This window comes from Parvimonas micra, from assembly GCF_037482165.1.
Lineage (GTDB): Bacteria > Bacillota > Clostridia > Tissierellales > Peptoniphilaceae > Parvimonas.
In genome coordinates, this window is the sequence record NZ_CP148048.1 from 173,014 (window position 1) to 230,684 (window position 57,671).

Here is a 57,671-nt window from a genome sequence, read left to right on the forward strand (position 1 = left end):
CAAGTAATGGTAGAGCTGCAATAGTATGCTTTCCGGGAATTTTCTATAGAAAAGGAGCAGAAAGAACAATACGTAAATATTTAATAGATAATAACTTTATAGACTGTGTAATACAATTACCTGAAAATTTATTTTTTGGAACATCAATAGCAACTTGTGTCTTAGTTATGGCTAAAAACAAAACAGAAAACAAGGTGCTTTTTATTGATGCAAGTAAAGAATTTAAAAAAGAAACTAATAACAATATCTTGGAAGAAAAAAATATAAGTGCAATAGTAGAAGAATTTAGAAACAGAACAGACAAAGAATATTTTTCAAGATATGTAGATAGAACTGAAATCGAAGAAAATGACTATAACTTATCTGTTTCTACATATGTGGAAAAAGAAGATACAAGAGAAGTAATCGACATAAAAGTTCTAAACAAAGAAATTGAAGAAACAGTAAAGAAAATAGACGAATTAAGAAGCTCAATAAACGAAATTGTAAAGGAGCTTGAAGATGAGTAAAATAGATGAATTACTAAAGAATGAAAAAGTTGAATGGAAAAAACTTGGAGAAATAGCAGAAATAACAGGAGCAGGAGTAGATAAGAAAAAAGTTTTGGGAGAGTTACCTATAAAACTTTTAAATTATATGGATGTATATAAAAATCAATATATTAATTCTAATATTCCTACGATGAATGTTACGGCACCAGAGAATAAAATACAAAATTGTAATATTGAGTTTGGAGATATATTTGTTACTCCTAGTTCTGAGACCACAGACGATATTTTTAGGTCAGGGGTAGCAACTGAGGATATTTTTAATACTGTATATTCATACCATATAATGAGGGTTCGCTTAAAAAATAAATCTTTTATTACGTCTTGTTATTTAAATTATTTATTTCAAAGTGAAAATTTTAGAGAAAAATTATATAAAAGAGTATTTGGAAATACTAGAAAGACAATTGCTAAAAGTGAAATAGAACAATTGCAAATACCTATTCCATCAATAGAAACTCAAGAAAAAATTGTAAAAACACTTGACAAATTTACAAATTATGTTACTAAATTACAGTCTGAATTACAGTCTAGAACTAAACAGTATGAATATTATAGAGATATGCTTTTAAGCGAAGAATATTTGAATAAAATTTCTACTGAAATAATGAGTTCAGATAATAATAGAGAAATAACTTTTTGTAGAATTAAAGATGTTTGTAATAGACAAAAAGGGATAAATATAACAGCAGAAAAAATGAAAGAATTGAACAATGACGATTCACCAGTTAAAATATTTGCAGGAGGAAGTACAACTGCACATCTTGATGTTGATGTAGTTGGTAAAAAGAATGTTATTGAAATTCCAAGTGTAATTGTTAAATCTAGAGGAAATATTGATTTTGAATATTATGATAAACCATTTAGTCACAAAAATGAAATGTGGTCATATTCAACTATAAATGATGAAGTTCTTAGTATAAAGTTTTTATTTTATTTACTAAAAAATAATTTGAAATATTTTAAAGATAATTCAATATCAGGGAAATTGCCACAAATATCAACAGGAGTAACTGATAATTATAAAATTCCAATTATACCAATTGTAATACAAAACAAAGTAGTTGAAATTCTTGATAAATTTCAATCTTTATTAGCTGATACAAAAGGTTTGTTACCACAAGAAATTGAACAAAGACAAAAACAATATGAATATTATCGCGAAAAGCTCTTGACATTTGATGAAAATTCTGTTAAGAGAGAGAGAGAGAGAGAGAGAGCATATCTCTCTAATTCGTATCTAAACTCTCTTAAAGAAGTTGGAGAAATTGTTAGTGTTAATATATTTGGTGTAGAACATAGATGTTTAGGAGAGATTGGTTCTTTTTTTGGAGGACTTTCTGGAAAAAGTAAAAAAGATTTTATAAATGGAAATTCAAAATTTATAACTTATAAAAATGTGTTTTCTAATTTATCAATAAATTTAGAGATTAAGGAAACAGTTAATATAAATAATGGAGAACAACAAAGAACATTGCAAAGAGGTGATATTATTTTTACAGGGTCATCTGAAATATTGGATGAATGTGGTTTGAGTTCTGTTATAACTGAGTACGTAGATGAAGATTTATATTTAAATAGTTTTTGTTTCTTTCTAAGATTAAATGATTCAAATATTTTATTGCCAAGTTTTAGTAAATATTTATTTCGTTCTGAATATGTTAGGAAGCAAATTATAAAAACCGCATCAGGAGTAACTAGGTTTAATGTTTCTAAAAAACTTATGGAAAAAGTTGATATACTTATTCCATCTATCAAAGTTCAAGAGCATATTGTTTCTATTCTTGATAAATTTGATGATATTGTAAATAATATTTCTAAAGGCTTGCCTAAAGAAATTGAATTAAGACAAAAACAATATGAATATTATAGAGAAAAGTTATTAAGTTTTAATAGATAATTTAAAGTGAGGATATATGAATAATATTAGAGACAGGTTAAAGGGTTCGCTCTACGGATTTGCGATTGGAGATGCAATGGGAGCGACTACTGAATTTATGAGTGTGGCTGAGATAAAAAGTGATTATGGAAAGTTAATTGATATAGTAGGTGGAGGTTGGCTTGACTTAAAGGCTGGAGAAGTTACAGATGATACACAGATGTCAATTTGTGTTATGGAAGTTCTTATGAAAAATGATTTTAAGAATTTTAAGAAAGATGTAGCTGATAGTTTTGTGGCTTGGTATGATACAAAACCTAAAGACATTGGAAATCAATGTAGGAGAGCATTGGCTTTTTATAAGGAGTCTGGAAATTATATTGCAGAGGATAATACTGCTTTGGGCAATGGAAGTCTTATGAGAGCTCTGCCTAGCGCACTATTAAATTCAGAGAAATCCATAGAACTTAATTTTATTCAGGGAGATATTACTCATAATAATGATATTTGTAGAAATATTTTAAAGGAATATACAGAAATTATAAAAGCTCATATTTTAGAAAAGAGAATAAGTTTAAAAAGGAGAGTTCTTTTAGAACCTAAAGGATATATTGTCAATACTTTCAATAATGCTATTTATTGGAGTGAAAAGAAATCTTTTGAAGATTGTATCATTGGTGCTGTAAATCACGGCGGAGATGCAGATACAATTGCAGGGATTGCAGGAAGTATCGCTGGTGCAAAATTTGGATATGAAAGTATTCCTAAAAGATGGGTTGAAAAATTGGATAAAGAAGTAGTGAAGAAATTGGAAGAATTTTTAGAATTTATTTCTAAAACTTATGGAGGGAGTATTTAGATGTCAGAGGAAGCGAGTAAATACAGTGTGTCAACTATTGCTGAGATGACAGGAGGAATTATCTTGGCACATTATGACAAAAATAATAGAGTTGGTGGAGGCTCATATCAAAGTGAAGCTGAGCTTGAAAGAGAGTTGATAGGTAATTTAGTTTCTCAAGGATATGAAAGAGTAAAATTTACAACAAGTGAAGAACTGTATGGTAATTTAAAAGTTCAAATCGAAAGATTAAATAATGTATCATTTTCAAAATCTGAGTGGGAAAGATTTTTAACTGAGTATTTGGATTGTCCAAAGGATGGAATGGTTGAAAAGACAAGAAAAATACAAGAGGACTATATTTACGATTTTACTTTTGATGATGGGCATTTACAAAATATAAAGATTATTGACAAGAAAAATATTCACAATAACTTTTTACAGGTTGTAAATCAAGTTACTGCTGGAGAAAAAAATCAAAATCGTTATGATGTAACTATTTTAGTAAATGGCTTGCCTTTAGTTCATATAGAGCTAAAGAAAAGAGGAGTAAATTTACATGAAGCATTTAATCAAATTCACAGATATAGTAAAGAGAGTTTTAATTTAGATTATTCTCTTTATAAATTTGTGCAAATTTTTGTAATCTCCAACGGAACTTATACGAGATATTTTGCAAACACAACTGCAAAAAATAAAAATAATTATGAATTTACTTGTGAATGGGCTGATGCTAAAAATAAGGTTATTCGTGATTTAGAAGATTTTACCAGAACATTTTTTGAAAAAAGAGTTCTTCTTGAAGTGCTTACAAAATATTGTGTTTTTGATGCAAGTAACACTCTGCTTATTATGAGACCTTATCAGATAGCAGCTACCGAAAGAATTTTATGGAAAATAAAGTCAAGCTATGAAAGTAAAAAAGCAGGAACTGCTGAAGCTGGTGGTTTTATTTGGCATACTACAGGTTCTGGTAAAACTTTAACTTCTTTTAAGACTGCAAGACTTGCGACAAGTCTTGATTTTATTGATAAAGTATTTTTTGTAGTTGATAGAAAAGATTTAGACGATCAAACTATGAAAGAATATAAAAGATTTCAACCAGATAGTGTAAATGGAAGCAAGGATACTAAGGAGCTTAAAAAATCCATTGAGAAGGATGACAATAGAATTGTTGTTACTACAATTCAAAAGTTAAATGAATTTGTAAAGAAAAATCCTAATCATCCAATTTATGATAAACATTGTGTTCTTATCTTTGATGAATGTCATCGTTCACAGTTTGGAGACGCACAAAAAAATATCAGAAAATCCTTTAAAAAATATTATCAATTTGGATTTACTGGAACACCTATTTTTGCTGAAAATTCTCTAAAAGGAGATACTACTTCAGGAACATTCGGTGCTCAACTTCATTGTTATGTAATTACAGATGCGATTAGAGATGGAAAAGTTTTAAAATTTAAGGTTGACTATAATAATATTACTCCTAAATTCAAGGAAATTGAAATGGAAACTGATGAGGAAAAGCTAAAGAAATTAGAGAAAAAAATGCTATTACATCCTGACCGTATAACTGAAATTACTAAATATATTTTAAAGGTTTTTGATACTAAGACACATAGAAATGAGTTTTATGATTTAAAACATAGAAGATTAAATGGATTCAATGCGATGTTTGCTGTTCAGAGTGTAGAGGCTGCAAAATTGTATTATGAAGAATTTCAAAAACAACAAGAGGCTCTACCTGAAGAAAGGAGATTAAAAGTCGCTACAATCTATAGCTTTTCTGCCAATGAAGAACCATCTGCTATTGGTGAAATAGAGGATGAAAATTTTGAACCGTCAGCTATGGATTCTACTGCTAAAGAGTTCTTGAATAGGGCAATAAATGACTATAATAAACTTTTTAAAACAAATTTTTCAACTGAAGGAAAGGAATTTCAAAATTATTATTCTGATTTATCTAATAGAGTAAAGAATAAAGAAGTTGATTTGCTTATTGTAGTTGGAATGTTTTTAACAGGTTTTGATGCACCTACATTAAATACTTTATTTGTAGATAAAAATTTAAGATATCACGGACTTATTCAAGCATTTTCAAGAACTAATCGTATCTTAAATAAAGTAAAAACATTTGGAAACATTGTATGCTTTAGAAATTTGGAAAGGGCTACAGAAGATGCAATTAAAACTTTTGGAGATGAAAATAGTGTCAATGTAATTTTAGAAAAGAGCTACGATGAATATATCCATGGTTTTACAGATGAAGAAACAGGAAAGAAATTTAAAGGTTATAAGGATATATGTGAAGAAATAATTGCTAAATTTCCTGACCCAACTGAAATTGTACTTGAAGCTGATAAAAAAGAATTTGTACAGCTTTTTGGAGAGTTGTTAAAGGCTGAGAATATTCTTAGAAATTTTGATGAGTTTGAAAGTTTTGAAAAAATTATTTCTGAAAGACTAATGCAAGATATGAAAAGTGTATATGTTGATATCAGAGAGAGTATTTTGAACGAAAGACGAAGCAAAGAAGCTGAAGAAGCACAAGTTGACTTTTCAGATGTTGAATTTCAAATTGATTTGCTAAAGACTGACGAAATTAATTTAGATTATATTTTAGCTTTGATTCTTGAAAAGGCAAGAGAAAATGACGATATCGAAAGCTTGAAAGCTGAAGTTCGTAGAGTAATCAGATCAAGTCTTGGAACAAGAGCAAAAGAAGATTTAATTATGGAATTTATAAGTAAGACAAGATTGTCAGAGTTGAAAAATACTGATGATATTATTGAAACTTTTTATGAATTTGCAAAAAAAGAAAAAGTAGTTAAAATTAATCAACTAATTGCTGAAGAAAATCTAAATGAAAAAGCCAACAGATTTATTGAAAAATCCATATCTAAAGGATATGTTGAATATGCTGGAGATGAATTAGACGGCATAATTCCACCACTATCCAGAAGAGGCGGAGTAAGAGAAAAGAAAAAAGAAATAGTCTTAGAAAAAATCAGAAAAGTTGTCGAAGTTTTTGTTGGAATTTAGAATAGTTATAAATTAGACGGTAGAGATACCGTCTTTTTTGTTTGGGAGTAAAAGGATAATTCTTTTTTATGTATCTACGATACATTTAGTTTTGCTTGTTTACAAGCAAAACTATGAGATCTCCACAGTCGATTGTTACCAAATCAAAGATTTGGACAATCTTTGCGTCAGACCTACTTTTGTTTACAAGTAAATAAAGTTAGGGCTAGATTCGCTCCAGTCGAGATGACGTATAAGGAGAAATCTTGGTTTAGTGGCTAGACGTTAGAAGTAAATAAACTTTAAAAATATAAAAAATACCAAGTGTTTGAAAAAATTTTTTAATTATTAAAAAAATTATATGAAACTAAATATTTCACGTCATAGCAACTTGCAAAGTAATGCTCCCAACACGTCATTTCGAGCGAAATGAAGCAAAGCTGAGTGCAGTCGAGAGATCTCCTAATGTCCTAACTTTGTTTGCAAATAATAGTAAGTCATGTAAATAACTTGAAAAATAAAATATTAATGTTAATGACTAAACAAAATATAGTATTTAGAAAGATTAAGGTAATTTTTTACAAAATTATAAGATGCTCTATTTTTAAACTATTGTTTATTATTTGATTTTTTTATTTTGATTGTGGTATAATATAGTTGGTTATATATCTCGCGAGTTAGCTTTATATCTTATTTTAAAGAGTTTTTCTTTATAAATATTGGAGTTAATATTTGTTAGGTAAAAACCATATAATTCTATATGTTTATAAGTTTAAGATTAAATGGATAGGAGTTACTAATGTAATTATTAATCTTAAATACTATAAGCATAAAAGTAAAAGGGGAAGATGTTAAAATGAAAAAAATGAAAAGTAGAATCATAGCTTTTGCTATGGCATTGGTATGTTTGCTTGGTGTTGCTGGTTGTGGTAAATCAAGCGATAATTCAGATTCTGGTAAGACTTCTGAAAAGTCATCAGATAAGAAGGGTTCATCAGGCGGAGCTGAAGAAGTAGTAGAATATAGTATGGGTAGCAGTAGGAACGGCGCAAGAGTTATGGTGTTTACTAATAAGGGGAATGCATACTACATAGGTAAGGGCTCAACTGGAAGTACTAAAGGGGAAGCTGATGTTGATAAGCCAACTAAGTTTTTAGAAAATGTAAAACATCTTATTAGTAGTCATACATGGATTGATAACAATGATGATTTATATATAGATGGTGTAGATGGCATTAATGGTGGTACTCATAAAGAACCACAAAAACTAGGCGGGAATATTGTAAATTCAACTAAATATGCTCTAGGAGTTATAGCAGTAGATAAAGATGGTAATTTATATGCTTATGGTAAAGAAAAATCTAATGGATTTGATAAAAAATATAAGGAATTAACTAAAATTGACGATTTAAAAGATGTAACAAAAGTTGGATCTAGTATTTCTAATGTATTTTTTCAAGCTCTTACTAAAGATGGTACAGTTTATCAAAAAAAGTCTGATGGTAAATTTGAAAAGGTAATAGATAATGCCAAAGATATTATAGGTGGACATTATATTATTACAAAAGATGATGAAGTTTACTTTTCCGGAAATGAATTAACTAAAGTTGGAAAATCATTAAAGGTATGTGAAGGTGGCGATCCAAGAAATACAGTATTCGTTGAAAATAATACAATTGCTCGTATTTCATGGGATGGCGAACCATTAAGTGGAGATAAAATAGATAAATTACAAAAATATTATCCTACAGATATAAAAGAAGTAATCTATCATGATATTTATGAAGATAAGAAAGTATCATATAAATATTATCTTACTATGGTATATGAAAATACAAATGGAGAAATAGTTTTATTAAGAGTAGATAATTGTTATGATCCTCAAGGAGAAGGCAAAAAAACCACTGACAAGGTAAGCAAGAGTGTTGATGACATTACAAAAATTTGGAATTTCATAAAAGAAGGACAAGAAAATAGATTGTAGAGATAAGAAGGTAGAGATACCTTCTTTTTTGTGCAAGTAAAATGAGATTTCTTAAGCACATTTATTAAGAGATTTATGAAATTGAGGTATTTACAATACCTATATATTCAAGTAATATTATGAGTTTTTTATTACTAAATACACATTAAAATAGGGACTGTTACCAGCCCCTTTTAGTGTTTTAATTTAATTATCTACCACTATGGTCAAATCCCTTATCAGGTTTTGCATTCTTTTCATTATCATGAAGAACAACTCTTGAACCGTTTAATATTTCAATTTGTTTTTTCATTTCGTTTATACAAAGAATTGCTAAAGGCATACCGAAGTCTTGACGAAGAACAAGTCTTTGTACATCTACATCTTTAATATTTTCAGGCATAGGATATGCAGGAATCATCCAACCATGCATACGGAGTCTATCTTCAAGGTCATATAATGTCCATTGTACATTTGCATTTTCTTTTAGTCTCCAGCATACGATTGGGATTTGGTTTGCTTCTTCAAGCAGTTCAAATATTCCCATTTTTTTGATTTCATCTGCCATATATCTAGCCACATCTATTGTCCTTTGATGAATTTCTTTGTAACCTTTAAATCCGTTTCTCATAAGCATATAGTATTGACCTACAATTTGAGATGCACTACGAGAGAAGTTGATTGCCATAGTAGCTTCTTCTCCTCCTAAGTAACTAACCCAGAAAATTAGTTCTTCCGGAAGAGCTTTTTTGCCACGCCAAATCACCCAGCCTACTCCCGGATATACAAGACCATATTTATGACCTGAAGTACTAATTGACCATACATTTTTTAATCTGAAATCCCATTTTAATTCAGGTTCTATAAAAGGAGCAACCATACCTCCAGAAGCAGCATCAACGTGGATTCTAATAGGTAAATCAGGTTTCTTTTTATTATATTGTTCAACTAGTTTGTCAAGAGCTTTTACATCATCATATTTTCCTGTATAAGTAATACCTAAAATAGCAACTATACCTATTGTGTAATCATCAACATAATCCATTACTGTATCCATATTAAGGGATAAATGTTCCATATCTAGTGGAACAGTTCTCATTTCAATATCCCAGTAACGACAGAATTTTTCCCAACATACTTGATATCCTGAAGAAATTACAAGATTAGGTCTTTTTTTGGTGAATCTATTAACTCCTGCTTTATCTGCAAGATGTTTCCATCTGAAAAGCATAGCTAGTCCACCTAGCATACAAGCTTCTGATGAACCGACAGTAGATGTTCCTATAGGTTCTTCTTTTGGATTCATATGCCATAAGTTTCCAATAATATCGACACATCTGTTTTCAAGGTCTGCAGTCATTGGATATTCATCTTTATCAATTGCATTTTTTTCAAAATTCTCTGCCATCAATGCTGTTGCAGTTGGTTCCATATAAGTTTGACAGAAAGTTGCAAGGTTTTGTGTTGCATTTCCTTCTGTTTTTAGATATTCTCTGATAATTTCTGCTGCAACTTGAGGAGAAACAGGATTTTCATTTATTTTTTTGTTTGGCATTTCAATATCGCTAGCTTCTGTACCGAAAATTGGTGTAAGATATCTAGTTTCTTGATTCATTGATTCAAGAATATCACTGATATGATTAGTGCTTTTTCTACTTGATTTTGATATTTTTTTACTCATATTAATCTTCCTTTCTTTAAATAAAATTTGAACTATATCAATGTATTTAATAATTTATAATAACTACTTACTTTTATCATCATATTTTGTTGCCCATCTATGTTTATTTGAATAAATAATTATAGGAACTATTAAGGAGATAATAAAGCATATAATTAGCACAATTTGATATACTTGATTGTCTACAGTTGTTAATTTTGATGATGGGAAAAATGAAATAATTAAAGTTGCTATTGTAATAAGCAATCCTACTGTAGCAACAATTATTTTAAATACTTTTCCACCAGGAACTTGGAATGTACGTTTTAAATTAGATTTTTTCAATATTAAAACGAAATATCCTAAGAAGAATAATATATATCCAACCAAATAGATTACAACTGTAAGTCCTATTGCTGTTAAATAACCAACTGATGAATCAGAACCTCCTGCCAATGCTATAGAACCACATAGAACTGCATCCCAAATTGTTACTATAATTGCTTGAAGTATAACTGTTTTTACTGACACTCCATTTTTATTAGTTTTTGCAAAAGATGGAGGGAGAATCTTATCATTTGCAGCTTCTAAAAGCGCTCTGGATGGGCCAACGATCCAAGAAGATATTTCTGCTAATACACCAAGAGCTAATAGTATTGCAACTATTAAAACAAGCCAATTATATTGTGAACCAAAATGTTCTGTAAAGATTGCTTCAAATGCCTCAATAACTCCATAAGATAGATTACCATTTAATATTTTGTCTGGAAGAGTTGTAGCTATAGCAAGTCCGCCAAGAGCATCAAGTACAATTGTAAGTATAGTTAAAACAATCATAACTGAAGGATATGTTCTTGTCGGATTCTTAAGTTCGTTAACGTGAGATGCTGATGCCTCTACGCCCATATAACCGAGAATAAAAGAAGCAAAAATTACAAGAGTTCCTGTTTCCTTGAAATTTGGAATTAGAGTTTCTGTAGTAATCTTAATTTGAGAAACACCACCAGTACTAAAGTATGCAATTAAGCCAATGAAAAGTATAATAACAGGAAGAACTATTCCTCCAAGAAAACCAATCTTAGAAATTCTTTCTGTATATTTTGTTCCACCTAATTGTGTAAATGTTAGAACCCACACAATGATTGCAACTCCAAAAAACATAACCATTGGGTTATTGTAAAGTGCATCAAATTTAAATACGTATGCCAATGCTGCAAGTATAAAAAATGACATGGTAACAAATCCTACTGTTATTTGAAACCATTGAAAGAATAAAGCTGAAAATCCCCATCGTTTACCTAGAGTATTTCCAACCCATGAATAAATACCTCCAGATTCCCATCCTTCTACTGTTGCCATTTCTGCAGAGCATAATGCAACAGGCAAGAACCAAAAAAGTCCTCCGACAATTAGAAAGAATACAAGTTGAAAACCAGAACTAGCAAAAGACGGATATTCATATACCGTCATTACCATAGATGCTGTTATAGCAAAAAAACCAAAAAATCCTAGCTTATGCGCTGATTTGTTATTTGATTTTACTGATGATGTTGTCTTATTATTAGTCATAAAATTCCTCCTTTCATTCATCATAATCAAAATATCTTTTTGGTGGTAATTTATACCATTGCTCTTTTTTTAAAAATATTAAAAGTATCAAAATTTAATTCAAAAAATCGAAGTAAATTTATAAAACTTTTATGTAAATTATATATATGTAATATATTATGCAAAAAAACTACTTACATCATAGTGATACCCCTATGTATATTATTATATCGATAATTTTAAAATTTATATTTTGTTTGATTTGATTGGTGAAATAATGTAAATCATAATTGAGTATATTTATTAAAATAAGTTATTATCAATGATTTTATTTTTGTTAGCTAAATTTGGCAAAGGGTATATTTAAAATAATGTTACTAAAGTTGAAAAGAGGCGAACAGATATGAGTAGTGCCATGGAATATAAGAGTCATCAAAATTTTGATTTTTCTTTAGATGATAATATTTTGGATGAGAGAGAATCTTTTTCTCCAAAAGTTAAGGTAATTTATTTTTCACCTACAGGAACTACTAAAAAAATAATTAAGAATGTGATTAAAGGGATTGAGTCAAAGCAAGTAGAGTATGTTGATTTAACAAAGGATAATAGAATTTCAAAGAAAGAAAAAATTGACACTACTAAAGATGATTTAATTATTTTAGGGGCACCAGTTTATGGTGGATTTTTGTATAAAGAATTTAGAAATTATATAAAGAATATTGATTTTAATAATAAAGCTGTCGCTATAGTTTTACTATATGGGAATGCTGCAATTATGTTTTCAAAAAGAGAGATTGTTTCTATAGTAAAAAAGAATAATGGCAATGTTGTGGGTTATGGAGAGTTTGTTGGAGAACATTCTTTTTCAACAAAAGAACTACCTGTTGCTATAAATAGACCGAATGCAGAAGATATTAATATGGCAATTTCATTTGGAAAGGCTATAAGAGAGGAATTAAAAAATAATATAGAAAAGAATAAAAGCTTAAGCTTATTTGATAGATTTATAGGCAAAGTTGCTGATATAAAACCTGTACACACTGGGAGAAGAATATTTACTATTCCTAAAACTGATTATGAGCTTTGTGATAATTGTGGGGTTTGTATAAAAAAATGTCCTAAAGCTTGTATTGATAATCACATTATAACGGATAAAAAAGCTTGTATTGTATGCATGGCTTGTGTAAAGGCTTGTCATAAGAATGCTCGTATAAGCAAGGCAAAAAATCCATTGATAAAAATAGGATTGAAAAAAATTAATAGAAATAAAAATGAATCAAAGTTTGTTGTTTTTTAGAATTAATAGATTGTGTGTTTTAATTAAAAGAAATAAGACGGTTGAGATGCCGTCTTTTTTGTTGTAAAAAATAAATTTATATTCTATGTATCTTCGATACATTTACTTTTGCTAAAGCAAAAGTATGAGATTTCCACAGTCGATTGTACTCAAATCAGAGATTTGAACAATCTTTGCGTCAGACCTACTTTTGTTTACAAGTAAACAAAGTTAGGGCTAGATTCACTACACTCAGCTACGCTTCGCTTCGGACGAGATGACATATAAGGAGAAATCTTCATTTAATGGCAAGACGTCAAAAGTAAATAATCTTCAAAAATTCAAAAAGTATACTAAGTGTTTGAAAAAAATTTATAATTATTAAAAAAATTATATGAAACTAAATATTTCACGTCATAGCAACTTGTAAAGTAATGCCCCCAACATGTCATCTCGAGCGTAGTCGAGAGATCTCCTAAAGCTCCAATAAAGATTAATATACATTTTTGTATAAATTTTTCTAATTTGCAAGCAAAAAACTATTTGAGAGAGTGAGAAATCACTCTCTTTTAAATTTATATATAGAATAGAATTGTAACAAGTGGTATAATAGAATTAAATTAAAAAGATTATTGATAATACGGAAATTAAGGAGCAAAAAATGAATTTTGTTGATATTAATGAGGGTGGCGAAAAGGTAATATTACTTATTCATCCTATGTTATCTTCTGCTGAGGGAATGAAATTTTTAATTGCTGACAATATATTAGGGGATTATAGATATATAATTCCGGACTTATCAGCACATGGAAAGTCAAGAGAAGTATATAAGTCAGCGGAAATGGAAGCTAATAAAATAAAGAATTATTTAATTGAAAACGGAATAGATAAGATAAATTTAGCTTTTGGAGCCTCTTTAGGTGGAGTAGTATTGTTAAATTTATTAAATAGCAAGGATATAATTGTAGATAAATGTGTTTTTGAAGGAGCTAGTTTGTGGCAAAAAGCCTATTTTTTAGATTTTCTTTTTAAGAAAATTTTTTTGAGAAAACATAAGAAAGCTCTTAAAGATAAGAATTTTGCTGTAAAAAAAATGACTACTCTATATGGAGCGGAATTTGGTAAAATAATGGCAGAGTCTTTTATAAGGATGGATGATGAAAGTATTGTGAATATAATTCACGACTGTTCTTTTGTAAAAATTCCAGATTTATCTAAGGATGAGCAAGAAAAGCTGATTTTTTGTTATGGTTCTAAAGAGTTTGATTATAAAGAAGCGAAGAAGGTGATACCCAAAAAACTACCTTATGTTAAATTAAAAGTATGGGAAGGTTATGGGCATTGTGATAAAATTACAGAAGATAATTTAGAATATTGTAAATTTTTAGAAAGTCAAATATAAAAAAAAGTACTATTTTTTGGGGGAAAGTATGAATATAGAATTATCACGATTTCGTGTCAGAAAAGGCAAGTCGGAAGTAGTAGATAAGTGGATGAATTTTTTAAATGAAAATATGGAGGAAGTATTACTTACTTTAGACGGAGAGAAAATGTATGTCGAAACTATTTTTAGAGAAAAATGTGATGATGAAGAGTATCTTTATTGGTATTCAATTCAGGGAGAAAACGGAATAAGAGTGGAAGAGTCTGATTCATGGATAGATAAAAAGCATCTTGAGTATTGGGATGAATGTATAGATAAAAATTACTATGTTGAAATGTCAATGCAAGTTTCTATGATTCCTCATCATATAGCTAATTTGATGATGGATAATTCAATTGTTAGATAAATAATATAGGAGTTTAAGGAGAAAAATATGGATAAAAAGGCACTTTTAAATGAATGGTTACATGAGCAGGAAATTGCTCATATTAAGGGCTGGGATTTTTCTCACATTAGAGAAAGATATAGAGAAGAAGATGATCTTCCATGGGATTTTGAGAGTATTATAAAGTCTTATTTAAGAGAAAATGATTATTTGTTGGATATGGAAACTGGCGGTGGAGAATTTCTTTTATCTTTTATGATAAATCCCAAACATACCGCAGCAATTGAAGGCTATAAGCCAAATATTAAGATATGTGAGGAAAGACTTATTCCTTTGGGAATAGATTTTAAACCAGCCGATGGTGGGGATGAACTTCCTTTTAAGGATAATTATTTTGATATTATTACCAATAGACATGGTAAATATAATATAGATGAGCTTAAAAGAGTTCTTAAAAGTGGAGGGTTATTTCTTACACAACAGGTTGGTGCTGAAAATGACAGAGAATTGGTAGAACTTTTAATTGGTAATGTTGATATTCCATTTCCTAAAGCTTATCTGAATATTTCAAAACAAGAATTTATAGAAAATGGTTTTGAGATTATTGAAGAAGCAGAAGCTTATAGACCGATAGAGTTTTATGATGTTGGTGCTCTAGTTTGGTTTGCAAGGATTATAGATTGGGAATTTCCTTATTTTGAAGTCGAGAAGTATAAAGAAAATCTCTTTAAAGCACAGGAAATTCTTGAAAAAGAAGGAGTAATTAGAGGTAGAATTCACAGATATTATTTTGTTGCAAGAAAGAAATAGTTAAATTACAAGTTTAGGAGGAATAAAAGTATGTTAATTAGACCGATGACTATAGATGATTATGAGGAAGTGTATTCTCTTTGGATGTCCTGTAAGGGAATGGGATTAAATAATCTTGATGATTCAAAAGAAGGAATAGAAAAGTTTTTGATTCACAATCCTAATACATGTTTTGTCGCGGAGGAAAATTGTATTGTAGGTGCTATTATGGTTGGAAATGACGGAAGAAGAGGTTATATTTATCATACAGCTGTTAATCCTAAATATCAAAATCAAAAAATTGGAACTAAATTATTGAATACAGCTATAAATGAACTTATTAAATTGGGAATTAATAAAGTTGCTCTTGTAGTTTTTGATAAAAATGAAAAGGGAAATATTTTTTGGGAAAAACAAGGTTTTACTATTAGAGATGATTTAATTTATCGTAATAAATCACTTAAAGATATAACAAGGATTGACACTTAAAATTATTATAAAAAATGTGCTTTTAATATTTTGATAATATAATTAACTGCAAGTACTTTATAAACTCGCAGTTTTTATGTGTGAATTTAAGGTTAGTTTTTTGTTAGAAACCTTTACAAAATAGTGCAATTAAGATATAATTATTGTAAGTTTATGTTTATTTTTTAGGAGGGAAAAAGGAATGGTTAGATTACGTTTTGCACCAAGTCCAACAGGATATTTACATATAGGAGGACTTAGGACTGCTTTATATAATTATTTATATGCTAAGCAAAATGGAGGAAAGTTTTTGCTTAGAATTGAAGATACTGATAGAACTAGATATGTTGAAGGAGCTATCGAAAATTTGATTCATGAACTTAAGTGGGCGGGAGTTGAGGCAGATGAAGGTGTTTGTCTTGATGAAAATGATAAGATCACAGAAGTTGGTGAATGTGGTCCATATATTCAATCTGAAAGAGTTGAAAAGGGAATTTACAATAAATATGCAGAGGAACTTATTGAAAAGGGATATGCTTATTATTGTTTCTGTAGTAAGGAAAGACTTGACGATATAAAAAATCAACAAAAGGCTGACGGAAAAATTCCAAGATATGACGGACTTTGTAGAGGCGTTAGTATCGAAGATGCTAAAAAGAGAATTGCAAATGGCGAAAGTTATGTTATCAGATTAAAATTACCTGAAAATAGAGATATTGTTTTTGAAGATGTTATTAAAGGCAAAATTACAATAAATACAAATGATATGGACGACCAAGTTTTGATTAAGGCTGACGGTTTTCCAACTTATCATTTTGCAGTAGTTGTTGATGACCATTTAATGGGAATTACTCATATAGTAAGAGGAGATGAATGGATTTCATCAACTCCTAAACATATTTATCTTTATGAAGCTCTTGGCTTTGAAAAGCCTACTTTTGTTCATTTACCAACAGTTTTGAATAAGAGCGGAAAGAAATTATCCAAGAGAAATGATGATGCGTCTGTTGAAGATTTTAGATTAAAAGGATATTTACCAGAAGCACTTATAAATTATCTTGCTCTTGTAGGTTGGAGTCCTGAAAGCAATGAAGAAATTTTATCTTTAGATGAAATGGTTAAACAATTCTCTTTCGATAGAGTTTCAAAATCCGGCGGAGTTTTTGATGTAGATAAATTAGATTGGGTTAATGCTCAATACATTAGAAAGATGGAAGTTTCAGAACTTGCAAAACTTGTTAAACCTTATTTGGTTGAAGCTGGTTTTATAAAAGAAGATATTTGTGAAAAGAGACTTGAGCTTATCACAAAGACTTTCCAAGAGTCTATTTCAAGACTTCCTGAAATTGTAGATCAATCAAGATTCTTATTTGAAGAAGTTGAAGTTGAGGCTGATGCTTTAGAAATGAGAAATGTAGAACATATAGGAATTTTAAAGGAAAAAATAAAAGAAGAATTATCTCAAATTGACGAAATTGATGAAGAGATTGCTAAGGGCTTTATGAAAAAAGTTCAAAAGGCATCAGGTTTTAAGGGCAAAGACTTGTATATGCCTGTTAGAGCATTACTTACAGGTCAAGTTCACGGACCTGAACTTTCAAATATTTTAGAAATTTTAGGTAAGGGAGAAATTTTGAGAAGATTGAAATAGGAGGTTAAGTCTTATGAAAAATCTTAAAAATTTAGTAAAAAAAGTTTTTACATTTTCCATTGTTTTATTAACTTTGTTTGTAATACCTTTCAATAATTCTTTTGCAGACACTTTTTATAAAAATGAAATTAATGTTAAGATTAATAAAGACGGAAGTGCCGATGTTGAAAGTATTATGGATTTTGAACCATCTAAAGGAACTGAATACTATATTCCTATAGAAAATTTAGGAAAAAGTGAAATTTTAAACTATGATGTTTCTGAAATTATAGAAGGAAAAGAAGTTCCTTATGAAACTTTAAATACTTGGAATGTAAAACAAACTAGAGAACAAAAAGCAAAGAAAGCTGGAGTTGTAAAGACTAAAAATGGCTATGAACTCTGCTTTGGATTTGGTGAGTATCAGAGAAAAACTTTTGTTTTAAGATATAGGGTTACAAATTTTGTAAAACTTTTAAAAGACTCTGATATGGTTTATTGGCAATTTGTCAATAAGGGATTGAGTTCTGCCCCACAAGAAGTGAAAATTACTATTTCTAAAGCTGAAGGTAAATTCGATAATTCAAATTCAAAGATTTGGGCTTTTGGAAATAAGGGAAAGATTGAATTTTTAGATGGAAAAATAGTTTTTAATAGTTTAACAGGTCTTTCTAGTTCTAATTATGTAACTATTTTAACTCAGATTAATAAAGGAGAGTTTACCTCTGGTGAAACTATAAATAAAGATTTTTCATATTATAAAGATTTAGCATTTAAAGGCTCTGATTATACTAAAAAAGCCGATAAAAAAAGTAGTAATAAGATTTTTTATGTTGCAGGAGGTATAATTGTTGCCATTGTTGTTCTTGTTAAAATATTTGGCAAGAAAAAGAGCAATGGATATCAAAAAGGAGACTTTAAAGGAGAATATTACAGAGATATTCCTGAAAAAGAATGGTGGAAATTGTCCGATATTTTAGAAGATATAGGTTTCGATGGTCAAGAATCGATAATTAGAGCATATTTTCTAAAATGGATACAAGAAAAAATATTAATACCTGTAACTGAAGAAAAGGGACTTATTTTTAAAAAAGACACATTGGCTTTGAAAATAAAGAGCGGTTTTAACAATGATTTCGAAGAAAAAGTAGAGAGAAAACTATTTGCTATGTTTGCAGGTGCTGCCGGAGCTGATGGAATCTTACAAGAAAATGAGTTTTCTGATTATTTGGAAGATACGGATAATCAAGAAGAATTTGAATCAATAGAAGAAGATTTAGAAGAACTATCCAATGAATATGCAAGTAAAAATGATCTTTTTGAAAAAAGTAGTAAAGGCAAATATTCTCATACTTATAGTGAAAAAGGTAAAGAATTTACCGCAAAATTAGTAAAAAATTATAATTATTTGAAAGACTTTTCATTATTGAGTGAGAGAGAAATTTCAGAGATAAAAGTTTGGAAAAACTTGTTAATTTATGCAACGCTTTATGATGTTGCAGATGAAGTTGAAAAACAATTAAAGAAATTATCTCCGGAATTTTTGAGAAATATAGATATGGATGTAGAATCATTGCATACGGCAGTTATTTATTCTAATGCATTCTCTAATGATTTCGTGGATGCTTATTCAAGAAGTGTTGAAGAGGCTTCTGATGGAGGTGGAGGCTTTACAAGCATCGGCGGTGGAGATGATTCCTTCGGTGGCGGAGATGGTGGAGGAACTCGTTAATAGTATTTAAGACAAAATAGATAATGATTTTAAGGAAATATAGGAGGCTTATGAAAAATTTTAGAAGTATTATCAGGAGACTTTTTATATTCTCATTTATAATAGTTGGCTTTTTTATAATTTCTTCCAATAATTCTTTCGCAGACACTTTTTATAAGAATGAAATTAAAGTTAAAATTAATAAAGACGGAAGTGCTGATATTGAAAGTATTATGGATTTTATGCCAACTAAAGGAACGGAATACTATATTCCTATAGAAAATTTAGGAAAAAGTGAAATATTAAATTTTACAGTTTCTGAAATTCAAGAAGGAAAAGAAGTTTCTTATGAGAGTTTACAGACTTGGAATGTAAAACAAACAAGAGAACAAAAGGCAAAAAAGTCTGGAGTTGTAAAAACGACAAAAGGGTATGAGCTTTGTTTTGGTTTTGGAGAATATAAGAGAAAGACTTTTGTATTAAGATATAGGGTTACGAATTTTGTAAAACTTTTAACTGACTCGGATATGGTTTTTTGGAAGTTTGTAAATGACGGATTAAGTGCATCACCAAAAGAAGTAAAAGTTACTATTTCAAAGGCAGAAGGAAAATTTGACAATACTAATGCTAAGATTTGGGCATTTGGTAATAAAGGAAAAATAGAATTTTTAGATGGAAATATAGTTTTTACTAGTTTATCAGCACTTTCTGGCTCTAATTATGTAACTGTTTTAACACAGTTGAATAAGGGAGAATTTACTTCTGGAGAAGTTATAGATAAAGACTTTTCATATTATAAGGATATGGCATTTAAAGGTTCAAGTTATAAGAAAAATACAACTAAAACTACTAAATCATCAAGACTACCTTATAGAGCAATTATTAGAGGTATAATATTCTCACTTGTAGCTATTTTTGGAGCTACTGCTGCAGCTACATCAAATAAGAAGTTTAAAGGTGGTCATAAAAAGGGAGAATTCAAAGGAGAATATTACAGAGATATTCCTGAAAAAGAATGGTGGAAATTATCCCATATTTTGAAATGTGCGGGTTTTGATGGTCCAGAGTCAATAATTAGGGCTTATTTTCTAAAGTGGATTCAAACTAAACTTTTAACACCTATGACTGAAGAAAAAGGATTTATCTTTAAAAGAGAAATTTTATCTTTGAAAATAAATTCTGAATCAAATTACGAATTTGAGACTTCTACAGAGAGAAAATTATTTGATATGGTTAAGGCAGCTGCTAGAGATGATGAAATACTACAGGAAAATGAATTTACTGCATATTTAAGAAAGACAAAAAATCAAAATGCGTTTAAAGCTATACAAGAAAGTCTGAAACAAGAATCTGTTACTTATGCAACACAAAATGACTTGCTTGTTAAAAATAGCAGAAATAAATATGTATATACTTATAGTGACAAAGGTAAAGATTTTACTGCTCGTCTAATTAAGTATTATAATTATTTAAAAGATTTCTCATTATTAAGTGAAAGAGAAGTTTCTGAAATAAAAGTTTGGAAAGATTTATTGATTTATGCAACTCTTTTTGATGTTGCAGAAGAAGTTGAAAAGCAATTAAAGAAATTATCTCCAGAATTTTTGGAAAGTTACGATGTTGATGTTTATTCGTTGCATACTGCTATGATTTATTCTCATGTATTTTCTAGTAACTTTTTAGACGCTTACTCAAAAAGTGTTCAAAGTTCCTCTGGCGGAGGCGGAGGCTTTTCAAGTATCGGAGGCGGCGGAGGCTCCTTCGGTGGTGGTTCCGGTGGTGGAACTAGATAGTTGGGTATATATTCAATGAAATATATAAATTTAGAAAGGAGAAAAATATGACTGTTTTATATGTAGTACTTGCAGTAGTAGTCCTACTTGTATTGTGGATTATCTCAAGTTATAACAGATTAATAAGACTTAGAGAAATGGTAAAAAATGCTATGGGGCAAATAGCTGCAAATCTTGAATCAAGATGGGATGCTTTAAAATCTTTGATTGATGCAACTAAAAAATATTCACAACATGAAGCTGAAACATTGGAAAAAGTTGTTCAAGCAAGAGGAGGATTAAATAGTAACAGTTCTGTAAAAGATATTGAAGCTGATGATAATATGTTTACTCAAGCTCTATCAAGACTTGCTGTTGTAGTTGAATCATATCCTGAATTAAAAGCTAATACAGTGTATTTAAATACTATGGATAAAATTGACTCTTATGAACAAGATGTAAAGAACTCCAGAATGATTTACAATGACACTGTTACTAGATTTAACAGATCAATGTTAACTTTCCCAATAGTTTTAGTTTCAAGAATGTTAGGATTCCATGAATATCAATATTTCCAAAATACGGAATCAAAAGCAAACCCACCAAGTTGGGATTAGTAGGAAAATATTATTATAGTTTAAAAAGCACTTGTAAGAGTGCTTTTTAGTTGAGTTTTTATAAAATTTTTTTACAATAAGTAATTGAAAAATTGATTATTATGTGATAAAATTACTTATATATTTTTTATGGAGGAATATTATGAAAAGATTAAGAAATGTTATGTTATCTTTAGCAATGCTTTTTGTTATAGTATTATCAACTGCTTGCTCAAGTAAAGAAACTACTGCTACAAAAACTTTTGTAAAGGAACAAAATGGTGTTAAGGTAACTCTTGTCTATACTTATATTGAAAAGGACGACAAAGTTGTTAAACAAACAAGTAAAACTGAGGCTCTATTCTCAGCATTTCAAGGCAGAGACATAGAACAATTAAAGAAACAAATACAAGATGTTTCTGCTAAATATCAAGGGATTAAAGGTTTAAAAGAAACTTTAGATATTCAAGAAGATAAATTTGTTGAAGAAGTTGAAGTAGATTATACAGACTTTGATTATGAAAAGGCAAAAGGCCTTCCAGGAATGGTGTTCACTGGAAATCCTAGCACGAATAAAGTTAGCATGGAAAAAAGTGCAGAAATGTTAAAATCACAAGGATTTGAAGAACAAAAATAATATTTGTACGATTTGAAAGACGGTATATAATATCGTCTTTTTCATTTTAAATTTAGTGATAATATGATTAGTTTAGAACTTAAACTAGATTGAAAAAAACTTTTTAATATGTTAAAATTAATTATAAAATTTTTACGCGGAGGAAAATTATGAAAAAATTTAGAAAGATACTATTATCAGTAGCTATGCTTTTAGTTGTAGTTTTAGCAACAGCTTGTTCAGGTAAAGAAGCTAATGCAACTAAAACTTTTGTTTTGGATAAGAATGGCTTAAAAACAACTATTACTTATACTTATATAGAAAAAGATGATAGAGTTATTAAGCAAACAACTGTAAATGAAGGTATATATGAACAATTGCCATCTACTAAGACAAAAGAAGCAGTTCAAAAGGTATTAGATCCAATTGCTGCAAAATACCAAGGAATCCAAGGAATAAAAGAATCAATTGATTATCAAGATGATAAATTTATTGAAAATTTGGAAATTGATTATGAAAATATTGACTATGAAAAAGCAAAAACTGTTCTTGGAAGTGGATTTGCAGATCCTTCAAAGACTAAAATTAGCATGAAAAAAACTGAAGAAATGCTATTAGGTAAAGGATATAAAGAACAAAAATAGAAAAATTTTAGAACAAAGAGTAGTATAATTGTTATACTACTTTTTTATTGCAAAATTGTAATATAATTTTAGAATATAATCTTTTACAGTAATTTAGTGGGTTTGTGAAAATTTAGTTTATATTATAGAATTTATATCTAATTTACACTAGTGTAAATTATGAAAATATACAGTGTTTTATCCTGGGTCTATTTGAAAAAAATATGTGTTTATGATAAAATAAACTGAATTATTTTTTATATGGAGGTTAATTATGAGAAAATTAAAAAATATTCTTTTATCATTATTAATGATATCTGTTGTAGTATTATCTACTGCTTGTTCAAGTAAAGGTAGTAATCCTACAAAAACTTTCGAATTAGAAAAAGATGGTATGAAAACAACTATTACTTATACTTATATTGAAAGTGAAGACAAGGTTATTAAACAAAATACTGTAGTTGAAGGCGAATATGCAAAATTAAAGCCAGCTAGAACTAAAGAAGAATTTCAAAAAATAGTTGGACCTATCGCAGAAAAATATCAAGGCATCCAAGGTATAAAAGAATCTATTGATTATCAAGATGAAAAGTTTGTAGAAAATATCGAAATAGATTATGAAAATCTTGATTATGAAAAGTCAAAAACTGTTTTAGGAAATAATTTCCAAGACCCAGCAAAAGTTAAGATTAGTATGAAAAAGACTGAAGAAGGCTTGATTAAACAAGGATATACAGAAAAGAAATAATAAAATTTTAGAATGAAAAGTAGTATAATTTTTATACTACTTTTTTGTTTTAAAAGAAAATGTATCACTTAAATTATATAGCACATTATTATTGTCATATTAGAAATCCATTTAATTATAGTCAAAAATAAAAATAAAAAAATTTTTATGAAATAGATAATCATTATTGATATTTTTTAAAAAATGTGGTAATATATATGGGTAAGAGAAATTAAATTCTTTACAGATTTTTTAGGAGGGAAAAAATGAGAAAAAAAATAATTTTATTACTTGCATTGGTACTTTCTGTGGGAGTTTTAGGAGCTTGTACCAAAAAAGATGATAGTAAAAATAAAGAAGGAGAAAAGAAAACTGAGCAAAAGACTTCAAAGAAAAAAGTTGTTGCTACAAGTACAATGCTTACAGATTTGGTAAAGCAAATCGGTGGAGATAACTTTGAAGTTGAAGGAATGATGAAAGCGGGAGTTGACCCTCATCTATATAAGCCTACAGCAGGCGATGTGGAAAAACTTGAAAAAGCAGATGTTGTAGTTGTAAACGGATTACATTTGGAAGGACAAATGGGAGAAATTTTACAAGGTTTAGAAAAACAAAATAAGAACGTTGTAACTGCAGCAAAAAATATTCCATCAGATAGATTACTTCCTTGGGATGAAGAAGGAGCAGGTCCTAATGATCCACATATTTGGTTTAGTGTTAAGAACTGGAAAATAGCTGCGAAAAATGTAGCAGAAGGTTTGAAGAAAGCTGATAGTTCAAAAGCTGAAGAAATAGATAAAAATCTTGCTAAATATGAAAAAGAACTTGATGAACTTTCTGATTATATAAAGAAAAAAGTTTCTGAATTACCTGAAAATCAAAGGGTTTTAGTTACTGCTCATGATGCTTTTAATTATTTTGCAAAGGAATTCGGATTTAAGGTAGAGGCTATTCAAGGAATCAGTACAGAATCAGAAGCAAGTGCAGCTGATATAAAGAAACTTTCAGATTTCTTGGTTAAAACAAAAATAAAAGCAGTTTTTGTTGAATCTTCAGTTCCTAAGAAAACTATTGAATCTTTAGTTGAATCTTGTAAAGCTAAAGGACATAATGTTAAAATAGGTGGAGAGTTGTATTCTGACTCATTAGGAGATGATAATACAAAAGAAAATACTTATATCTCAATGTTTAAATATAATATTGATACTATAGTTGATGCTTTAAAATAATACTTGAAAAAAATCTCCTAAATATATATACTTATATTGTGGAGATTTTTTGTTTTTTGGAGGAAAAAATGGACGAAATAGCTGTAAAAGTTGAAGATTTAACTATTGCCTATTATCTTAAACCTGTAGTTTGGGATGTAGATTTGGATATTAAAAGAGGTAAACTTACCGCGATTTTGGGACCAAACGGTGCAGGTAAATCGACTTTGTTAAAGGCAATGTTAAATTTAATCCCCATTTCATCCGGAAAAATTTCATTTTTCGGCAAGCCTTATAAGGAATTTAGAAAAGATATTTCTTATGTGCCACAAAGTGAGTCTGTCGATTGGGATTTTCCGACAGATGTTTTGGATGTTGTTATGATGGGAACTTATGGGAAGCTCGGTTGGATAAAAAGAGCAGGTAAAAAAGAAAGAGAATTGTCTTTAGAGGCTTTAAAGAAACTTGGAATGGAAGAGTTTGTCGATAGGCAAATAAGCGATCTTTCCGGCGGCCAACAACAGAGAGTTTTCTTGGCGAGAGCATTAGTTCAAGATAGTGAAATTTATTTTTTAGATGAACCGCTAAAAGGGGTTGATGCTAAAACGGAAAAAGAAATTATGAAAATTTTGAAAGAACTTAGAGATAGCGGAAAGACAATCATAGTTGTTCATCATGATTTAAGAACTGTCGAAGAATATTTTGATGAAGTTGTACTTTTAAATAAATTGGTTATCGCTTCAGGTTCCGTTAAGGATGTTTTTACAGAAGATAATATAAATAAGGCATATAGGGTGTAGATTATGAACGGAATTTTAGATTTACTTACTGACTATACTTTTTTGATGATAGCTTTAGGTTCCGGACTTTTGGGACTTTTAAGTGGAATTATGGGAGTATATGTTACAGTGAGAAAACAAGGACTTATCTGTGATGCAATCAGCCATTCAACTCTTCCCGGTGTTTGTATTGCTTTTATGGTACTTGGAATTAAAAATTTGGAATTTTTACTTCTTGGAGCTTTTATCGCAGGAGTTATAGCGGCACTTTTTATTTTCGGAATTGATTTAAAATCAAAAGTAAAATTTGACAGTGCATTGGCAATTGTTTTGTCAACATTTTTTGGGCTTGGCGTTGTTTTACTTGCACTTATTCAAAGAGAAGCAAATACTAATCAAGCGGGTCTTGATAAATTTATATTTGGACAAGCTGCCGCTTTTTTGAAAAAAGATATATATTTTTTAATCGGAATAATTATTTTGGTGTTGTTTGTAATTTTACTATTTTGGAAAGAATTAAAACTTTTTTCCTTTGATCCGGAGTTTGCACAAACAAAGGGATTTTCTATAAATTTAATGACCGGAATATTAATAGTTTTACTTGTAATTTCAATAGTTATGGGAATTCAATCAGTTGGAGTAATTCTTATGAGTACAATGTTAATTGCACCACCTGTTGCTGCAAGACAATGGACGGATAAATTCAATGTTATGATGATTTTATCAGGAATTTTTGGAGCTTTCTCAGGAATTACCGGTTCATTTATAAGTATGTACTATAAAGGGTTGTCAACAGGACCGGTTATAGCGATAGTTGCAAGTTTAATTGTATTTTTTAGTATATTATTTTCGCCTAAAAAAGGAATTTTATTCAGTAAAAAGAGAACTATGCAAGGAGGGACTAAATGAGACAATTAGAAATTTTAATAGCTGTAAGTTTAGTTTCAGCTGCTTGTTCACTATTGGGACCATTTTTAATTCTTAGAAAAATGTCTATGATGATAGATTCTATAACTCATACAATTTTACTTGGAATCGTAATTGCTTTTTTCATTACAAAAGATTTGACAAGTCCTTTGCTGATTGTCGGTGCCGGACTGGTTGGAATACTTACTGTATTTTTGACGGAGCTTATAAATCAAAAGACAACTTTGCATGAAGATGCGTCAATAGGGCTTGTATTTCCATTTTTGTTCAGTATTGCTATAATATTGATTTCAAAATTTTTAAGAGGAGTGCATCTCTGTATTGACTCCGTTTTAGTTGGAGAAGTTGCATTTTCAATAATTCCGAGAATCGAGTTTTTCGGTTATGAAATGTCAAAGGTTATTTTTGTAATGGCAGTAATATTTTTAATTGATTTGATTTTTATTTGGATGTTTTTTAAAGAATTAAAAATTTCTACATTCGACAAAAATTTAAGTTTGATTTCCGGATTTGCACCGGCTGTTATTTATTACGCTTTGATGAGTTTAGTTTCTATAACAACTGTAGGAGCATTTAATGCGGTAGGTTCAATACTTGTAATTTCATATATGGTTGTTCCGTCTGCAACGGCATATCTATTAACACATGATTTGAAGAAAATGATATTTCTAAGTGTTTTCACGGGAGTTTTAAGTAGTGTAATAGGATTTTATATGGCATATATTTATGACCTTTCTATTGCAGGAACAATAGCCATAGTTAACGGATTGATATTTTTATTAGTATTTATATTTGAACCGAGAAACGGAATTATCAAAAAAATATTAAATGAAAACAGAAAAAGAGCTGAATTTGCAGAGGTTACAATGATGCTTCATATAATAAACCACGAAAATACTCAAAGAGCTGATATTGAATGTAATGTTGTAAAAATAAATGAGCATCTATGTTATGCAAAGAATAAATTTGAAAGAGTTTTAAAGAATTTATTGAATAAAAAATTTGCATATATAGAAAATGATATTATTAAAGTTACTGACATTGGTAGAGAGAAAACTTTGAATAAATTTAATGAGTGGATGAAGTAGAATATAGGTAAATTAATTTTTTGATTATTATTTATCTTTATTTAAATTTGCAAAGTGATTATTTCAAAAATTTAATATTTTTTTAAAAGAGAGACAATTTTTCATAAAATATCTCTCTTTTTAGTGTAAATTTACTTTTTGTATAATTTAGATAAGAACTAATAAATAGGGATAATATTTTTTATAGGGACAAAATAGTCCCTTAATTTTTTTAGAAAAATTTTAAATTATTTAGAAAATCACCAAAAAAATTGTAGATTTTTTTTAGAATTTTGAATATAATTAGTTCTGGAGTGTGTACTCGAAAAAGATATTATTTCTATTTAGGAGGATTTATGAAAAAGAAATTTTTGGCACTTATGTTGTCAGCATTAATGATTGGTGCAACTGCTTGTGGTGGAGGCTCTGATAAGAAAGATGATACAAGTAAAGATATGAAAGCGAATGAAGAAGTTTCTGGAAAAGTTAGAATTTATACTTCAATGTATGAAGATATAATTGCTAATATGAAACCTGCACTTAAAAAGAAATTTCCTAACTGTGAAATTGAGTTTTTCCAAGGTGGAACTGGAACTTTACAAACTAAAATTGCTGGGGAAATCGAAGCAGGAAAACTTGCTTGTGATATTATAATGGTTGCAGAACCTTCCTATGCTTATGAATTAAAAGAAAAAAATGTATTACATAAATTTGATATCGAAAACAAAGATAAATTAGCTTTCGAATATGATAAAGAAGGATATTGGTATCCAGTTAGAATTTCTAATATGGTTTTAGCTTATAATCCTGAAAAAACAAAGAAAGAAGATTTAGCTCAAACTTTTAAAGAATTTGCTGAAAAAGAAAGCCTTACAGGAAAGATTTCAATGTCAGATCCTTTAAAATCAGGTACAGCTCTTGCAGCTATCAGTGGATTAAAAGATAAATATAATGACGAATATTTTGCTAATTTAGCTAAGAGAAAAGTTGCTATTGAAGCAGGTAGTGTTGCTTTGACAAAACTTGAAACTGGCGAAATGGATGAACTAATGATTCTTGAAGAATCTGTTTTAAAGAAAAGACAAGATGATAATTCTTCATTAGAAGTTATATATCCTAAAGATGGAACAATTGTAGTTCCTTCACCAATTATGGTTGTAGATGAAAAATTAACAGAAAACAAGAATACAAAAGCTGCAGAAGCAATTTCAAAATGGTTCTTATCAGAAGAAGGTCAAAAATATATAGTTAAGGGCTGGATGCATTCTGTACTAAAAGATTTCCCTGAAGTTCCTTTTGATGCAATTAAAACTTCTGAAATTACAGCAAATAGTATAAATGTTAAATGGGAACAATTAGTTAAAGATAGAGATTCTCTAAGAAAGATGTTTACAGATACAATTGGTAAGAAATAAATTCACAGAATAATTTGAAATTATTGTTTCAAAATAAAAAAATATAACGGAGGGAGGAAACTCCCTCTTGTTAATGAAAGGTTATTTTATGCAAAAGACAGAAAGAAAATTTAGATTAGATATAAAGTGGATAATAATGCTTTCTATTGTTGCACTTTTACTTATTTTTGAAGTTTTTCCACTTTTATATCTCTTTGTTAAATCGGTATTTCCTAATGGAAGTTTTACTTTTGAGGCATTTAAAAGAGTTTATAGTTATGATGCCAATTTTATAGCTATTAGAAATACTATTGTTACTGCGGTTGCAACAACGTTCTTTGGAATGTTAATCGCTTTTCCACTTGCTTTTTTGGTTGGAAGAACTAATTTATATGGCAAAAAAATATTTAGAACTATGTTTGTTATTACATATATGGTTCCTCCTTATGTAGGAGCAATGGCTTGGCTTAGACTTTTAAATCCAAGAGTTGGAACTTTAAATATGTTTCTTCAAAAGATTTTTGGATTAAGTGAACCAATCTTTAATATTTATAGTGTATGGGGAATGATTTGGGTACTTACTTGTTTTTATTATCCTTATGCTTTTATCACAATTTCTCGTGCAATGGAAAAAATGGATCCTTCTTTAGAAGAAGCTGCTAGAATTTCAGGAGCAAGTCCTTTAAAGACTTTATTTACTGTTACAATTCCGATGATGACACCAAGTTTAATCGCTGCAGGACTTTTAGTTTTTGTAACAGCCGCTTCTTGTTATGGTATTCCGTCAATAATCGGAGCTCCAGGACAAATTCATACAGTTACAACTAGAATAATAGAGTTTGTTCATATAGGAAATGAAGAAGGGATAATTGATGCTACGACTTTAGCAGTATTTTTGATGATAATTGCAAATTTAGTTTTGTATTTTTCAACATTTGTACTAGGAAAGAAACAATTTATAACTATGAGTGGGAAATCAACAAGACCTACAATAGTTGATTTAGGAAAATGGAGATTGCCTCTTACAATATTGGTTTCAATTTTTTCTTTTGTAGTAGTAATAGTTCCATTTATAACAGTTGCTCTTACTTCTATAACTATAAATATGGGTAAGCCTTTATCTGCAAGAAATATCTCATTCAGATTTTGGCAACAAATGCTAACAAGAGATAGTATATTGAGTTCTACAATAAACAGTTTAATTGCAGCTTGTGCAGCAGCATTTTTAGGAATAATAATCTCTTGTATGATGGCTTATTTGCTTGAAAGAACAAAAGTAAAGGGAAGAAAAATTCCAGACTTTTTGATAACTGTAGGTTCAGGAACTCCTAGTATTGCAATAGCACTGGCTCTAATAATGACAATGAGTGGAAAATTTGGAATAAATATTTATAATACAATTTATATTATGATAATCGCATATATGATTAAGTATATGTTGATGGGAATGAGGACTGTAGTTTCAGGAATGAGTCAGGTTCATCCTTCTTTAGAAGAGGCATCACAAATTTCAGGAGCAGGTTGGCTTAGGATGATTAAAGATGTTACAGCACCGCTTATAATGCCTTCAATTGTTGCAGGTATATTCTTAATATTTATGCCTTGTTTCTATGAACTTACTATGAGTACAATTTTGTATTCATCTCATACTAAGACGATTGGTTTTGAACTTTACAATTATCAAACATATCATAGTCAACAAATAGCAAGTGTGCTTGCTACTGCAATTTTGATTTTTGTATTGGTAGTTAACTGGATTTTAAATAAACTTACAAAAGGTAAGTTTTCAATTTAGGAGGAAAAATGTCAACAATTACTATAAAAGAATTAAGTAAATCTTTTGGTGATGTAGAAGTTTTAAAACCTTTTACAGATACTTTTAAAGATGGTGAATTTATAACTCTATTAGGACCTTCTGGTTGTGGAAAAACTACAATGTTAAGACTTATAGCTGGATTTGAAAAACCTACAAGTGGAGAAATTTTAATAGGAGATAAAGTTGTTTCAGGCGGAAAAACATTCCTTCCACCTGAAAAGAGAGGAATTGGAATGGTATTTCAATCATATGCAGTTTGGCCTCATATGAATGTTTTTGACAATGTTGCCTATCCTTTAAAAATAGCAGGAGTTAAAAAAGAAGAAATTAAAGAGAGAGTTGAAAAAGTTTTGGAAATAGTTCACTTATCTCAATATAAAGACAGAGCTCCATCAGAACTTTCAGGTGGACAACAACAAAGGGTTGCACTTGGACGTGCTTTGATTGCTAAACCTAAATTGCTTTTGCTTGATGAGCCTCTTTCAAACTTGGATGCAAAACTAAGAGAAGAAATGCGTTTTGAAATAAAAGAGATACAAAAAAGACTTGAAATTACAGTTGTTTATGTAACACATGATCAAATAGAAGCTATGACAATGAGTGATAGAATTATTTTAATTAATAAAGGAGTTGTTCAACAGATAGGAACTCCAGAAGAAATTTACAGAAATCCTGTAAATCCTTTTGTTGCAAACTTTGTTGGTCGTGTTAATTTCATCAAGGGAGTTGCAAAAGACGGCTTTGTTGAACTTGCAAATACCGGAAAGAAATTACCTTATGACGGAGATAAGACTGGAAATGTTATAGTTGCTATAAGACCGGAAGCTCTTAGAATTGATGAAAGAGATGGAACAATTGATGCTAAGCTTGTAAGTCAATTCTATCTTGGAGATGTAAATGACTGTAAAGTAGATTTAGGAAATGACAATGTAGTCAGAGTTATAGACCATGTTGAAACTTACGGAGTTTATGAAGAAAATGCAAATATCAAATTGAGAATTAAAAATTTTATGGTATTTGATGATGACGGAAAAGATTATACAAAGATAATAACTTAAGAACAGAAGCTATTGAATTTTTTCAATAGCTTTTTTGTGTATTATTTTCAATTTGATTTTTGCGGTTTAATGTAATATAATAAATTATAGAGATAAGAAGGGATGTGAATATATGGAAACTGTAAGATTATATACTAGACAAGATATTAGATCTTTAAAAGAAATTGAAGAGAAAGGTTACTTTACGAATAAAATTTCTTATGTTAAAGAAAATTTTGGAGTGATTTCTGACTATATTTTAAATTGTTATAATTATTTTGTAAAAGAGGCAAGTAAAAGAGTTCCAAAACCAGAAGAAGTTGAAATGCCGGTTTGGTGTGGAGTAAGTAATAAAAATTGTATGCCTCCAATTGAAAATTCAGTTCTATATGTTTTGGATGTTCCTAAAGAAGAAGTAATCTACTTTGATGGAGTTAAATGGGATTATGTACTTAATCATCATTATATTCCATTAGATGAAGAAGATGATAAAAAGTATAAAAAAAGATTAAAAGATAAAGGTATAGATAATGGTTTTGAGTTTTTTGAAGGAAAGTACAAGAATTTTTATCCCGAAGAAAGACAAATAGTTATAGACAGTTGGACTAGAATATTCGATATTGATGAATGGGATATTTACAGAGTTCAAGCAAATATTTGGAAAATAAAAAAAGAATGGATTTTTGCTATGGTAAAAAAAGGAGATATTATTCCTTAAATTTAAAAGAATTTCAAGGAGTATGTTATGAATAATAAATTTAAAATTTTAGTTCTATCTTTCATTTTGCTGACTTCTTGTAGTAAAGAAAAGAATAAATCAACTGAGAATAATATTAGAAAAAATCAATATGGAAATCATATTATTGTAGAAGCTAAGATTGATTCTTATAGAAATTTGAATGATGTTGAAAAGGAATCGGAAATAATTGTTTTAGGTAAAAAAGTAAAGCAAAATCCTTCAATAATACAAAAAGATAAGGGAAATGTTAATGGTTTTTACACAATCTCAAAATTTAAAATTAAAGAGGTCATAAAGGGAGATTTTAAAGCAGGAGATATTATAGATATTTTCGAAAGTGCTGGAATAGATGAAGAAACTGGAAAGATATACCATATCCTAAATTATGAATTAATGGAGACGAATACAGAATATTTGTTATTTTTAAGACGTTCGGAAACTGATTCATGGTATATGATATCAGGATTAAAATATGGAAAAATTTCGCTTTCAGAGAAAAAGGGAGAGTTGAGATTAGAACTAGAAAAAGCAAATGAGTATTTAGAAGAATTTGAAACTGAAGATAGGATAAGGAATGAGGCAATAAAAAAATATATAAAAAAATAGTGATTTTATAAGTATAAGCATTAATTCAAAGGTAGTTTGTCAAGAAAATTGGTTAACTACCTTTTGTTTTTTAGAATTAAATATAAATTATAATCTTGACAAAAATATTTTTTTATGGTCTAATTCTTATGTAAAAATTATAATGAAAGGAGATAAAATGAAAATAAGTACAAAAGAGCTTAATTTAGTAGCCTTGTTCAGTGCATTAATTGCAGTTGGAGCATTTATAAAAATTCCATTTTTGCTTGTTCCAATTACATTACAAACTCTATTTGTTGTTTTATCAGCATTAGTACTAGAACGAAGATTGGCTGTTTTAAGTGTAATTGTATATATAATGATTGGACTCGTAGGATTTCCTATATTTGCGAATGGTGGTGGAATAAATTATATTTTTAGTCCAACTTTTGGATATTTGTTAGCATTTATATTTGCAACTTATTTTATTTCTAGCTTTAAGGAAAAAAATATTTATATAAGTACTGCAATTGGAATGTTAATCATTTATTTTTTGGGAATGATTTACTTTATATTTATACAATATATTCTTAATGGAAAAGTATATTTATTTAGTTATTTATTTTATAATTTATTTTTAGTTTTTTTACCGGGAGATATACTTTCTTGTGTGGTTGCAATCATTGGATATAGAAAAATACTTAGATTAAAGAAATAGAACTTTTTAACGATTTTTAAAAACAATACTCTTAGTGATTTTTTATCATATTTTAAGGGTGTTGTTTTTTATTGCTCAATTATGTGTTTTTATAAATTATTTTTCATAAAAATTTATTTTTTATAAAAATACTTGACATTATAAAACAAATAATATATAATTTGACTGTCAAAACTTTGACTGTCAAATATTTGATAATCAAAATAAAAAAGGAGATAAAATTATGTTAGAAAAAGTTAGAGAAATTTTAGTAGAATCATTAAATATCGAAGGAAGTGAGGTAGTTCCCACTGCAAGATTAAATGAAGATTTAGGAATTGATTCTTTATCATCTATTGAACTTGCGTTGGAAATAGAATCAGAATTCGATATAAAAATTGAAGATGAAGAATTAATGAAATTACAAACTGTACAAGATGTAATAGACATTATTAACTCAAAGACGAAGTAGTAAGCTATCAAAATTAGCTTACTAAATTTTTAGGAGAAATTTATGGATATTGACAAGATAAATAGTATTATTGAATTGTTTAAAAATTCAGGTTTAGATGAAATGACTTTAGAACTTAAAGATTTTAAAATCAATTTGAAAAATAATAAAGTTGAATATGTTACTAAAGAGGTAGTAAATGTTGTAGAGAAAAGTAATTCTGTAAAACCTGTAAAAGAAGAGAAACAAGTTGATGATACTAACGGTGAATGGATTAAAGCTCCTTTTGTTGGAACTTTTTATGTTGCACCAAGTGCTAATGAAGCACCTTATGTAAAAGTTGGTCAAAAGATAAAAGAAGGTGATATTATTTGTATTTTGGAAGCTATGAAAGTTATGAATGAAATAAAGTCCAATAAGAGTGGAACTGTACTTGAAATTAAAGCACAAAATGGAAATATGGTTGAATTTAATGAGGAGCTTATCTTGATAGGAGATTAAGATGATTAGAAAGTTACTAGTTGCTAATCGTGGTGAGATAGCAGTAAGAATAATAAGAACTTGCAAAGAAATGGGCATAACATCTGTTGCAGTTTATTCAGTTGGAGATAAGGACGCACTACATGTTAATTTGGCAGATGAAGCAATATGTATAGGTCCTGATAATCCTTTACAATCATATCTTAATATGAATAATATTATTCAAGCTGCTTGTAGTAGCGGATGTGATGCAATTCATCCTGGATTTGGATTTTTAAGTGAGAACCCTAAATTTGCAAAATTAGTTGAAGAATGTGGTTTAATTTTTGTAGGGCCTAATCATGAATTGATAAGTATGTTAGGGGATAAAAATGAAGCCAGATTACAAATGGAAAATATTGGAGTTCCAGTTATTCCTGGAACTAAAAATGTCATTGAAAATGTTGACGAAGGACTTTTAGAAGCAGAAAAAATTGGCTATCCAGTTATCATCAAAGCCTCTAGTGGTGGTGGAGGTAAAGGAATGAGAATAGTTTGGGATAGTTCAGATTTTACTGAAAATTTTAATACCGCAAAATCTGAGGCAAAAATTAGTTTTAATGATGATAGAGTTTATATTGAAAAATATATTGAATTACCAAAACATATTGAAGTACAAATTTTAGGGGATATGTTTGGAAATATAATTCATCTATATGAACGTGATTGTTCAATGCAAAGGAAAAATCAAAAAATTTTGGAAGAGGCGCCTTGTCATGTTCTTGATAAAAAAATTCGAGAAAAGTTGATTACAGACGCTGTTAAAATTTGTAAGCATTTAAAATATTATTCAGCTGGAACTATTGAGTTTTTAGTTGATAAGTCAGGCAATTATTATTTTATGGAAATGAACACCAGAATTCAAGTAGAACATCCTATTACAGAGATGATTACGGGAGTTGATATAGTAAGGCAACAAATACGTGTTGCATCAGGATTAAAGCTAAATATCAAGCAAAAGGATATAAAAATCAAAGGATATTCTATTGAATGTAGGATAACTGCTGAAGATACTAAGAATAATTTTGCACCTTCTCCAGGTAAGATTGAATTTTTGAATTTACCTTGTGGGAATGGAGTTCGTATTGAAACTGCAGTTTATAATGGTTATACAATTCCACCTTTTTATGATTCTATGATTATGAAGGTGATAGCTTATGCTCCTACAAGATTAGCTTGCATTAAGAAGATGAGAGTTGCTCTTGAGGAATTATTTGTTGATGGAATAAGTACAAATATAGAGTTTCAATATTTGTTATTACACAGTCCAAATTTTATTAATGGGAGATATGATACTGGATATGTTGCAAAATATATAAAGGAGTTAAGTGAAAATGCAGAATATATTTAATACTAGAAAAAATAAAATAAGTAAACTTAAAATTTATAGAAAAAATAATACTACATTTTTACCAAAGGAAATTCCTGATGATCTTTTCAAAGCTTGTCCAAATTGTAATGAGAATATCACTAATGAAGAGTGGGAGTCCAATTTATATGTTTGTAGTAAATGTGGACATCATTTGAGAATAGGTGCACCAGAGAGAATTAGAGAGCTTTGTGATATTAACTCCTTTGATGAATTTGATGCTGAAATTACTACCTTTAATGAAGAAAATTTTTATCAATATGATGAAAAGCTTGAAAAAGCTAAAGCAAATAGCGGAATAAATGAGGCTGTGGTTTGTGGAATTGGAGAAATTTCAGGAAAAAAAGTCGTTATTTGTGCTATGGATAGTAATTTTATGATGGGAAGCATGGGAAAAGTTGTAGGAGAAAAGATTACACGTTCAATTGAATATGCGACATTAAAAAAATTACCTTTAATCATAGCAACTGCAAGTGGTGGTGCCAGAATGCAAGAGGGAATTATTTCTTTAATGCAAATGGCAAAGACGAGTTCGGCTTTGAAAAAACATAATGATAAAGGCTTATTATATATAACTATTTTAACAGATCCAACTACAGGAGGAGTGAGTGCCAGTTTTGCAATGCTAGGAGATATAATTATTGCGGAACCCAATGCTCTTATCGGATTTGCAGGAAAGAGAGTTATTGAAAAAACTATAAATGAAAGTTTGCCTGAAGAGTTTCAAAGAAGTGAATTTTTATTAAAAAAAGGCTTTGTAGATTTTATAGTAAGTAGAAATAAATTAAAAGATACAATACATAAACTTTTAATTTTACATGGAGTAAAGTAATGGAATATAAAGATTATGAACTATTAATAAGGGATCTTATAGATAAAAAGAATAATGCAATAGATGAAAAAGAAAAAGAAATTATAAGAAATAAAATAAGAAAAATCTGTTATGAAGCAAATCAAAATTTAACTTCATGGGATAGAGTTTGTATTGCAAGAAATAAATCACATCCTAAAGCAGAAGATTATATAAAAAGATTATTTTCAAATTTCATTGAATTGCATGGAGATCGCTATTATGGAGATGATAAGGCTATAATATCAGGAATCGGAATATTTCATGACATTCCAGTTACTATAATAGCACAAGCAAAGGGAAAGACTACAGAAGAAAATATTGAAAGAAACTTTGGAATGAGTAATCCAGAAGGATATCGCAAAGCGATTAGACTTGCAAAACAGGCTGAAAAATTTAACAGACCAATAATAACTTTTGTTGATACTGCCGGAGCTTATCCCGGAAAAGACGCCGAAGAAAGAGGGCAAGCAGAGGCAATTGCTAAATGTCTATATGAATTTTCAACAATTGAAACACCTATAATCTGTGTTGTAATTGGAGAAGGTGGAAGTGGTGGAGCTCTTGCTTTAAGTATTGGAGATAGCATTATAATGCTTGAAAATTCAATTTATTCGATTTTATCACCTGAAGGCTTTTCATCAATTTTATGGAAAGATGAAACGAAATGCAAAGAAGCTAGTGAAATGATGAAACTTACAGCTTCAGACCTTAAAGATAAAAATATAGTTGATGAAATAATAAGAGAACCTTTTGGTGGAGCACAAAATAATTTTTCCGAAGTGATAAAACTTTTAGATGAATGTATCTATAAAAAAATCAAAGAATTGAGAAAAGTTAGTAAAAGTAGTTTACTTTCTAATAGATATAAAAAATATAGGAATATTGGAGTTTATTAATGAAAATTTTAGGTTTTGGGAAAGCTGTTCCTAGAAAAATTGTTACAAATGATGATCTTTCAAAATTTGTAGAAACAAGTGATGAGTGGATTTTTCAGAGAACAGGAATAAGAGAACGTAGAATTTCTGATGAAAACACAAGTGAATTGGCATATAGATCAGCTGTTGATGCGATAAAAAATTCAAATATTGATAAAAATGAAATCGACCTAATTGTTTGCGCAACAATGACTCCTGATAATTTTACTCCATCAGTAGCATGTATGGTACAAGAAAAGTTAGGACTTGGGGATAATGTTACTGCATTTGATGTAAATGCTGCATGTACAGGTTTTGTATATGCCTTAAAAATTGTAGCTTCTATGCTTAATACATATCATAAAAAAGCATTAATAATAGGCTGTGAAACACTTAGTAAAATAATAAATTTTGAAGATAGAAATACATGTGTTTTGTTTGGAGATGGAGCCGGAGCAATTGTTGTAGAAAAAGACGAGAAAAATGAGGAATTTTACACTTGTAGTTTAGGAAATGACAAAGATCTCATTGCTGAAAATGTAGAAATGAATTTTGAAATGAAAAACAAAGTTCTTAAATCTGGCTTTTTAAAGATGGATGGTAAAGAAGTATTTAAATTTGCTATAAATGTTGTAGAAAAATCTATAAATAAAATTTTAGATATGAATAATTTAAGAATTGAAGATATTAATTTGATTATTCCACATCAAGCAAATCAGAGAATAATAAATAATGTTGCTAAAAAATTTAATATAAGTAATGATAAGTTTTTTGTTAATTTAGAAAAATACGGCAATACAAGTGCTGCAAGTATCCCAATGGCTCTTTGTGAAGCCTTTGAATCAAAAAAAATTACAAAAGGAGATAAAGTAATTTTAGTTGGCTTTGGTGGAGGATTGACTTGGGGTTCTACAATTATTGAAATATAGGAGAATATAATGATAAATGAAATATTAGGAATAAAATATCCGATTTTTCAAGGTGCGATGGCAAATATTTCAACTGCAGAGTTTGCAGCAGATGTTAGTAATTCAGGTGCTCTTGGGATTATCGGAACGGGTGCAATGGATGCCAAAATGGTAAGGGAATCTATAAAAAAATGTAAAGAACTTACGGTCAAACCTTTTGGGGTTAATGTAATGCTTATGAATCCTTATTGTGATGAAATAATTGAGGTTATTTTAGAAGAAAAAGTTGCAGTTGTTACAACAGGAGCTGGGAATCCTGGTGTTTATGTTGAAAAATTAAAAGCACAAGGAATAAAAGTTATTCCAGTTGTCCCAAGTGTTGCTCTTGCAAGGAGAATGGAAAGTGTCGGTGTTGATGCAGTTATAGTAGAGGGAACTGAATCTGGAGGGCATGTTGGAGAACTTTCAACTATGGCTCTTGTTCCACAGGTAGTAGATGCGATAAATATTCCAGTAATTGCCGCAGGAGGAATTGCAGATGGTAGAGGTTTTAATGCTGCTATAAGTTTGGGAGCGATTGGTGTTCAAGTTGGAACTTGCTTATTAGTTGCTAAAGAATGTCCAATACATCAAAATTACAAAAATGCTGTAATTAAAGCAAAAGATATAGACACAGTTGTTACTGGTCGTACTATAAATACACCGGTTAGAATTTTAAAAAATGATATGAGTAGAAAATTTTTACAATTAGAAAAAGAAATTTCATCAAGGGAAGAATTAGAAAAACTGACTTTAGGTTCTTTAAAAAGAGCCGTGGTTGAAGGCGATGTTAAAAATGGTTCAGTTATGCTTGGTCAAATTTCAGGTATGATAAAAGAAGAAAAAACATTGAAAGAAATTTTTGAAAATATTATGCAAGAAAGTAAAGTAGAATTTGAAAGATTAAAAAATTTAATAGGGGGAGATAATGCTTAATTCTATTAAATTAAAAGATAAAATTTTAGAAGTACCGATTATTCAAGGAGGTATGGGAGTTGGAATTTCCTTATCAAATTTAGTTGGTAATGTTATGAAAGAAAATTGTATGGGAGTTTTAAGTTTTGCCCATCCAGGCTATAATCGTAGTACTTTTATAACAAAAACTTCTGAAGATAATTTTATTGCAATGAAAGAAGAGGTTGATAAGGCTAGAAAGATTTCTGAAGGAAAAGGACTACTTGGAGTTAATATAATGGTTGCTACTTCTCAATATGCACTTTATGTTAAAGAAGCCGTAAGACTCGGAGTTGACGCTATAATTTCAGGGGCAGGTCTTCCTCTTAATTTGCCTGAATTGACTAAAGGAAGTGATGTTCTTATTGCGCCTATAGTTTCAAGTGCAAAGGCTTTAAATCTTATCATTAGAAGATGGGATCAACATCATAATAAAATTCCTGATTTTGTTGTTATTGAGGGAAGTGAAGCCGGAGGACATCTCGGATTTAAAAAAGATGATGTTTTAAATGATAGTTGTGAGAGCATAGATGAAATTTTGGAACAATGTTTGAAATTAGTTGTTGATTATGAAGAAAAATATAGTCAAAAAATTCCTATTTTTGTAGCTGGTGGAATTTTTACAGGAAAAGATATAGCAAAATATGTTAAACAAGGGGCAAGTGGAGTTCAAATCGGAACTAGATTTATTGCAACAGAAGAATGCGATGCTAACGAAAAATACAAAGAGATGTTTGTAAAAGCTAAAAGAGAAGATATCATTATAGTTAAAAGTCCAGCAGGGTTTCCCGGAAGAGCTATAAGAAATAAATTTACAGAAAGATTGGATAAAGAGGGAAGAATTCCAGTAAGATACTGTGTTGATTGTATTTTACCATGTAATCCTAAAAATACAGTTTATTGTATAACAGATGCTCTAATTAGAGCGGTCAAAGGTGATGTGGAAAACGGATTAATATTTTCAGGAACTAATGCTTATAGAATAGATAAGATAACAACTGTTAAAGAATTAATTTCGGAATTGGTTTCTGAAGCGAATAATGAATTGAGGTGATTATATGAAGATAGCATTTTTATTTGCTGGTCAAGGGGCTCAATATGTAGGAATGGGACAAGAATTGTCAAATAGTTCGGCATTTAAAGGAGTATTTGAATATCTACCTTCAAATCTACAAAAGATTTGTTTTGAAGGTCCTGCAGAAGACTTAAATAATACTTTAAATGCCCAACCTTGTATAGTAGCAGTTTCTTTAGGAATAGCAAAAGTTTTAAAAAGTAAAGGTGTTGACTGTGAATATGCAGCGGGCTTAAGTTTAGGAGAATATACAGCTTTAGCCTATAGTGAAGCAATTTCCGTTAAAGATGTTTTAGAGCTTGTAAAGAAACGTAGTGAGATTATGTCTAATGCTGTGCCTAAAAATACAGGAATGGCTGCAATATTTAATTGTGAGGCAGAAATAATTGAAAATGTAATAAAAGATATAGAAAATTTAGAAATTGCAAATTACAATAGTCCTAAACAAATAGTAATTACTGGCAGTATGAATAGTATTGACGAAGCCATTTTGAAATTAAAGGATTTGGGATATAAGTCAAAAAAATTAAATGTAAGTGGTGCTTTTCATTCAAGTTATCTAAAAAATGCAAGTGAAGAATTATTTTCCATATTAAAAGATGTTGAATTTAAAGAACCTAATAAAAAAATAGTTTTTAATACAGTTGGAAAGATAAGCGATGAGGATGTTAAAATCCTTTTGAAAAATCAAATAAAATCTAGTGTAAAATTCATGCAAAGCATTGAATTTATGATTGAAAATGGAGTAGATACTTTTATTGAAATAGGCCCTGGAAAAGTTTTAAGCGGATTGGTAAAACAAATTAATTCAGAAGTAAATATTTATCCAGTAGAAAGTCTTGAATCCATTGGAAAGGTGGTTGATTTATTAAATGAATAAAGTTGCATTGATTACAGGGGGAAGTGGAGGAATAGGCAGAGCTATTTCAATTAAACTTGCCCAAGAGGGATATGATGTAGTTATAAACTACAATTCCGACTATGAAAAAGCAGTAGAAGTAAAAAAGATTTGTGAAGAATATAATGTTAAAGTTATGTTATATAAATGTAATATTTCAAAATTTGAAGAAGTTGAAATTATGTTTAAAGAAGTTGTAAAAGAAATGGGAAGAGTTGATGTTTTAGTCAATAATTCAGGAATTACAAGAGATACATTGATTTTAAGAATGAGTGAAGAAGATTTTGACAAAGTAATAGATGTAAATTTAAAGGGCTGTTTTAATTGTATAAAAAATGTTTCAAGAATTATGATGAAACAAAAATCTGGTGTTATTGTAAATATTTCAAGTGTAGTTGGACTTTCCGGAAATATCGGACAGGTTAATTATGCTGCAAGTAAAGCAGGAATTTTAGGAATTACAAAATCTGTTGCAAGAGAATTGGTTTCTTTAAATGTAAGATGTAATGCAATAGCTCCAGGTTTTATAGAAACAGAAATGACAGATAAACTTTCCGAAAATGTAAAAGAAGGAATATTAAAATCAATTCCTATGAATAAGATGGGAAGCCCTGATGACGTTGCAAATTTAGTTAAATTTTTAGTTAGTGATGAATCAAAATATATAACTGGTCAAGTAATCAATGTTGACGGTGGAATGATAATGTAGGTGTGATATGAAAAGAAGAGTTGTTATAAGTGGATTGGGAGTTGTTTCTCCAATTGGAAATGATAAGGAAGAACTTTGGAATTCCATAGAAAATGGAAAGTGTGGAATTGATGAGATTACTTTTTTTGATACGAGCGAACACAAGGTAAAACTTGCAGCAGAAGTTAAAGATTTAGATTTTGAAAAGTATTATAATAAACGTGATTTAAAATTTAATGATCGTTTTGTAAAATTTGCAAGAATTGCTACTAAACAGGCTTATGAAGATTCAAATCTTCAAGATTTTGATAGAGACAGAATGGGAGTAATTTTAGCAAGTGGAATAGGTGGAATAGAAACTATTTCAAATTGTGAAAATGTATTGAAAGAAAAAGGGCCAAGTAGAGTATCACCATATTTTATTCCTATGGCGTTGATTAATATTGCAGCAGGAACAGTTGCGATAGATTTAGATGCGAGAGGATATTGTAGTAGTGTTGTTACGGCTTGTGCAGCTGCTACAAATGCAATAGGTGAGGGATTTTTGAAAATTAGAGATGGATATTTAGATATTGTTGTCGCCGGAGGAAGTGAAGCTTCAATTACTCCGCTTGCTGTAGCTGGATTTGCCAGTATGAGAGCTTTAAGTGAAAGTACAGATAAAAATAGAGCGAGTATTCCTTTTGATAAAGAAAGAAATGGGTTTGTAATGGGAGAAGGAAGTGCGGTATTAATTCTTGAAGAATTGGAACATGCCTTAAAACGTAATGCAAAAATTTATGCTGAAGTTGTGGGATATGGAAATTCTTGTGATGCTAATCATATTACAGCCCCCTTAAGTGATGGTAGTGGAGCGGGAAAAGCGATGCTAAATGCGATTAATGATGCAGGGTTAGAGCCAAAAGATATTGAATATATCAATGCTCATGGAACGAGTACTCCTCTAAATGATAAGTCAGAAACTTTAGCAATAAAATACGCTTTTGGAGAAAAATATAAAGATGTGCTTGTTAGTTCGACAAAATCTGCAACAGGACATTTGCTTGGCGCAAGTGGAGCCGTTGAAGCATTAATTACAACTTTAGCATTAAAAAATTCTTACATTCCAGCAACATTGAATACAAATGAAATTGATGAAGAATGTGATTTGAATATCGTAAAAAATAAAGGATTAGAAAAAAATATAAAATATGCAATGAGTAACTCTTTAGGTTTTGGTGGGCATAATGCCAGTTTAATCTTGAAAAAATGGGAGGACTAGTATGGTTTATAATTCAAATGAAATTCAAGAAATAATACCACATAGATATCCATTTTTGTTAGTTGATAGAATTGATTATATAAGTGAAGATAAAACTGAAATAATTGGGACAAAATGTGTAAGTGCAAATGAAATGCAATTTATGGGACATTTCCCGAATAAACATGTTATGCCGGGTGTTTTAATTGTCGAAGCTTTGGCTCAAACGGGCTGTGTTCTATTACTTAGCAAAGAAGAAAATAAAAATAAAATTGGATATTTTGCAGGAATTAATAAAATGAGATTTAAACAAATGGTTCTACCGGGAGATGTACTGACTTTAAAGGTAAAACTTATGAATAATAAAGCGAATATTTATATTGCAGAAGTTTGTGCAACAGTTGAAAACAAGATTGTTTGTAGTGGAGAAATAATCTGTTCGGTTGGAAATTAAAAAACTGATATAAGTATAAGTTATCTTATACTTATATCAGAACTGATTAATTTGATGATTTTTTCTTGTTCTTGGACAATTAGAGAGCCACTATCGTCAATATCTATTGCCTTTGCATAGAATTGTTTATCATTTTGAATTACTTTAATATCTTTTCCAAGAACATAGGAATTTTCTTTATAAAGGTCTATATAATTTGCTTTTTCTATAAAATATAAATCAAAAAAGTTTATTATTTCTGAAATTAAAGCATTTCTTGAAATTTTAAAATTTATATTATTTTCAATAGATGTTGCGATATTTTTTAAACTTGGAGGAAATTCAAATTCTTTTACATTTATTCCTATTCCAACAATCATATTATCAATTATGTTGGTACTTAGGTTTATTTGACTTTCACAAAGAATTCCTCCAACTTTTAAATCATTTAAAATTATATCATTGACCCATTTTAGTTTTACATCTAAATTGCAGATAGACTTTATTGCAGATAGAATGGCAACACTCGTTAAAATTGTGATTTTTAAAGATTCTTCGATTAAACAATTTGGATTAATTAAAATGGACATATATATTCCTACATCTTTATTTGACATAAATTGTCTATTATTTTTTCCATAACCATTAGTTTGTTCATTACTTATTACAATAGTACCATAGTTTTTTTCATTTATCTTTGATTTTAAATATTTGTTAGTTGAATCGATACTATCGAAAATTTCAATATTATGTTTATGCTTTAGATTGTTTTGAATTTCTTGTATATTTAAGTTATTTTTTAAAGTTTTCATATGCTAATTATATATAAATTTTATTAAAAATACAACTATATTGATTTTCTATATTGACTAAAGTAAAATACTATTATATACTTTTAATATAAATTGGGAGGTTAAGAATGGCTGAATGTAAAACTAGACAGACATTAAATGAATTATTGGTTGATTTATTTAATTTTATACTGTATATACAAGAAAAATATATGAAAGAAAAAGGTGTGCCTTTGACAATGTATGAAGTTCATTTACTTGAAAATGTTTCAAAAATTGAAAATAATACAATAGGTAATATTGCTGATGCTATGTTAGTTACAAAGGGAACTCTTTCAGTTAATGCTAGTAGACTTATAAAAAAGGGATATCTAACAAAATATGTAGATAAGGATGATAGAAGAGTTGTTAGAGTTGAAATAACTGATAAGGCTAGAGATATTTTAAAAATTCATGATGAATTCCACGAAAATTTAATAGATAGAGCATTAGAGGACTTAAATTTATCAGATAATGAAGTTTTAAATAAAAGTTTTGAATCTATTTTGAATTATTTTAAAACGGAATATAAAAAAATGACTCAAAAAACTGATGAATCTAAAGTTAATAAACAAAAATTTAAAAAGATTAAGAAAATAAATATGACTAAAAAGAAGTTAAAATATTCTGATTAGGCTGTGAATATAGGGCTGATTTAAAGCGGCCTTTTTTTGTTTTTTTAATTAAAATATGTTAAAATTATACTTGATAATTAATATTTTAGATAGGAGATTTTTATGGTTAGTAAGGAAGAAGTAAAGAAAATTTATTATCTTGCAAACTTGAATGTAAAAGAAGAAGAACTCGATTCCATTGCTAAAAAGTTTGACGATGTTCTTGTTTTTGCCAATGAAATTATGGAACTTGATACTTCAGATTGTGAAGCACTAGAAATTGTTGTTGAACATAACAGTCCTTTGAGAGAAGATGTTGTTGAAGAAAGTATTTCAAGGGAAGATGCACTTTTGAATGCAAGTGATAAAGAGTATGGATATTTTAGATTACAAAGGGTTGTGAAATAATGGATATTTTAAGTATAAGAGAAGATTTTATCAGTGGTAAGGTGGATTTGATTTCATTTTATACTGATGTTATAAAGAGAATTGAAGATAAAAAAGAGTTGAATATTTTTCTTGATTTTTCTAAAGAAAAAATTATGGAAAGAGTTGAATTTTTAAATAATAAATTAAAAAATAAAGAAAAATTGGGCTCTCTTTTTGGAGTTTCAGTTTCCGTTAAAGATAATATTTTAGTTAAAGGATATAAAAATACTTGCGGTTCAAAAATTTTGGAAAATTATTATCCGATTTTTAATGCTACAATTATTGATAGACTTTTGGAAGAAGACGCTGTTATTCTAGGAAAAGTTAATATGGATGAATTTGCAATGGGTGGTTCAGGTGAGACTTCTTATTTTGGAGCAACAAAAAATCCTCTTGACGAAAGTTTAATTCCTGGCGGTTCATCTTCAGGTTCTGCAAGTAGTGTAAGTGCAGATTTAGCTATGATTAGTTTAGGATCAGATACAGGTGGTTCTGTTAGAAATCCTGCATCTTTTTGTGCTTGTGTAGGATATAAACCTACTTATGGGATGATTTCAAGATATGGAGTTGTTTCTATGGCAAGTAGTTTAGATCAAGTAGGAATTTTATCAACTGACGTTAAATCAATTCTGCCTGTTTTAAATACAATTGGCGGGTTGGATAAAATGGATGCAGTTACAATGAGAGATGCTTTAGATATTAAGGAAGATAAAGATTTTTCTTTAAAGGATATTAAAATTGCAATAGTTTCTAATATCGAAAGCTATGAAATTGATGAAATTATTTTAAAAGATTATAAAAAGGCGATTGAAAATTTAAAAAATCAAGGAGTTATAATTGAAGAAGTAGATTTTAAATATATTAAACATTCTACAAATGTGTATAATGTTGTTATGAGTTCTGAAGTTTCAAGTAATATGTCAAGATTTGACGGTATCAGATATGGATATAGAACTGAAAATTATGACTCAACAAGAGAACTTTTTACAAATACTAGAAGTGAGGGTTTTGGAGAAGAAGTTCAAAGAAGAATTGCAATGGGAACTTTCTATCTTGCAAGCTCAAATAATCAAATTCTTTATAAAAAAGGCTTGGAAGTTAGAGATTTGATAAGTAAAGAGGTAAATAAAGTTCTTTCAAAATATGATTTTATTTTAACTCCTACAACAACTTGTCTGCCAAGCAAGATTGGAGCTGAAAAGGATAATGCTTTAAAATCTTATGCTGGTGATACTTTTAATGTACCTGTGAATTTTGCAGGGCTTCCAGCTATTTCAATTCCTTTAAATCTTAAAAAAATTGGTGGAAGTGTTCAATTTATAGGTAAGAGATTTGATGATGAAAGACTATTAAATCTTGCAATGAATTTTGAAAGGGGGCTTTAATATGAGTTTAAAAACAATAATAGGACTTGAAATTCACGTTGAGTTACAAACTGATACAAAAATGTTCTGTGGTTGTAAAAATGAATATGGTTGTCCTCCAAATACTAATGTTTGTCCTATTTGTTTAGGTCATCCGGGAACTCTTCCAAGAATAAATAAAAGAGCGATTGAATATGCAATAATGGCAGGGAATGCTTTTAATTGTGAAATTTCTATGGATATGAAAATGGATAGAAAAAAATATTTTTATCCAGATTTAGTTAAGGGATATCAAATAACTCAAGAGAGAACTCCTATCTGTAAAAATGGATATATAGAAATTGATACTGAAAATGGAGTGAAGAAACTTAGACTACAAAGAATTCATATTGAAGAAGATACAGGAAAGTCAATTCATAATGAAAACGGACATACTCTAATGGACTACAATAGAGCTGGAGTTCCACTAATTGAAATTGTATCTGAGCCTGACATGAACAGTCCTGAAGAGGCTATTGCCTTTTTGACAAATTTAAAAGAAACTATAAAATATCTTGGAATTTCAGATGTTAAAATGGAAGAAGGCTCACTTCGTTGTGATGTAAACTTAAATGTTGTTGATGAAGAAAGTGGATTTAAGACAAAAATTACTGAAATTAAAAATCTAAATTCATTTAAGGCTGCACTTCGTGCTATGGAATATGAACAAAAAAGACATATAGAAAATGTTAAAAATAATATTGTCGGAGAAAAAGAGACAAGACGTTGGGATGAATCAAAACTTGAAACTATAATTATGCGTCATAAAGAAGAGGGAAATGATTATAGATTTAGTGTTGAGCCTGATATTCCTTATATCAAGCTTGAAAAAGACTTTGTTGAAGCTATCAAGGAAAAAATGCCAGAGCTTCCAAAGAATAAGAAAAATAGATTTTTAAATGAATACAAACTTTCAGAATATGATGCAAATGTATTAACTCAAAATAAATATTTATCTGAATATTTTGAAAGAGTAGTTAAAAAAGTTGATGATGCAACTCTTGTTTCAAACTGGTTGCTTTCTGATGTTTTAAGAAGAGTTAAAGATTTAGAAATTGAATTTGAAGAAATTCCTCTAAATATTGAATCTTTTGCAAGTCTTTTAAAATTGGTTAAAGAAAATAAGATAAATGCAAATGTCGGAAAAAAGCTTCTTAGAGAATTATTTGAAGAAGGAGATTTTGATCCGCTAAAAGTTGTTGAAGAAAGAGGATTAATTCAAATTTCAGATGACAGCGCATTGATTGAAATAGTTGAAGAAGTTCTTAAGAATAATCCATCTTCAATTGAAGACTATAAAAATGGAAAAGACAGAGCATTAGGATTTTTGATGGGACAATGTATGAAGGCTTCAAAAGGTAAAGGAAATCCACAAAAATTCAATGAATTGATTTTAGAAAGGTTAGTTTAATGAAAAAGGTAGCACTATCTACGGATAACAAGAATAAAGTCAAGGAAATGCTTGCGATTTTAAGTAAATATAATTTTGAAATAGTAACTAAAAGCGAATTGGGTGTAAATGAAGAATTTGAAGAAATTTATGATACACTTGAAGAGAATTCAAAACTAAAAGCTGAAAAACTAAGAGAATATTGTTCCTTTGCCGTTTTAGCAGACGATACAGGACTTTTTGTAAATGCTTTAAATGGAGAACCTGGAGTGCTATCTGCAAGATATGCAGGAGAACATGGAAATAGCGAAGCAAATAGAGAGAAGCTTTTAAGAAATCTTGAAGGAAAATTCGATAGAAGCGCATATTTTAAAACAGTAATTGTCTTTGTTGATGAAAACGGAAAAGAATTTATAGCAAAGGGAATTTTAAAAGGAACTATTTCAGAAGTTGAAAGAGGAGAAAATGGCTTTGGGTATGACAAGATTTTTATTCCTGAAAATATGGAAAAGACTTTGGCTGAAATCAGTGCGGAAGAAAAAAATAAATTTAGTCATAGAAAAAGAGCATTAGAAGATTTAAAAAATATTTTAGGTGATAGATATGATAGTAGCAGTTGTTAGTGATACTCATGGAATTGTACTTCCTGTTGCATACAGTTTACAAAGAAATAAGGTTGATATAGTTCTTCATCTTGGAGATGATGCAGAAGATGCAAGAAAAATAGAACAGATAACTGGAATGGAGATTTATGCAGTTTCAGGAAATTGTGATAAAAATTCAAAAGATATTCCGGAAGAATTAGTTTTAGAAATTAGAAGAAAAAAATTCTTTTTAACTCATGGGCATAAATATAATGTTAACAATGGAATTGATAAAATAGTTGAAAAAGCAAAAGAAGTTGGGGCGGATTATGCTCTTTTCGGACATACTCATGTTCATTTAAGAGAAAGAGTTGATGGAATAACAGTTTTAAATCCTGGTAGTACGACAATGCCAAGACAAGGAGACACAAAGGGATATTATATCGTAAACTTGATTGAAAAAAGTGTAAATAGAATAAATTTAAAATAATCGGCTTTATAACCGACCATTTGGTCGGTTCTTTAGCTGATTTTTTCTATGGAGGAATATATGAAAGTAAGAAAAATAGGAATTGTAAGTTTATCCAGCGGAGTATTGGGAGAAGATTTTGTTGCTCATGAAATTAAAATTGGAATTGAAAGGCTAAAAGAATATGGAATTGAAGTTGAATTTTTACCTAATTCAAAAAAGGGTATTGAATTTATAAAAAATAACCCAGAAGCAAGGGCGAAAGATTTAATAAAAGCTTTTAAAGATGATTCAATAGATATGATATTATGTGCGATAGGTGGAGATGATACTTATAGATTATTGCCTTATTTGTTTGAAAATAACGAATTAGAAAAAGTAGCAAAACAAAAGATATTTTTAGGCTTTTCAGATACTACAATTAATCATTTAATGCTCAATAAAGTAGGAATAAAAACATTTTATGGACAGGCATTTTTACCCGATGTTTGTGAATTGTCAAATGAAATGCTGCAATATTCAAAGCATTTTTTTGAAGAATTGATTAATAACGGGAAAATTAAAGAAATATATCCTAGTGATGTTTGGTACAATGAGAGGGAAGACTTTAGTGAAAAGTCTATTGGAATTTCAATGGAAGCACATCCAAATAAAGGTTTTGAACTATTAAGAGGAAAAGCAAAATTTAAAGGTCAAATATTGGGAGGATGTATAAATACTATATTTGATATTTTTGATAACACAAGACATGAAGATTCGGTATATCTATGTAAAAAACATGAATTATTTCCAAGTTTAGACGAGTGGGAAAATAAAATATTGCTTCTTGAAACTAGCGAAGAAAGGCCTAAACCTGAGCTATTTAGAAAGATGGTTCTTAAACTTCAAGAATATGGAATATTTGATGTTATTTCAGGTTTAATTATAGGAAAACCACAAAACGAAGAATATTATGAAGAGTATAAACAAATTCTTCTTGATGAAATAAAAAATCAAGATATGTCAATTGTATATAATATAAATATTGGACATAGTACTCCAAGATGTATTATTCCTTTTGGAGTAAATGCAAAAGTTGATGTCGAAAGGCAAATTATAGAATTTGAAGAATAAAGATATGGAAAAAAGTATTGAAAAGAAAAGAGATAGAGAGAAAAAAGTAATAACTGAAATGGTGAAATTGTATTGTAAAAAGAATCATAAAAATCAAGAACTTTGTGATGAATGTAGGGAGATTTTAGATTATTCTTTAAAAAGAATTGATAATTGTAAATATATGGAGACAAAAACTTTTTGTTCAAATTGTAAAAATCCATGTTATAGTCCAAAAATGAAAGAAAAAATAAAACAAATTATGAAATTTTCAGGACCTAGAATTTTATTTCATCATCCATTATTAGTTATTTCTCATATGTTAAGTAGATCAAAAAAATAGAGATTTTATATCGTAATATATAAAAAATTTTTATGCTGAAAAAGAAAATGAAATTCTGTCGTAAAACTTATCGTTTTTCTTGAAATTTGAGCATTTATTTAACATATTTCTTTTATAATTATCATTGACTTTAATTGATTTTTATAATATATTTAATCTAGTAAATTAAAGCGAAGTTTTTTATAAATTAGGAAAATTTTTTATAAAAAAAGTGCTTGAAAAAATGAAAAAAAAAGTTTATAATAATCTTACGATTAAAATGGGGGAGATTTTTTTTGTTTTTGAAAATGTCGTTACTTTATTTTAACGTAATAGAAAACTTAGTGTTTTAAATTACATAAATTTTATACATTTATTATGAAAATGTTATTTTGTAAATTTTAATTTAAAATTCTATTTAAAATTAGGAGGTGATGAAATGACTACTGATGCTATAAACAGAGTTAAAGAGGCAGAACTGGAAGCAAAATCTTTAGTTGATGCAGCTAAACTTGAAGCTACGAATCTGAAAAAAACTTCAGGAAAAGAATGTACTGAGATTTCTGATAAAGTTATAAGTGAAGCGAATAAAAAAGCTGATGAAATCAAATTCGGATTAATCAATGAAGGTGAAATGTTGGCAAAACCTGTTATTGAAAAAGCTAAAAGAGAAGTTGAGCATATTAAATCTGTTGACGATAAAAAGTTAGAATCTGTGGTTAATTCAATAGTAGAGAGGATTGTGAGTGTAAATGGCAATAGTTAAGATGAAGAAATTCACTTTATTTGCTTTTGAAGCCGAAAGAAAGCGATTGTTAGAAGAACTTCAAAGATTTGGTTATGTAAACTTTTCAAAATCTGACTCTATTGAACAATTTGATTATCTTAAAGATGTGGAAGTATCTACTATAGATAATAATTATATTGAAGAATCCACAAGAATTAAATGGATGATTGATTATGTAGGGAGATTTGTCGAAAAGGAAAAAGGTTTATCCGCTTTGAAAAAAGGTCCCGTTGTTTATACATTTAGTGAACTTGAAAAAGAAGCTAGTTCTTATGATTACATTCCAGATTTTAATATTTTGAGTGAAATAAGTAAAAAGGTAGATTCAAATAATCAAAGATTAACAGCTATAGATAATACAATCAAAGAATTATCACCATGGAAATCTATTAAAGAACCTATTGACGACTTAAATTCATTTAAAAAATCAAAATTCATTATGGGATATTTACCGACTAAGAATCTTGAAAAATTTAAGACATCTACTGTAGATTTGAAATTTACTTATTTTGAAGAAGTAGATATAGTAGGAAAAAATTCATATTGTATTATCTTCACTAATGAGTTAGAAAAAGAAATGGCTCTTGAAAACTTAAGATTAAATGGTTTTTCTGAGGTTAATCTTGATTTTAAAGGCGTTGTTTCTGAAGAGATTGAAAAGTTGGAAGCTGAGAAGAAAGTATTAGAAGATGATAATTCTAAGTTGACTGAGGAAATTAAAAAATTTACTGTTAATATTCAAAAGATGCAAAGTGTTTATGAGTATTATCAAAATTTAGCCCTTAGGAATACAGTTGTTTCTAATTTTAAAGCTACGGATAAGCTAGACATTATTCAAGGCTATATACCTGCAGATAAAGAAGCAAATTTTAAAGCTTTACTTGAAAAAGTTTCTGCATCAAAGATATATTTGGAAATTGAAGATGCAAAAAAGGATGATCCTAATGTTCCTATTATCCTAAAGAATAATAAGATAGCATCGCTTTTTGAATCAGTTACAAATATGTATGCTCTTCCAAAGTATGATGAAGTAGATCCAACATTTATATTATCAATATTTTATTGGATTTTCTTCGGAATGATGGTTGCAGACTTTGCTTATGGATTAATTTTATGTATAGGCTCAGGAATAGCTTTAAAAGTATTCAAATTTAAAGATTCAACAAAAAAATTCTTAAAATTCTTCTTTGCACTTAGTTTTTCAACTATGATATGGGGATTGATTTACGGATCAGCTTTCGGAGATTTGATAACTTTACCAACTCAAATACTGGACTCATCAAAAGATTTTATGAAAGTTTTGATGTTGTCTTTAGCATTTGGTGGAGTACATTTAGCTTTTGGCTTAGGAATGAAAGCTTATGTTTTAATAAAGAACGGAAAGCCTATGGATGCATTCTACGATGTATTCCTTTGGTACTTAACTTTAACAACTGTTATTTTAGTTATTGTTGGTAAGGTAGTAACTTTGCCAAGTATTGTAAATACAATAGCATTTTATGGAATGATAGTTGGTATGTTAGGAATCATAGCTTTTGGAGCTAGAGATTCAAAAAGTATCGCTGGAAGAATTGCTGGTGGATTGTATTCACTTTATGGAATAACATCTTATATAGGAGATTTTGTTTCATACCTTAGACTTATGGCTCTTGGACTTGCAGGTGGGTTTATTGCAGTAGCAATCAATATAATTGTAAAAATGCTTGTAAGTGGAGGAATTGTAGGAATAATTTTCGGAGTAATAATTTTTATATTTGCTCAAATGTTTAATATATTCTTAAGTTTCTTATCAGCTTATGTTCATACTTCAAGACTTATGTATGTAGAATTCTTTAGTAAATTCTATGAAGGTGGCGGAAAAGCATTTAAGAAATTTAGAAGTGATAACAAATATATAGAAGTAAAATAATTCTAAAATAAAAAATAAAAAAACAAACGAAAAGGAGATTTTGTAATGAAAGATTTTATGGCTGTATTAGCACAAAATGGTGGAGTTGTATTTGGTATATTAGGAGCAGCACTTGCTGTATTATTAGCAGGAATTGGCTCTGCAAGAGGTGTTCAAATGGCAGGGGAAGCTGCTGCTGGATTAGTTATTGATGAACCTGAAAAATTTGGTAAAGCAATGGTATTACAATTATTACCAGGTACACAAGGTCTTTACGGATTCGTAATTGGTCTTTTCATAATGTTCAAATTAAGAGTTGATATGAGCTTAGTTGAAGGTTTATATTATGTTATGGTTTCTCTACCTGTTGGTATCGTAGGATTAAAATCAGCTTACTATCAAGCAAGAGTTGCCGTTGCTGGTATTAATATCTTAGCTAAAAACGAAGAACATCAAACTAAAGGTATTATCCTTGCAGTAATGGTTGAAACTTATGCTATCTTAGCATTTGCAATGTCATTCTTATTACTTTCAAGCATTTCATTCAGTTAATAAGCATTAAATAATTTAAAAAGGATGTGATTGAATGTCTAATTTGGACAATATTATAGATGAAATCCTTCAAGATGCTAAAAATGAATCTAAAAAAATAGTAGAAAATGCTAAAAGTGAAGTTGCGGATCTTGTTGGAAAAACAGAAAGTGAAGCTCAAAAAGATGCTGATAAGATCATTGAAAAAGCAAAAGTAGAGGGCGCACAATCAAAAGATAGAATAATTTCAAACTCAAGTTTAACAGCAAGAGATATGATTTTAGTTGCAAAACAAGAAATGATAAATAAAGTTTTTGAACTAACTAAAGAAAAATTAAAAACATTAAATCATGAAGATTATTTAAAATTTGTTGAAAATTCACTAAAGACTTTAGATGTTAAAGAAGATAGTGAAATTATTCTTACTGAAAGTGAAAAGAAACTTGCAGGAGAAAAACTATTTGGAATTAAAGTAGCAGATGAAACTGTTGAAAGTGGATTTTCATTAAAGAATGGAAAAATAATATTAAATAATGAATTTTCAAGTCTAATAGATTTACAAAAGGAAGACTTAGAGAAAGAAGTAGCAATTAGATTATTTAGTTAATAGGAGGTGTATTATGGATAGAGAAGATTTTATCCAATCAAGTGTTAGAATTCGTTATGCTGAGAAAAAACTCCTTACTAAACAACAACTTCAAAGGCTGGCGGATGCAAAAAGTCTTGAAGATGCTATTAAGCTACTTAATGAAACTTCTTATTCAAGCGAAATTTCTAAGTTGGATAGACCTGAAAATTATGAAGAAGTTTTATCCGATGTTTTAAACAAAACATACAGAGATGTTATGGAAATTTCTTCTGATAAGTCTTTGGTTGAGATACTTTCTTGCAAATATAATTATCATAATCTAAAAGTTTTGGTAAAAGAACATATTTTAAAAGAAAAGTTTGACTCAATGTATTGTATGTTAGATGAAAGTGGTATTGAAACATTCAGAGAATTAGCCTTAAAAAATGATGAGGGATTGTCAAAAGATTTTAAGGAATGTTTAGAATTTTATGATAAAACAAAAGACCCTCAAGATATTGACATTTTTATAGATAAAAAGTACTTTGAAAAAGTTTTGAGCTTAGCTGAAGAATTTAAACTTGATATGATTTCTGAATATTTTAGAGCAATGATTGATTTTATTAATCTGAGAACTTTTATAAGATGTAGAAAACAAAATCAAGTAAAAGAAACTTTGGAAAAAGTTTTAATAAAAGGTGGAGATATCGAAACTGAAAGGATTTTAGATATGTTCTACGATGATATAGAAGTTTTACCAATTAAGCTTAAGTCATATAAGATTGGTAGAGTTCTAGCAAAAATAGTAGATGAATATAGAAATACTAGTTCTCTTAATAGTTTTGAAAAAAATATGGATGATTATTTAATTGAAATAGTAAGAAAAACTAAATCAATCCACTATGGAGCTGAAGTTATTTTTAGTTTTCTTTTTGCTAAAGAATTGGAAATTAAAAATTTAAGACTTATTTTAGTAGGAAAAGTCAATGGTTTATCTCCTGAATTTATAAAGGAAAGGTTGCGTGAAGTTTATGTATAAAATAGCTGTAATTGGCGATAAGGATTCTGTTCTTGCCTTTAGAGCTCTTGGAGTTCATGTTTTTACTGCAATCGAAGGCAATGATGCCAGAAGAATTATTGACAAACTAGCAAAAGAAGGATATGGGATTATTTATATTACTGAGCAATTGGCAAAAGATATTCCCGAAACTATTCAAAGATATAACAATGAAGTTATTCCAGCAGTAATTTTAATACCTAGCAACAGGGGTAGTTTGAATATAGGCTTAGAAAATATCAACAAGAATGTTGAAAAAGCTGTTGGATCAAATATATTATAGAAAGCGAGGGCTTATATTGAAAGTCGGTAAAGTTATTAAAGTCTCTGGACCTCTTGTAGTAGCAGAAGGAATGGAAGACGCGAACGTATATGATGTTGTTGAAGTTTCTGATAATAAGCTCATTGGAGAAATTATAGAAATGAGAGGTGATAGAGCCTCAATTCAAGTTTATGAAGAAACTACAGGTATTGGACCTGGAGATGATGTTTATTCAACAGGTAGTCCACTTTCTATTGAACTTGGACCTGGAATGTTAGAACAAATGTTTGACGGTATACAAAGACCTCTTGAAGCTTTACAAGCGAAAGCAGGAGATTTCCTTTTAAGAGGAGTAAGTGTATCACCTTTAGATAGAGAAAAAAGATGGGATTTCGTTCCAACAGTAAATGTTGGTGATGAAGTTTCAGAAGGAAATATAATCGGAACAGTTCAAGAAACAACAGTTGTTTCACATAAGATTATGGTTCCTCCAGCTGTAAGTGGTAAAATTGTCGAAATTTTACCTGGTTATCATACAGTTGATGAAATAATTTGTAAAATAGAAACTGATGATGGAATTAAAGAATTAAATATGATTCAAAAATGGCCAGTACGTCGTGGCCGTCCATATTCAAGAAAATTGGATCCAATTAGACCACTTGTAACAGGTCAAAGAATCATTGATACATTTTTTCCAGTTGCAAAAGGGGGAGCTGCAGCAATTCCAGGACCTTTTGGTTCAGGAAAAACAGTAGTTCAACACCAACTTGCTAAATGGGCAGATGCAGAAATTGTAGTTTATGTAGGTTGTGGAGAACGTGGAAACGAAATGACAGACGTTCTTATGGAATTCCCTGAAATTTTAGACCCTAAGACTGGTCAATCACTTATGAAAAGAACAGTTCTTATAGCTAATACTTCAAATATGCCTGTTGCTGCTCGTGAAGCTTCAATCTATACAGGTATTACTATTGGGGAATACTTTAGAGACATGGGATATTCAGTTGCACTTATGGCTGACTCAACTTCTCGTTGGGCAGAAGCACTTCGTGAAATGTCTGGTCGTCTTGAAGAAATGCCTGGTGATGAAGGATATCCAGCATATCTTGCATCCAGAGTTGCAGACTTCTATGAAAGAGCTGGTTATGTAAAATGTCTAGGTGAAGATAGAGAAGGTGCTTTAACAGTAATTGGTGCAGTTTCTCCTCCGGGTGGAGATATTTCTGAACCAGTTTCACAAGCTACTCTTAGAATTGTAAAAGTATTCTGGGGACTTGACTATGCATTATCTTATAGAAGACATTTTCCTGCTATTAACTGGTTGAATTCTTATTCATTATATCAAGATAAGATGGATAAGTTTATGGATGAAAGTATTGATAGAAAATTCTCTGCACATAGAATACAATCAATGGCACTTTTACAAGAAGAATCAAATT

General features: G+C 29.2%; 56 protein-coding genes and 2 pseudogenes (2 of these 58 only partly in view). 55 read left to right on the forward strand and 3 right to left on the reverse strand.

All coding sequences use genetic code 11. The annotated features are described in order from the left end of the window. The 6 genes and pseudogenes from WFJ11_RS00870 to WFJ11_RS00890 all read left to right on the forward strand — a co-directional run. A protein-coding gene (locus WFJ11_RS00870; protein ID WP_338817486.1) for a type I restriction-modification system subunit M crosses the window boundary here: on the forward strand, positions 1-509 show its final stretch. Its footprint begins 1,072 nt before the window's first position; only the last 509 of its 1,581 coding nucleotides appear in the window; the start codon falls outside the window, past its left edge; its stop codon occupies positions 507-509. Then, a pseudogene (locus WFJ11_RS07455) lies at positions 502-1,728 on the forward strand (restriction endonuclease subunit S); the annotation flags it as partial. The gene WFJ11_RS00870 and the pseudogene WFJ11_RS07455, both read left to right, overlap by 8 nt. 123 nt (positions 1,729-1,851) lie before the next feature. Next, a pseudogene (locus WFJ11_RS07460) lies at positions 1,852-2,448 on the forward strand (restriction endonuclease subunit S); the annotation flags it as partial. A gap of 16 nt (positions 2,449-2,464) precedes the next feature. Beyond that, entirely contained in the window at positions 2,465-3,286 is an 822-nt protein-coding gene (locus WFJ11_RS00880) for an ADP-ribosylglycohydrolase family protein (RefSeq protein WP_338817488.1), read from the forward strand. After that, complete coding sequence (locus WFJ11_RS00885; protein WP_338817489.1) at positions 3,287-6,310, forward strand: type I restriction endonuclease subunit R; 3,024 nt, start codon at positions 3,287-3,289, stop codon at positions 6,308-6,310. Between the two features lie 835 nt (positions 6,311-7,145). Further along, positions 7,146-8,273: a hypothetical protein gene (locus WFJ11_RS00890; protein WP_338817490.1), complete on the forward strand. Its 1,128-nt coding sequence runs from the start codon at positions 7,146-7,148 to the stop codon at positions 8,271-8,273. 190 nt (positions 8,274-8,463) lie between these two features. Here the strand turns inward: WFJ11_RS00890 and WFJ11_RS00895 are convergent, their stop codons facing one another. Further along, a complete protein-coding gene (locus tag WFJ11_RS00895) occupies positions 8,464-9,933 on the reverse strand; it encodes a glutamate decarboxylase (protein WP_323988445.1) in 1,470 nt (489 codons plus the stop codon). Between the two features lie 63 nt (positions 9,934-9,996). Further along, positions 9,997-11,481: an amino acid permease gene (locus tag WFJ11_RS00900; protein ID WP_125361335.1), complete on the reverse strand. Its 1,485-nt coding sequence runs from the start codon at positions 11,479-11,481 to the stop codon at positions 9,997-9,999. A gap of 382 nt (positions 11,482-11,863) precedes the next feature. Between WFJ11_RS00900 and WFJ11_RS00905 the strand changes: the two genes are divergently transcribed. The 34 genes from WFJ11_RS00905 (at position 11,864) to fabZ (ending at position 44,027) form a co-directional block, all read left to right on the forward strand. Beyond that, positions 11,864-12,757, forward strand: coding sequence for a flavodoxin domain-containing protein (locus WFJ11_RS00905; RefSeq protein WP_338817491.1), 894 nt, complete (start codon positions 11,864-11,866; stop codon positions 12,755-12,757). Between the two features lie 640 nt (positions 12,758-13,397). Next, a complete protein-coding gene (locus WFJ11_RS00910; protein ID WP_313961261.1) occupies positions 13,398-14,138 on the forward strand; it encodes an alpha/beta hydrolase in 741 nt (246 codons plus the stop codon). Positions 14,139-14,166: 28 nt separating this feature from the next. Beyond that, positions 14,167-14,526: a DUF6176 family protein gene (locus tag WFJ11_RS00915; protein WP_338817492.1), complete on the forward strand. Its 360-nt coding sequence runs from the start codon at positions 14,167-14,169 to the stop codon at positions 14,524-14,526. A 27-nt stretch (positions 14,527-14,553) separates the two neighbouring features. Beyond that, a complete protein-coding gene (locus tag WFJ11_RS00920) occupies positions 14,554-15,315 on the forward strand; it encodes a class I SAM-dependent methyltransferase (RefSeq protein WP_338817493.1) in 762 nt (253 codons plus the stop codon). Between the two features lie 30 nt (positions 15,316-15,345). After that, positions 15,346-15,783, forward strand: a complete 438-nt coding sequence (locus tag WFJ11_RS00925) for a GNAT family N-acetyltransferase (protein ID WP_029949923.1) — start codon at positions 15,346-15,348, stop codon at positions 15,781-15,783. 181 nt (positions 15,784-15,964) lie between these two features. Then, a complete protein-coding gene (gene gltX, locus WFJ11_RS00930; protein ID WP_338817494.1) occupies positions 15,965-17,413 on the forward strand; it encodes a glutamate--tRNA ligase in 1,449 nt (482 codons plus the stop codon). A gap of 13 nt (positions 17,414-17,426) precedes the next feature. Further along, on the forward strand, positions 17,427-19,124 hold the full coding sequence (locus WFJ11_RS00935) for a DUF2207 family protein (RefSeq protein WP_338817495.1): 1,698 nt from the start codon (positions 17,427-17,429) through the stop codon (positions 19,122-19,124). Between the two features lie 50 nt (positions 19,125-19,174). Next, positions 19,175-20,896, forward strand: a complete 1,722-nt coding sequence (locus WFJ11_RS00940) for a DUF2207 family protein (protein ID WP_338817496.1) — start codon at positions 19,175-19,177, stop codon at positions 20,894-20,896. Between the two features lie 47 nt (positions 20,897-20,943). Further along, complete coding sequence (locus WFJ11_RS00945) at positions 20,944-21,492, forward strand: LemA family protein (protein WP_338817497.1); 549 nt, start codon at positions 20,944-20,946, stop codon at positions 21,490-21,492. 142 nt (positions 21,493-21,634) lie between these two features. Then, a complete protein-coding gene (locus WFJ11_RS00950; protein ID WP_009354514.1) occupies positions 21,635-22,108 on the forward strand; it encodes a YehR family lipoprotein in 474 nt (157 codons plus the stop codon). Positions 22,109-22,257: 149 nt separating this feature from the next. Continuing rightward, positions 22,258-22,731 carry a YehR family lipoprotein gene (locus WFJ11_RS00955; protein ID WP_009355063.1) on the forward strand — a complete coding sequence of 158 codons (474 nt, stop codon included), beginning with the start codon at positions 22,258-22,260 and terminating at the stop codon, positions 22,729-22,731. Positions 22,732-22,984: 253 nt separating this feature from the next. Then, on the forward strand, positions 22,985-23,458 hold the full coding sequence (locus WFJ11_RS00960; protein ID WP_009355006.1) for a YehR family lipoprotein: 474 nt from the start codon (positions 22,985-22,987) through the stop codon (positions 23,456-23,458). Positions 23,459-23,703: 245 nt separating this feature from the next. Then, positions 23,704-24,666, forward strand: coding sequence for a metal ABC transporter solute-binding protein, Zn/Mn family (locus WFJ11_RS00965; protein WP_029949937.1), 963 nt, complete (start codon positions 23,704-23,706; stop codon positions 24,664-24,666). A 68-nt stretch (positions 24,667-24,734) separates the two neighbouring features. Continuing rightward, positions 24,735-25,445 (forward strand): metal ABC transporter ATP-binding protein, encoded by a 711-nt coding sequence (locus tag WFJ11_RS00970; RefSeq protein WP_009354812.1) that lies wholly within the window; start codon positions 24,735-24,737, stop codon positions 25,443-25,445. A gap of 3 nt (positions 25,446-25,448) precedes the next feature. Beyond that, positions 25,449-26,333 carry a metal ABC transporter permease gene (locus WFJ11_RS00975; protein ID WP_009354917.1) on the forward strand — a complete coding sequence of 295 codons (885 nt, stop codon included), beginning with the start codon at positions 25,449-25,451 and terminating at the stop codon, positions 26,331-26,333. Further along, positions 26,330-27,439 (forward strand): metal ABC transporter permease, encoded by a 1,110-nt coding sequence (locus WFJ11_RS00980; RefSeq protein ID WP_338817498.1) that lies wholly within the window; start codon positions 26,330-26,332, stop codon positions 27,437-27,439. Before WFJ11_RS00975 ends, WFJ11_RS00980 begins: the two co-directional genes overlap by 4 nt. A 335-nt stretch (positions 27,440-27,774) precedes the next feature. Further along, a complete protein-coding gene (locus WFJ11_RS00985; protein WP_009354352.1) occupies positions 27,775-28,833 on the forward strand; it encodes an ABC transporter substrate-binding protein in 1,059 nt (352 codons plus the stop codon). 73 nt (positions 28,834-28,906) lie between these two features. Next, a complete protein-coding gene (locus tag WFJ11_RS00990) occupies positions 28,907-30,607 on the forward strand; it encodes an ABC transporter permease (protein WP_313961250.1) in 1,701 nt (566 codons plus the stop codon). 8 nt (positions 30,608-30,615) lie between these two features. After that, positions 30,616-31,686, forward strand: a complete 1,071-nt coding sequence (locus WFJ11_RS00995) for an ABC transporter ATP-binding protein (protein WP_313961249.1) — start codon at positions 30,616-30,618, stop codon at positions 31,684-31,686. 112 nt (positions 31,687-31,798) lie between these two features. After that, a complete protein-coding gene (locus tag WFJ11_RS01000; protein ID WP_313961248.1) occupies positions 31,799-32,383 on the forward strand; it encodes a DUF3841 domain-containing protein in 585 nt (194 codons plus the stop codon). Positions 32,384-32,410: 27 nt separating this feature from the next. Further along, the gene (locus tag WFJ11_RS01005; protein WP_313961247.1) at positions 32,411-33,010 is read left to right on the forward strand and encodes a hypothetical protein; all 600 of its coding nucleotides are present in this window, start codon (positions 32,411-32,413) and stop codon (positions 33,008-33,010) included. 157 nt (positions 33,011-33,167) lie between these two features. After that, complete coding sequence (locus tag WFJ11_RS01010; RefSeq protein ID WP_313961246.1) at positions 33,168-33,686, forward strand: biotin transporter BioY; 519 nt, start codon at positions 33,168-33,170, stop codon at positions 33,684-33,686. A 223-nt stretch (positions 33,687-33,909) separates the two neighbouring features. Beyond that, the gene (acpP, locus tag WFJ11_RS01015; RefSeq protein ID WP_004832775.1) at positions 33,910-34,137 is read left to right on the forward strand and encodes an acyl carrier protein; all 228 of its coding nucleotides are present in this window, start codon (positions 33,910-33,912) and stop codon (positions 34,135-34,137) included. 42 nt (positions 34,138-34,179) lie between these two features. After that, entirely contained in the window at positions 34,180-34,617 is a 438-nt protein-coding gene (gene accB, locus WFJ11_RS01020) for an acetyl-CoA carboxylase biotin carboxyl carrier protein (protein WP_150263250.1), read from the forward strand. A gap of 1 nt (position 34,618) precedes the next feature. Further along, positions 34,619-35,986 (forward strand): acetyl-CoA carboxylase biotin carboxylase subunit, encoded by a 1,368-nt coding sequence (gene accC, locus WFJ11_RS01025; RefSeq protein WP_338817499.1) that lies wholly within the window; start codon positions 34,619-34,621, stop codon positions 35,984-35,986. Then, positions 35,970-36,836 carry an acetyl-CoA carboxylase, carboxyltransferase subunit beta gene (gene accD / locus WFJ11_RS01030; protein WP_004832778.1) on the forward strand — a complete coding sequence of 289 codons (867 nt, stop codon included), beginning with the start codon at positions 35,970-35,972 and terminating at the stop codon, positions 36,834-36,836. The genes accC and accD overlap by 17 nt, the downstream gene beginning before the upstream one ends. Then, complete coding sequence (locus WFJ11_RS01035; protein ID WP_269752710.1) at positions 36,836-37,753, forward strand: acetyl-CoA carboxylase carboxyltransferase subunit alpha; 918 nt, start codon at positions 36,836-36,838, stop codon at positions 37,751-37,753. The genes accD and WFJ11_RS01035 overlap by 1 nt, the downstream gene beginning before the upstream one ends. After that, positions 37,753-38,700: a beta-ketoacyl-ACP synthase III gene (locus WFJ11_RS01040; RefSeq protein WP_269752711.1), complete on the forward strand. Its 948-nt coding sequence runs from the start codon at positions 37,753-37,755 to the stop codon at positions 38,698-38,700. Before WFJ11_RS01035 ends, WFJ11_RS01040 begins: the two co-directional genes overlap by 1 nt. A gap of 9 nt (positions 38,701-38,709) precedes the next feature. Beyond that, complete coding sequence (locus WFJ11_RS01045; protein ID WP_313961242.1) at positions 38,710-39,654, forward strand: DUF561 domain-containing protein; 945 nt, start codon at positions 38,710-38,712, stop codon at positions 39,652-39,654. Next, positions 39,647-40,726 (forward strand): NAD(P)H-dependent flavin oxidoreductase, encoded by a 1,080-nt coding sequence (locus tag WFJ11_RS01050; RefSeq protein ID WP_313961241.1) that lies wholly within the window; start codon positions 39,647-39,649, stop codon positions 40,724-40,726. Before WFJ11_RS01045 ends, WFJ11_RS01050 begins: the two co-directional genes overlap by 8 nt. A 4-nt stretch (positions 40,727-40,730) precedes the next feature. After that, entirely contained in the window at positions 40,731-41,627 is an 897-nt protein-coding gene (locus tag WFJ11_RS01055) for an ACP S-malonyltransferase (protein WP_313961240.1), read from the forward strand. Next, positions 41,620-42,354 carry a 3-oxoacyl-[acyl-carrier-protein] reductase gene (gene fabG / locus WFJ11_RS01060; RefSeq protein ID WP_313961239.1) on the forward strand — a complete coding sequence of 245 codons (735 nt, stop codon included), beginning with the start codon at positions 41,620-41,622 and terminating at the stop codon, positions 42,352-42,354. The genes WFJ11_RS01055 and fabG overlap by 8 nt, the downstream gene beginning before the upstream one ends. A 7-nt stretch (positions 42,355-42,361) precedes the next feature. Then, positions 42,362-43,594: a beta-ketoacyl-ACP synthase II gene (gene fabF / locus WFJ11_RS01065; RefSeq protein WP_313961238.1), complete on the forward strand. Its 1,233-nt coding sequence runs from the start codon at positions 42,362-42,364 to the stop codon at positions 43,592-43,594. Between the two features lies 1 nt (position 43,595). Further along, positions 43,596-44,027 carry a 3-hydroxyacyl-ACP dehydratase FabZ gene (fabZ, locus tag WFJ11_RS01070; protein ID WP_293439301.1) on the forward strand — a complete coding sequence of 144 codons (432 nt, stop codon included), beginning with the start codon at positions 43,596-43,598 and terminating at the stop codon, positions 44,025-44,027. Between the two features lie 20 nt (positions 44,028-44,047). Here the strand turns inward: fabZ and WFJ11_RS01075 are convergent, their stop codons facing one another. Next, a complete protein-coding gene (locus tag WFJ11_RS01075) occupies positions 44,048-44,818 on the reverse strand; it encodes a biotin--[acetyl-CoA-carboxylase] ligase (RefSeq protein ID WP_338817500.1) in 771 nt (256 codons plus the stop codon). Positions 44,819-44,925: 107 nt separating this feature from the next. Here WFJ11_RS01075 and WFJ11_RS01080 point away from each other — a divergent pair, with 107 nt between their 5' ends. The 15 genes from WFJ11_RS01080 to WFJ11_RS01150 all read left to right on the forward strand — a co-directional run. Continuing rightward, on the forward strand, positions 44,926-45,471 hold the full coding sequence (locus tag WFJ11_RS01080; RefSeq protein WP_313961236.1) for a MarR family winged helix-turn-helix transcriptional regulator: 546 nt from the start codon (positions 44,926-44,928) through the stop codon (positions 45,469-45,471). Positions 45,472-45,573: 102 nt separating this feature from the next. After that, positions 45,574-45,858, forward strand: a complete 285-nt coding sequence (gatC, locus tag WFJ11_RS01085) for an Asp-tRNA(Asn)/Glu-tRNA(Gln) amidotransferase subunit GatC (protein WP_009354885.1) — start codon at positions 45,574-45,576, stop codon at positions 45,856-45,858. Beyond that, positions 45,858-47,264 (forward strand): Asp-tRNA(Asn)/Glu-tRNA(Gln) amidotransferase subunit GatA, encoded by a 1,407-nt coding sequence (gene gatA / locus WFJ11_RS01090; RefSeq protein ID WP_338817501.1) that lies wholly within the window; start codon positions 45,858-45,860, stop codon positions 47,262-47,264. The genes gatC and gatA overlap by 1 nt, the downstream gene beginning before the upstream one ends. Position 47,265: 1 nt before the next feature. Next, the gene (gene gatB, locus WFJ11_RS01095) at positions 47,266-48,693 is read left to right on the forward strand and encodes an Asp-tRNA(Asn)/Glu-tRNA(Gln) amidotransferase subunit GatB (protein WP_313961234.1); all 1,428 of its coding nucleotides are present in this window, start codon (positions 47,266-47,268) and stop codon (positions 48,691-48,693) included. Then, positions 48,693-49,295 (forward strand): RdgB/HAM1 family non-canonical purine NTP pyrophosphatase, encoded by a 603-nt coding sequence (gene rdgB, locus WFJ11_RS01100; RefSeq protein ID WP_313961233.1) that lies wholly within the window; start codon positions 48,693-48,695, stop codon positions 49,293-49,295. The genes gatB and rdgB overlap by 1 nt, the downstream gene beginning before the upstream one ends. Then, positions 49,276-49,746 (forward strand): metallophosphoesterase family protein, encoded by a 471-nt coding sequence (locus tag WFJ11_RS01105; protein WP_313961232.1) that lies wholly within the window; start codon positions 49,276-49,278, stop codon positions 49,744-49,746. Before rdgB ends, WFJ11_RS01105 begins: the two co-directional genes overlap by 20 nt. Positions 49,747-49,806: 60 nt before the next feature. Beyond that, positions 49,807-50,838 carry a S66 peptidase family protein gene (locus WFJ11_RS01110; RefSeq protein ID WP_338817502.1) on the forward strand — a complete coding sequence of 344 codons (1,032 nt, stop codon included), beginning with the start codon at positions 49,807-49,809 and terminating at the stop codon, positions 50,836-50,838. 4 nt (positions 50,839-50,842) lie between these two features. Beyond that, the gene (locus WFJ11_RS01115; RefSeq protein WP_338817503.1) at positions 50,843-51,160 is read left to right on the forward strand and encodes a nitrous oxide-stimulated promoter family protein; all 318 of its coding nucleotides are present in this window, start codon (positions 50,843-50,845) and stop codon (positions 51,158-51,160) included. Between the two features lie 418 nt (positions 51,161-51,578). Continuing rightward, on the forward strand, positions 51,579-51,905 hold the full coding sequence (locus WFJ11_RS01120) for a hypothetical protein (RefSeq protein WP_009355052.1): 327 nt from the start codon (positions 51,579-51,581) through the stop codon (positions 51,903-51,905). Beyond that, positions 51,892-53,835, forward strand: coding sequence for a V-type ATP synthase subunit I (locus WFJ11_RS01125; protein ID WP_338817504.1), 1,944 nt, complete (start codon positions 51,892-51,894; stop codon positions 53,833-53,835). The genes WFJ11_RS01120 and WFJ11_RS01125 overlap by 14 nt, the downstream gene beginning before the upstream one ends. Before the next feature lie 45 nt (positions 53,836-53,880). Then, entirely contained in the window at positions 53,881-54,366 is a 486-nt protein-coding gene (locus WFJ11_RS01130) for a V-type ATP synthase subunit K (RefSeq protein WP_009354363.1), read from the forward strand. Between the two features lie 34 nt (positions 54,367-54,400). Beyond that, entirely contained in the window at positions 54,401-54,952 is a 552-nt protein-coding gene (locus WFJ11_RS01135) for a V-type ATP synthase subunit E (protein WP_338817505.1), read from the forward strand. A gap of 13 nt (positions 54,953-54,965) precedes the next feature. After that, positions 54,966-55,952, forward strand: coding sequence for a V-type ATP synthase subunit C (locus tag WFJ11_RS01140; protein WP_338817506.1), 987 nt, complete (start codon positions 54,966-54,968; stop codon positions 55,950-55,952). After that, positions 55,945-56,253: a V-type ATP synthase subunit F gene (locus WFJ11_RS01145; protein WP_004832801.1), complete on the forward strand. Its 309-nt coding sequence runs from the start codon at positions 55,945-55,947 to the stop codon at positions 56,251-56,253. The genes WFJ11_RS01140 and WFJ11_RS01145 overlap by 8 nt, the downstream gene beginning before the upstream one ends. Positions 56,254-56,269: 16 nt before the next feature. Beyond that, on the forward strand, positions 56,270-57,671 hold the 5' portion of the coding sequence (locus WFJ11_RS01150; protein WP_009354608.1) for a V-type ATP synthase subunit A. Its footprint extends 368 nt past the window's final position; 1,402 of the gene's 1,770 nt are visible here — the first part of the coding sequence; the start codon lies at positions 56,270-56,272; the stop codon falls past the right edge of the window.

Coding starts and splice junctions, on each gene's coding strand:
- WFJ11_RS00880 (WP_338817488.1), top strand. CDS start 2,465: ATGAATAATATTAGAGACAGGTTAAAGGGTTCGCTCTACGGATTTGCG.
- WFJ11_RS00885 (WP_338817489.1), top strand. CDS start 3,287: ATGTCAGAGGAAGCGAGTAAATACAGTGTGTCAACTATTGCTGAGATG.
- WFJ11_RS00890 (WP_338817490.1), top strand. CDS start 7,146: ATGAAAAAAATGAAAAGTAGAATCATAGCTTTTGCTATGGCATTGGTA.
- WFJ11_RS00895 (WP_323988445.1), bottom strand. CDS start 9,933: ATGAGTAAAAAAATATCAAAATCAAGTAGAAAAAGCACTAATCATATC.
- WFJ11_RS00900 (WP_125361335.1), bottom strand. CDS start 11,481: ATGACTAATAATAAGACAACATCATCAGTAAAATCAAATAACAAATCA.
- WFJ11_RS00905 (WP_338817491.1), top strand. CDS start 11,864: ATGAGTAGTGCCATGGAATATAAGAGTCATCAAAATTTTGATTTTTCT.
- WFJ11_RS00910 (WP_313961261.1), top strand. CDS start 13,398: ATGAATTTTGTTGATATTAATGAGGGTGGCGAAAAGGTAATATTACTT.
- WFJ11_RS00915 (WP_338817492.1), top strand. CDS start 14,167: ATGAATATAGAATTATCACGATTTCGTGTCAGAAAAGGCAAGTCGGAA.
- WFJ11_RS00920 (WP_338817493.1), top strand. CDS start 14,554: ATGGATAAAAAGGCACTTTTAAATGAATGGTTACATGAGCAGGAAATT.
- WFJ11_RS00925 (WP_029949923.1), top strand. CDS start 15,346: ATGTTAATTAGACCGATGACTATAGATGATTATGAGGAAGTGTATTCT.
- gltX (WP_338817494.1), top strand. CDS start 15,965: ATGGTTAGATTACGTTTTGCACCAAGTCCAACAGGATATTTACATATA.
- WFJ11_RS00935 (WP_338817495.1), top strand. CDS start 17,427: ATGAAAAATCTTAAAAATTTAGTAAAAAAAGTTTTTACATTTTCCATT.
- WFJ11_RS00940 (WP_338817496.1), top strand. CDS start 19,175: ATGAAAAATTTTAGAAGTATTATCAGGAGACTTTTTATATTCTCATTT.
- WFJ11_RS00945 (WP_338817497.1), top strand. CDS start 20,944: ATGACTGTTTTATATGTAGTACTTGCAGTAGTAGTCCTACTTGTATTG.
- WFJ11_RS00950 (WP_009354514.1), top strand. CDS start 21,635: ATGAAAAGATTAAGAAATGTTATGTTATCTTTAGCAATGCTTTTTGTT.
- WFJ11_RS00955 (WP_009355063.1), top strand. CDS start 22,258: ATGAAAAAATTTAGAAAGATACTATTATCAGTAGCTATGCTTTTAGTT.
- WFJ11_RS00960 (WP_009355006.1), top strand. CDS start 22,985: ATGAGAAAATTAAAAAATATTCTTTTATCATTATTAATGATATCTGTT.
- WFJ11_RS00965 (WP_029949937.1), top strand. CDS start 23,704: ATGAGAAAAAAAATAATTTTATTACTTGCATTGGTACTTTCTGTGGGA.
- WFJ11_RS00970 (WP_009354812.1), top strand. CDS start 24,735: ATGGACGAAATAGCTGTAAAAGTTGAAGATTTAACTATTGCCTATTAT.
- WFJ11_RS00975 (WP_009354917.1), top strand. CDS start 25,449: ATGAACGGAATTTTAGATTTACTTACTGACTATACTTTTTTGATGATA.
- WFJ11_RS00980 (WP_338817498.1), top strand. CDS start 26,330: ATGAGACAATTAGAAATTTTAATAGCTGTAAGTTTAGTTTCAGCTGCT.
- WFJ11_RS00985 (WP_009354352.1), top strand. CDS start 27,775: ATGAAAAAGAAATTTTTGGCACTTATGTTGTCAGCATTAATGATTGGT.
- WFJ11_RS00990 (WP_313961250.1), top strand. CDS start 28,907: ATGAAAGGTTATTTTATGCAAAAGACAGAAAGAAAATTTAGATTAGAT.
- WFJ11_RS00995 (WP_313961249.1), top strand. CDS start 30,616: ATGTCAACAATTACTATAAAAGAATTAAGTAAATCTTTTGGTGATGTA.
- WFJ11_RS01000 (WP_313961248.1), top strand. CDS start 31,799: ATGGAAACTGTAAGATTATATACTAGACAAGATATTAGATCTTTAAAA.
- WFJ11_RS01005 (WP_313961247.1), top strand. CDS start 32,411: ATGAATAATAAATTTAAAATTTTAGTTCTATCTTTCATTTTGCTGACT.
- WFJ11_RS01010 (WP_313961246.1), top strand. CDS start 33,168: ATGAAAATAAGTACAAAAGAGCTTAATTTAGTAGCCTTGTTCAGTGCA.
- acpP (WP_004832775.1), top strand. CDS start 33,910: ATGTTAGAAAAAGTTAGAGAAATTTTAGTAGAATCATTAAATATCGAA.
- accB (WP_150263250.1), top strand. CDS start 34,180: ATGGATATTGACAAGATAAATAGTATTATTGAATTGTTTAAAAATTCA.
- accC (WP_338817499.1), top strand. CDS start 34,619: ATGATTAGAAAGTTACTAGTTGCTAATCGTGGTGAGATAGCAGTAAGA.
- accD (WP_004832778.1), top strand. CDS start 35,970: ATGCAGAATATATTTAATACTAGAAAAAATAAAATAAGTAAACTTAAA.
- WFJ11_RS01035 (WP_269752710.1), top strand. CDS start 36,836: ATGGAATATAAAGATTATGAACTATTAATAAGGGATCTTATAGATAAA.
- WFJ11_RS01040 (WP_269752711.1), top strand. CDS start 37,753: ATGAAAATTTTAGGTTTTGGGAAAGCTGTTCCTAGAAAAATTGTTACA.
- WFJ11_RS01045 (WP_313961242.1), top strand. CDS start 38,710: ATGATAAATGAAATATTAGGAATAAAATATCCGATTTTTCAAGGTGCG.
- WFJ11_RS01050 (WP_313961241.1), top strand. CDS start 39,647: ATGCTTAATTCTATTAAATTAAAAGATAAAATTTTAGAAGTACCGATT.
- WFJ11_RS01055 (WP_313961240.1), top strand. CDS start 40,731: ATGAAGATAGCATTTTTATTTGCTGGTCAAGGGGCTCAATATGTAGGA.
- fabG (WP_313961239.1), top strand. CDS start 41,620: ATGAATAAAGTTGCATTGATTACAGGGGGAAGTGGAGGAATAGGCAGA.
- fabF (WP_313961238.1), top strand. CDS start 42,362: ATGAAAAGAAGAGTTGTTATAAGTGGATTGGGAGTTGTTTCTCCAATT.
- fabZ (WP_293439301.1), top strand. CDS start 43,596: ATGGTTTATAATTCAAATGAAATTCAAGAAATAATACCACATAGATAT.
- WFJ11_RS01075 (WP_338817500.1), bottom strand. CDS start 44,818: ATGAAAACTTTAAAAAATAACTTAAATATACAAGAAATTCAAAACAAT.
- WFJ11_RS01080 (WP_313961236.1), top strand. CDS start 44,926: ATGGCTGAATGTAAAACTAGACAGACATTAAATGAATTATTGGTTGAT.
- gatC (WP_009354885.1), top strand. CDS start 45,574: ATGGTTAGTAAGGAAGAAGTAAAGAAAATTTATTATCTTGCAAACTTG.
- gatA (WP_338817501.1), top strand. CDS start 45,858: ATGGATATTTTAAGTATAAGAGAAGATTTTATCAGTGGTAAGGTGGAT.
- gatB (WP_313961234.1), top strand. CDS start 47,266: ATGAGTTTAAAAACAATAATAGGACTTGAAATTCACGTTGAGTTACAA.
- rdgB (WP_313961233.1), top strand. CDS start 48,693: ATGAAAAAGGTAGCACTATCTACGGATAACAAGAATAAAGTCAAGGAA.
- WFJ11_RS01105 (WP_313961232.1), top strand. CDS start 49,276: ATGATAGTAGCAGTTGTTAGTGATACTCATGGAATTGTACTTCCTGTT.
- WFJ11_RS01110 (WP_338817502.1), top strand. CDS start 49,807: ATGAAAGTAAGAAAAATAGGAATTGTAAGTTTATCCAGCGGAGTATTG.
- WFJ11_RS01115 (WP_338817503.1), top strand. CDS start 50,843: ATGGAAAAAAGTATTGAAAAGAAAAGAGATAGAGAGAAAAAAGTAATA.
- WFJ11_RS01120 (WP_009355052.1), top strand. CDS start 51,579: ATGACTACTGATGCTATAAACAGAGTTAAAGAGGCAGAACTGGAAGCA.
- WFJ11_RS01125 (WP_338817504.1), top strand. CDS start 51,892: ATGGCAATAGTTAAGATGAAGAAATTCACTTTATTTGCTTTTGAAGCC.
- WFJ11_RS01130 (WP_009354363.1), top strand. CDS start 53,881: ATGAAAGATTTTATGGCTGTATTAGCACAAAATGGTGGAGTTGTATTT.
- WFJ11_RS01135 (WP_338817505.1), top strand. CDS start 54,401: ATGTCTAATTTGGACAATATTATAGATGAAATCCTTCAAGATGCTAAA.
- WFJ11_RS01140 (WP_338817506.1), top strand. CDS start 54,966: ATGGATAGAGAAGATTTTATCCAATCAAGTGTTAGAATTCGTTATGCT.
- WFJ11_RS01145 (WP_004832801.1), top strand. CDS start 55,945: ATGTATAAAATAGCTGTAATTGGCGATAAGGATTCTGTTCTTGCCTTT.